This is a genomic window from Sphaerospermopsis kisseleviana CS-549, from assembly GCF_028329225.1.
Lineage (GTDB): Bacteria > Cyanobacteriota > Cyanobacteriia > Cyanobacteriales > Nostocaceae > Sphaerospermopsis > Sphaerospermopsis kisseleviana.
Map to the genome: position 1 here is coordinate 1 of NZ_JAQMTI010000109.1, position 40,965 is coordinate 40,965.

Annotated in this window: 40 protein-coding genes; 18 read left to right on the plus strand and 22 right to left on the minus strand. The window is 37.0% G+C overall.

Annotated features, from left to right (window positions below):
* Positions 1–269 precede the first annotated feature (269 nt).
* Genes PN497_RS09460 through PN497_RS09470 form a run of 3 tightly spaced genes read right to left on the minus strand, consistent with a single transcriptional unit; the run spans position 270 to position 1,865 of the window.
* The gene (locus PN497_RS09460) at positions 270–1,289 is read right to left on the minus strand and encodes an aldo/keto reductase (RefSeq protein ID WP_096572581.1); all 1,020 of its coding nucleotides are present in this window, start codon (positions 1,287–1,289) and stop codon (positions 270–272) included.
* A 13-nt stretch (positions 1,290–1,302) separates the two neighbouring features.
* Entirely contained in the window at positions 1,303–1,638 is a 336-nt protein-coding gene (gene petJ, locus PN497_RS09465; RefSeq protein WP_096565961.1) for a cytochrome c6 PetJ, read from the minus strand.
* Between the two features lie 2 nt (positions 1,639–1,640).
* Complete coding sequence (locus tag PN497_RS09470; protein ID WP_096565963.1) at positions 1,641–1,865, minus strand: hypothetical protein; 225 nt, start codon at positions 1,863–1,865, stop codon at positions 1,641–1,643.
* A 206-nt stretch (positions 1,866–2,071) separates the two neighbouring features.
* Between PN497_RS09470 and PN497_RS09475 the strand changes: the two genes are divergently transcribed.
* Positions 2,072–2,866, plus strand: a complete 795-nt coding sequence (locus PN497_RS09475; protein ID WP_096565965.1) for a histidine kinase — start codon at positions 2,072–2,074, stop codon at positions 2,864–2,866.
* Positions 2,867–2,897: 31 nt separating this feature from the next.
* On the opposite strand, the gene PN497_RS09480 is transcribed toward PN497_RS09475, so the two are convergent.
* A complete protein-coding gene (locus PN497_RS09480) occupies positions 2,898–4,550 on the minus strand; it encodes an ArnT family glycosyltransferase (RefSeq protein ID WP_096565967.1) in 1,653 nt (550 codons plus the stop codon).
* 289 nt (positions 4,551–4,839) lie between these two features.
* Here PN497_RS09480 and PN497_RS09485 point away from each other — a divergent pair, with 289 nt between their 5' ends.
* The 3 genes from PN497_RS09485 to PN497_RS09495 all read left to right on the plus strand — a co-directional run bounded on the left by PN497_RS09485 (position 4,840) and on the right by PN497_RS09495 (position 7,050).
* Positions 4,840–5,496: a class I SAM-dependent methyltransferase gene (locus PN497_RS09485; protein WP_096572582.1), complete on the plus strand. Its 657-nt coding sequence runs from the start codon at positions 4,840–4,842 to the stop codon at positions 5,494–5,496.
* Positions 5,497–5,610: 114 nt separating this feature from the next.
* Positions 5,611–6,120, plus strand: a complete 510-nt coding sequence (locus PN497_RS09490; RefSeq protein ID WP_096565969.1) for a hypothetical protein — start codon at positions 5,611–5,613, stop codon at positions 6,118–6,120.
* Between the two features lie 42 nt (positions 6,121–6,162).
* Positions 6,163–7,050, plus strand: a complete 888-nt coding sequence (locus PN497_RS09495; RefSeq protein ID WP_096565971.1) for a hypothetical protein — start codon at positions 6,163–6,165, stop codon at positions 7,048–7,050.
* A gap of 229 nt (positions 7,051–7,279) precedes the next feature.
* Here PN497_RS09495 and rpsU read toward each other — a convergent pair whose 3' ends face one another.
* The 4 genes from rpsU to PN497_RS09515 all read right to left on the minus strand — a co-directional run bounded on the left by rpsU (position 7,280) and on the right by PN497_RS09515 (position 10,054).
* Positions 7,280–7,474, minus strand: a complete 195-nt coding sequence (gene rpsU, locus PN497_RS09500) for a 30S ribosomal protein S21 (protein WP_013192888.1) — start codon at positions 7,472–7,474, stop codon at positions 7,280–7,282.
* Positions 7,475–7,603: 129 nt separating this feature from the next.
* Positions 7,604–7,930, minus strand: coding sequence for an RNA recognition motif domain-containing protein (locus PN497_RS09505; protein WP_096565973.1), 327 nt, complete (start codon positions 7,928–7,930; stop codon positions 7,604–7,606).
* A 323-nt stretch (positions 7,931–8,253) separates the two neighbouring features.
* A complete protein-coding gene (locus tag PN497_RS09510; protein ID WP_096565975.1) occupies positions 8,254–9,102 on the minus strand; it encodes a 3'(2'),5'-bisphosphate nucleotidase CysQ family protein in 849 nt (282 codons plus the stop codon).
* Positions 9,103–9,313: 211 nt separating this feature from the next.
* Entirely contained in the window at positions 9,314–10,054 is a 741-nt protein-coding gene (locus PN497_RS09515; protein WP_096572583.1) for a dienelactone hydrolase family protein, read from the minus strand.
* A gap of 405 nt (positions 10,055–10,459) precedes the next feature.
* Here PN497_RS09515 and PN497_RS09520 point away from each other — a divergent pair, with 405 nt between their 5' ends.
* From PN497_RS09520 to cysH, 6 genes are all read left to right on the plus strand, one after another.
* Complete coding sequence (locus PN497_RS09520) at positions 10,460–10,651, plus strand: hypothetical protein (protein WP_096565977.1); 192 nt, start codon at positions 10,460–10,462, stop codon at positions 10,649–10,651.
* A gap of 294 nt (positions 10,652–10,945) precedes the next feature.
* Positions 10,946–13,327: a phosphoketolase family protein gene (locus tag PN497_RS09525; protein WP_096565979.1), complete on the plus strand. Its 2,382-nt coding sequence runs from the start codon at positions 10,946–10,948 to the stop codon at positions 13,325–13,327.
* A gap of 150 nt (positions 13,328–13,477) precedes the next feature.
* Complete coding sequence (locus PN497_RS09530; RefSeq protein ID WP_096565981.1) at positions 13,478–13,996, plus strand: DUF29 family protein; 519 nt, start codon at positions 13,478–13,480, stop codon at positions 13,994–13,996.
* A gap of 13 nt (positions 13,997–14,009) precedes the next feature.
* Complete coding sequence (locus PN497_RS09535; protein WP_096565993.1) at positions 14,010–14,510, plus strand: DUF29 family protein; 501 nt, start codon at positions 14,010–14,012, stop codon at positions 14,508–14,510.
* Between the two features lie 31 nt (positions 14,511–14,541).
* On the plus strand, positions 14,542–15,048 hold the full coding sequence (locus PN497_RS09540; protein WP_096565995.1) for a DUF29 family protein: 507 nt from the start codon (positions 14,542–14,544) through the stop codon (positions 15,046–15,048).
* A 204-nt stretch (positions 15,049–15,252) separates the two neighbouring features.
* Positions 15,253–15,957, plus strand: a complete 705-nt coding sequence (cysH, locus tag PN497_RS09545) for a phosphoadenosine phosphosulfate reductase (RefSeq protein WP_096565997.1) — start codon at positions 15,253–15,255, stop codon at positions 15,955–15,957.
* Positions 15,958–16,262: 305 nt separating this feature from the next.
* On the opposite strand, the gene PN497_RS09550 is transcribed toward cysH, so the two are convergent.
* The 3 genes from PN497_RS09550 to PN497_RS09560 all read right to left on the minus strand — a co-directional run bounded on the left by PN497_RS09550 (position 16,263) and on the right by PN497_RS09560 (position 18,675).
* On the minus strand, positions 16,263–16,709 hold the full coding sequence (locus PN497_RS09550) for a type II toxin-antitoxin system VapC family toxin (RefSeq protein WP_096565999.1): 447 nt from the start codon (positions 16,707–16,709) through the stop codon (positions 16,263–16,265).
* Positions 16,709–16,993 carry a hypothetical protein gene (locus PN497_RS09555; RefSeq protein ID WP_096566001.1) on the minus strand — a complete coding sequence of 95 codons (285 nt, stop codon included), beginning with the start codon at positions 16,991–16,993 and terminating at the stop codon, positions 16,709–16,711. Before PN497_RS09555 ends, PN497_RS09550 begins: the two co-directional genes overlap by 1 nt.
* A gap of 758 nt (positions 16,994–17,751) precedes the next feature.
* Entirely contained in the window at positions 17,752–18,675 is a 924-nt protein-coding gene (locus PN497_RS09560; RefSeq protein WP_096566003.1) for a serine/threonine protein kinase, read from the minus strand.
* Between the two features lie 196 nt (positions 18,676–18,871).
* On the opposite strand from PN497_RS09560, the gene sbcD reads away from it, so the two are divergent.
* Positions 18,872–20,098 (plus strand): exonuclease subunit SbcD, encoded by a 1,227-nt coding sequence (gene sbcD / locus PN497_RS09565; protein ID WP_096566005.1) that lies wholly within the window; start codon positions 18,872–18,874, stop codon positions 20,096–20,098.
* Positions 20,099–20,130: 32 nt separating this feature from the next.
* Here the strand turns inward: sbcD and PN497_RS09570 are convergent, their stop codons facing one another.
* From PN497_RS09570 to PN497_RS09580, 3 genes are all read right to left on the minus strand, one after another.
* Positions 20,131–20,319 carry a YqaE/Pmp3 family membrane protein gene (locus PN497_RS09570; protein WP_096566007.1) on the minus strand — a complete coding sequence of 63 codons (189 nt, stop codon included), beginning with the start codon at positions 20,317–20,319 and terminating at the stop codon, positions 20,131–20,133.
* Between the two features lie 42 nt (positions 20,320–20,361).
* Positions 20,362–20,751 (minus strand): phage holin family protein, encoded by a 390-nt coding sequence (locus PN497_RS09575; protein WP_096566009.1) that lies wholly within the window; start codon positions 20,749–20,751, stop codon positions 20,362–20,364.
* A 185-nt stretch (positions 20,752–20,936) separates the two neighbouring features.
* A complete protein-coding gene (locus tag PN497_RS09580) occupies positions 20,937–23,096 on the minus strand; it encodes a Tex family protein (protein WP_096566011.1) in 2,160 nt (719 codons plus the stop codon).
* Between the two features lie 281 nt (positions 23,097–23,377).
* Between PN497_RS09580 and PN497_RS09585 the strand changes: the two genes are divergently transcribed.
* Positions 23,378–23,587: a hypothetical protein gene (locus PN497_RS09585; RefSeq protein ID WP_096572584.1), complete on the plus strand. Its 210-nt coding sequence runs from the start codon at positions 23,378–23,380 to the stop codon at positions 23,585–23,587.
* Positions 23,588–23,901: 314 nt separating this feature from the next.
* Here the strand turns inward: PN497_RS09585 and PN497_RS09590 are convergent, their stop codons facing one another.
* The 4 genes from PN497_RS09590 to PN497_RS09605 form a co-directional block, all read right to left on the minus strand.
* Positions 23,902–26,523: a chloride channel protein gene (locus PN497_RS09590; protein WP_272110006.1), complete on the minus strand. Its 2,622-nt coding sequence runs from the start codon at positions 26,521–26,523 to the stop codon at positions 23,902–23,904.
* Positions 26,524–26,724: 201 nt separating this feature from the next.
* Positions 26,725–28,038, minus strand: a complete 1,314-nt coding sequence (locus PN497_RS09595; RefSeq protein ID WP_096566013.1) for a TldD/PmbA family protein — start codon at positions 28,036–28,038, stop codon at positions 26,725–26,727.
* A 189-nt stretch (positions 28,039–28,227) separates the two neighbouring features.
* A complete protein-coding gene (locus PN497_RS09600; RefSeq protein ID WP_096566015.1) occupies positions 28,228–29,088 on the minus strand; it encodes a Tab2/Atab2 family RNA-binding protein in 861 nt (286 codons plus the stop codon).
* A gap of 74 nt (positions 29,089–29,162) precedes the next feature.
* A complete protein-coding gene (locus PN497_RS09605) occupies positions 29,163–30,050 on the minus strand; it encodes an alpha/beta hydrolase (RefSeq protein ID WP_096566017.1) in 888 nt (295 codons plus the stop codon).
* Positions 30,051–30,178: 128 nt separating this feature from the next.
* Between PN497_RS09605 and PN497_RS09610 the strand changes: the two genes are divergently transcribed.
* Entirely contained in the window at positions 30,179–31,102 is a 924-nt protein-coding gene (locus PN497_RS09610; RefSeq protein WP_096566019.1) for a lysophospholipid acyltransferase family protein, read from the plus strand.
* Between the two features lie 110 nt (positions 31,103–31,212).
* The gene (locus PN497_RS09615; protein ID WP_096566021.1) at positions 31,213–32,277 is read left to right on the plus strand and encodes a DUF6765 family protein; all 1,065 of its coding nucleotides are present in this window, start codon (positions 31,213–31,215) and stop codon (positions 32,275–32,277) included.
* A gap of 263 nt (positions 32,278–32,540) precedes the next feature.
* Here PN497_RS09615 and PN497_RS09620 read toward each other — a convergent pair whose 3' ends face one another.
* Positions 32,541–34,007 (minus strand): hypothetical protein, encoded by a 1,467-nt coding sequence (locus tag PN497_RS09620; protein ID WP_096566023.1) that lies wholly within the window; start codon positions 34,005–34,007, stop codon positions 32,541–32,543.
* 234 nt (positions 34,008–34,241) lie between these two features.
* On the opposite strand from PN497_RS09620, the gene PN497_RS09625 reads away from it, so the two are divergent.
* Positions 34,242–37,439, plus strand: coding sequence for an alpha-mannosidase (locus tag PN497_RS09625; protein WP_096566026.1), 3,198 nt, complete (start codon positions 34,242–34,244; stop codon positions 37,437–37,439).
* A 167-nt stretch (positions 37,440–37,606) separates the two neighbouring features.
* On the opposite strand, the gene PN497_RS09630 is transcribed toward PN497_RS09625, so the two are convergent.
* The 3 genes from PN497_RS09630 to psbN all read right to left on the minus strand — a co-directional run bounded on the left by PN497_RS09630 (position 37,607) and on the right by psbN (position 39,172).
* On the minus strand, positions 37,607–38,098 hold the full coding sequence (locus tag PN497_RS09630) for a hypothetical protein (protein WP_096566028.1): 492 nt from the start codon (positions 38,096–38,098) through the stop codon (positions 37,607–37,609).
* 10 nt (positions 38,099–38,108) lie between these two features.
* The gene (locus PN497_RS09635; RefSeq protein ID WP_096566030.1) at positions 38,109–38,942 is read right to left on the minus strand and encodes an AAA family ATPase; all 834 of its coding nucleotides are present in this window, start codon (positions 38,940–38,942) and stop codon (positions 38,109–38,111) included.
* A gap of 92 nt (positions 38,943–39,034) precedes the next feature.
* A complete protein-coding gene (psbN, locus tag PN497_RS09640) occupies positions 39,035–39,172 on the minus strand; it encodes a photosystem II reaction center protein PsbN (protein WP_096566031.1) in 138 nt (45 codons plus the stop codon).
* 234 nt (positions 39,173–39,406) lie between these two features.
* Here psbN and psbH point away from each other — a divergent pair, with 234 nt between their 5' ends.
* The 3 genes from psbH (at position 39,407) to pth (ending at position 40,771) form a co-directional block, all read left to right on the plus strand.
* Entirely contained in the window at positions 39,407–39,610 is a 204-nt protein-coding gene (gene psbH, locus PN497_RS09645; RefSeq protein ID WP_096566033.1) for a photosystem II reaction center phosphoprotein PsbH, read from the plus strand.
* Between the two features lie 195 nt (positions 39,611–39,805).
* Positions 39,806–40,057, plus strand: a complete 252-nt coding sequence (locus PN497_RS09650) for a TatA/E family twin arginine-targeting protein translocase (RefSeq protein WP_096566035.1) — start codon at positions 39,806–39,808, stop codon at positions 40,055–40,057.
* Between the two features lie 81 nt (positions 40,058–40,138).
* Positions 40,139–40,771 carry an aminoacyl-tRNA hydrolase gene (gene pth, locus PN497_RS09655; protein WP_096566037.1) on the plus strand — a complete coding sequence of 211 codons (633 nt, stop codon included), beginning with the start codon at positions 40,139–40,141 and terminating at the stop codon, positions 40,769–40,771.
* The last annotated feature ends 194 nt before the right edge of the window (positions 40,772–40,965 follow it).

Here is a 40,965-nt window from a genome sequence, read left to right on the forward strand (position 1 = left end):
AATTTCTTTGCCATCTCTTGAAATCCCCAAAAATGCACACTTTTTCCGGTATACCCTTCAAAACCCTTGCACTAATTTCTGTGTTTATCAGCCTCTAACCTTTGATATATCAAGGTTTTAGGTTTATTCAGCAAACCCTAACTAAAAAAATAACTATTTGTTGATTTATTCAGTGATCAATTATCAGTTTTCAGTTGTCAGTTTTCAGTTTCAAGCTTTGATGCACGAAGAATAAATGAGGGGTTAGTTATTCCCCAACCCCAGCTTAACTACCTTCGATATTCATCCCCACAGTCACCAATTAACTGATATAAATCCCGTGACTGCTGCGAAACTGCATCAATTTTTTTCACATCCTCAGCATCCAAACTAAACCCAAACACCCGCGCATTATCGGCAATATGTTCTGCAATTCCTAACCTAGCACCAACAATTACACCGCCTACTGCGGGCTGATTTAAAATGTAATTCACAGCCACATTAGCAATACTCACTTGATGTTTATCGGCAATTTGTTTCAGGGTGGAAAGCAATTCTTGAAATAATCTCCAACCACCCCAAGCATCAATCATATTTTTGTATTTCTTCAAGCTGGTTGTATTCAAATCAAAACCCCGTGGTTCTGGTTGATTTAAATATTTTTCTGATAACAAACCACCGCACACACTACCATAGGTAAACAATTTTATATCATGTTCTTGACAGAATTTAGCCATATTTACCTGTGGTCTTCTGTCAACCAAAGAATACTGCACCTGGTTAGAAAAAATCTTAATTCCAGCTTCCGTGATAATTTGCAAATGTTCCGTATCAAAATTAGTCAAAGCTAAATGCTTAATTTTGCCCTCTGTTTGCAATTCTGCCATATATTTGAGAGCATCTAAATAATTAGAGTCTCGATATTCCCACCAGTGAAACTGCATCAAATCTAATGATTTAACATCCATTCTACGCAGAGAAATATTAATATTTTCCTCTACTATTTGTTTCGTCATCTTTCCCGGACGCGGAACCCATTTTGTAAAAGCTTGAATATTATTAACCGCTTCTTCTCCACGAGTTGCTATTAACTGACGACGAAATTCACCAATAAAATCTTCTGCTGGTCCATAATGATCTGCTAAGTCCCAAGTCGTAAACCCAGCATCCACATATTGAAACATTGACTCAATAGCAGCTTTCTGGTTAATGCGTCCATGTCCTCCAGAAACTTGCCACATTCCATTTAAAATTCGGCAAATCTTTAAATCAGGGGTAAATTGTAAATAACTTGCTTCAGGTAACATGATATTTTTGATCTGATTATTTCCAGTTGTTTTCTGCTTGTTCCAAAACATAAGCCGCGACATTTTTGATTTCTTCCGTTGTCAACTTTTCTTTATAGGCTGACATATTACTTTTACCATTAGTGACGATATTTGTAATTGCCTCTAAAGAATCCATACCATATCTTTTCAAAGCATTCTTTTTTAAGTTCTTGCCTCTTCTAATAATATTACCACCATTGATATGACATCCAACACAATGAACGCTAAAAACTTCCGCCCCATTTTGGGTATCTAAAGCGTTAGCTGGTAAGGAAAAATTGATTATCCACAAACAGAAAGTGAATAATAACAAAGGTATGAGTTTTTTCATGGTTATAATGATTCAAAATCAGATGTAAACCCTGGAAAATTAGCGCACTTTTCTTGAAATTCCTCCGCATCACTGACATCTTCAATTTTATAAGCCATGATGCGAGTACCATCGGGCAGTTTTTTAGAAGATATCACTTCACCTCGATAATTTTGTGCCATTGTTTTAAACTCAGCACCATGAATTTTCCAAGCATCTCCCGAACAAGTGATATTTACACGCCACATAGTTAATTATTTATTTCTCATCATCAGGATATAGATCCCCGACTTCTCAAAGAAGTCGGAGATCTGATTATTTATCATCTCATAATTGGTGACTTTGCACAAATCTAACTTTTGATTTGCTGTTTTCTATCTCCAGGAGGTGTGTAGACAAAAAAATCATGAGTCATAATGACTATGTAGCATTATGATTATTATCAGGATTAACAATGACTAACAACATTAAAGAAAAAATCCAAGCAGATTTACAAGAAGCCAAAGCCACGGGACAATTAAGAACAGAAAACATTAGAGAAATTGTTAAAACCGCAGTTTCTCAAGTTTCTGCTGAAGTCAAAGAAGGTTCTAGTGAGTTACGCACTTTAGTTAAAGATGCTGTTTCTACAGTAATTGAAAATCTCCAAGATAAAGGTAGCGAAATCAAAGAAGAAGTCACAGCTTCTATTGAAGGTGCTTTAGAAGGGGTGAATAGCAAAAGACATGAAGCTATTGTCAAAACCCAAACCGAACTCAAACAAATTCAAGCGAAATTAGATCAAGAAGAAGAACAACTGCAACAAGAAGTTGAGGGAATGTTAGCAGAAATTCAGGATACAAGTCAAGAAAAATCGGATAGTATTAAAAATGCGATCGCCTCAGCAATTCATACTATCCAAAATAGTGAAGAAGTCGCTTTATTAAAGAAACGCTACGCCCAATTACAAGCACAATTAGCCATTATTCGTGCTAATTTAGCCGCACGTTATGGCGGACGTTCTGTAGAAGTTAAAGAATATTTAGACGATGCCAAAACCTGGTATAATCAAGCTCGTCCCCAAGCGGAAAATCTGGCTACACAAGTAGGAGAAAAACACTCTCAGTTAGAAAACAAACTCGGTGAAGCAGGTGCATCCATAGCGAAAAAAGAACGTCAATTAAAACAAAATTTGAGAGAGTTATTATTAGCAGCGGCTGATTTATTCAAAGATAAAGACTCTCATCAACCAGAAGCTAATGTCAAATAAAGTTGGTTCGTAGTAAGCGATTCATCGCTGACTACGAACTTTTATTTTCAACTGGTAAAACTTGAATTAATTGATAATTTTTAATACTACCAACAACACGATAATTCTTAACTAAATCATCAGAATTAGGCGGATAAATCCAAGCATAACTCAAAGCTGGTAATTGAGAAATTGACTGTACTTTTTGACCATGAATAGGAGTATAAAAATTAATCAAAACAGAATATTTATCATCGGATTTGACAAAAGCTACCGGATAATTTTGGAGAATTGACGCAATATATTCTTGCTGAAAAAACATTCTAAATTCAGGGTTTAAGTCTCCTAATAAACCTAAACTCCCAGCCGTAGCGATAGATAACCAACAGGCAATTAACCAACCACCCATCCAGTAACGATAAGTGAGAAATTTCTGATAAAAATGATAGCGTCCAATCCAAACACAAGGTACAATTAAACAACCTAAACCAGAAATTAACGCCAGAATTGCATACTTTTGAATATCAAGAATCCCTGCAACCAAAGCCACTACACCAGCTAAAATAAAGATAATACCTAAAACACCAAATACATAACTAATATTGCGGGTAAGAGATGCTTGAACTTTACTAAAGTTACTAACTTTACTCGATTTTCTTTGTTGGTAAATTTTTCCCAACCAGTCTAAACCCACAGCGGCAAACATAGCAATAAAAGGATAAAGACAAAGACTATAATGAGAAAATCGAGTCAAAAATAAACTGATTTCTAAAAATAAAACAACAGGAAAACCTACTAATAATAATTGGTAGCGAGGGATAGGTTTACGAATTACTAAAGCTAAACCTAAAAGGCTAAAAAAGAACCAAGGAAAAGATTTTAAAGGAATATTCCAGAAATAGAAAAATATATTATTTCCATGTTGTTCACGACTACCCAGTCGCACGACAAAATCCCACAACTGGCCAAAACTATCACCACCATAACGCTGCCAGCTAAACCATAACCAAACTAAAGTAGGAATAAACCCAATTAAAAATCCTACATATAACATCGGGTTGGTAAGATGACGATGACGGCGATTTTCTCCAATTAAATAAGGTAATAAAGCCACCATCGGCAAAAAAATCATAAAGCTTCTGAGCAAGAAACCTAAACCAAAACATAAACCAACAATCAAACCATAAATCCATCTATATTTTGGATATAATTCAGAATTTAATAAACATAAAATACCTAAACACACTAATAGAATTGTAGGTACATCAGGTGCAGCTAAACGACAATATTGTAGCCAGAGAAATTCTACACTCAAAATAGCCGTCGATAGGTAAGCTAACTTTTTACCCAGTAATATTTTAGCTATTTCATATATAACTAATGTGCAACAAATTCCCGCAATCATAGCAGGTATTCTGGCAGTGGTATCACTGACACCAAATAACTGATAAAAAACAGCAATTAACCAATAAAAACCAGGGGTTTTATGATGGGCATTTTCCCAAGGTGCTATCCAGTCACCAGAATCAAACATCAAACGCGCTCTTGTTGCATAAAGAGCTTCGTCATGTGCCATGAGGCTAGTTTCACCAGAAGTAAATAGCAATAAAGGTAGTAACCAAATTAACAAAAGAGCATAGTGTGATTTTGTCAATAAACGAATTTGTAGCCAGACATCTTTCAATAAAGGTGATTTATAGAACATTTAATTAATGAGAATCATCAGTTGATCTGTAGATTGTGTAACAGTTTTGTTTTAAAATTATAGGACTTAGGCAAAATTGGACTAAAAACCTGATTATTGCGTAGGGGTAATTCATGAATTACCCCTACTTGCGTTCTGTTCTGCGTAAGTCATGAATTAGTTTGGTTAGTATACACAATTCAAAATCAGAATACTCACCAAATTGACACAAATCAGGCAATTTTTTCTTACCCAAACTTACCCGACAAATTCTCAAACAAATTCTCAAACAAATTCTCAAACAAATCGTATGCTGTTGCGACCAGATCAACGTCTCAAGTTAGATGACACCGATGATAAATTGTTTTACGACTACCCGCGCTTTGTCACCCACGTTGATGAAGGCTTTATTCAACAATTAACAGATTTATATCGTCAGCGACTGCAACCGAACACGCGCATTTTTGATATGATGAGCAGTTGGGTGTCTCATCTACCAGAAGAAATAGAATTTGCTCATGTGGAGGGACATGGACTCAACGCCGAGGAACTAGCACGCAATCCTCGACTGAACCATTATTTCGTGCAAAATCTCAACTCACAACCTCAGCTACCCTTGCCAGATCAGGATTTTGATGCTGTTGTCAACTGTGTTTCTGTCCAGTATATTCAATATCCAGAAGCTGTATTTTCCGAGATTCACCGTATTCTTAAACCTGGTGGTGTGGCTATTATCAGCTTTTCTAACCGGATGTTTTATCAAAAGGCGATTCAAATCTGGCGGGATGCCTCAGAAGCGTCTAGAGTTGAGCTAGTTAAGCGTTACTTTGTTTCAGTACCAGGGTTTTCCACTCCCGAAGTGATCATCAATAAATCAACTGCGCCGAATTTTTTACAATGGTTGGGTTTACCAGGAGGAGATCCCTTCTATACTGTGATAGCTTATCGTGTGGAATCATCAAGTTAGGAAAAAATTGGTTATCTGGACTACCAATCATGATCAAATAGTAAATTTTTTGGTGCAAATACTCAAGTAAAGCAGATAATTGCCTCAAGCTTCAAGCATTGAAGGAGAAAAAACATGATCTTATCTCGTAGTCGTAGAATTTTAGCCAGTTTACTACTGTGTGTTTTATTGCTGACTACCGCTTGTGCGGAAAAAGTACCTAATCGTTTTGATCAAGCACAACAGGAAAGCACAAAACAAAAAAGTGGTCAGGCTGTTGTTAAAAATGCCACTCAGGGTAGTAAATTAAATGCTTTCTTTCCTGAAAGTGATGATGATTACGACCGAGTTTATACCCAAGAGAAAAAAGGCTTTTCAGAAGCGAATTTGAAAAAAGACGGTAAAGTTGTTGCTCAATTAGCTATTTCTGATACTACCAGCACGCCGACAGTAGCATCAAAATATGCCAATAGCACCAAGAAAATTGAAGGTTATCCTGCTGTAGAAACGGGTAAAACTCAAACTTCTATTTTGGTGGGTAAGTATCAAGTCAAAGTGATTTCTAAAGATCCATTATTTAACGCTAGTGACAGGGAAGATTGGATTGAAAAATTTGATCTTGATGGTTTAGCTAAGTTGAAATGACCTCTAAATTTCGGATAACAACATATCAATCAGGAGATTTTTGTGAGTAAACCAATTTTTGAGTTAGTTGATGAACTACCAACCAGCGGTTTAACTGTTTCTATGTTAAATGCTTTGGATTTTATTGCTCCCGGTGAATGGCAAAATACTGTGGGTTTTGTCAATACTATTAAAACTGTGACTGGTGAAGATGATGAGGATCTAATTCAGCAAATTGGTGAACGGGCAATTTATCTTTTTAATGATAAATCCCAAGGTTATCAAACTGCTTTATGGCTTTATCAAACTGTTGATGGTACTGATAAGGCTTTAGGTGCAGCCGCTTTGGCTAATAAAGTTGGTGAAACCATTCCCTTATTTGGTTTTTTAAACTCTATCACTCCCAAACCAGATAAAGCTCAAACTATTGATTTAACTTTAAAAATAGTCGCTGAATTAGTCGCTTTTTGCCAAATTAATGGTATTCCCGGTGATAGTATTGGCGATTTTGTTGGTGCTTTAGGTGAATATAGTGGTGAGTCAATGATTCGCATGGCAGCTTTGGTTGCTGTTGATGGTATTATTCCTCTAGGTCCTGATTTTATCCAAAAATCATTAACTTTCCTCAGTAACATGAAACCCCAAGAGTTGGATCAAAACTCTACTTTTAGAACCATGAAAGATGCAATTCCTGGCAATGGTACTGGTGGTAAACTAGACTTTATTGGTCAAAGTGTTGATTCTGTTAAGGGTTGGATGAATGGTATAGTTAGTGCTAATGCTTTAACTGCTCAGAAAGTTCTTGGCAATTTACAAGGTTTTCTTGAATTTAGTGATGACAAATTAGACTATGTAGCCGCTTTTCTAGATATGTCCACTAATTACTATGAACATACAGGAACTCAAACTTTAGCACGACGTTTGATTGAACGCGCAGTTGCAGAAATTTAGCTAATTTTTGAGCCTAAATACAACTTGTAGTAGTGCCGAAAATCAATAAATGCAGCACTACTACAAACAGGTTTTCTATTAGTTTCTACTAATTACTTGTGGCTGGTAGATTGTATCACCACAAAAAAAACAAATTTTCAGCGGAATAACGAAGAGATGGTAACTGACTTCTACACAGTTGCAGTGAACATTACTGTCACCTGTCACCTGTTACCTGTCACCTACTATCTTACTTGAAGCGAGAACGCTGTTGACGACGTTGCTTGTGTCTAGCTATTGCTTTACGTTTCTCTTTTTCTAAAGGTGTTTCAAAATGGCGATTCTTCCGCATATCTTGGAAAATTCCGGCTTTGGAAACTTCACGTTTAAATCTCCGCAAAGCTGATTCAATACCTTCATTTTCCCCTAAAACTACTTGTGTCATTCCTAGTCCTCCTTTTTTGGTTTAACACATACAAACTAGAGTATAAAAATATCTCAGCAGAGTCAAACCCTGGGCTTTATCTGCTGGAGACTCTAGATTTAAAAGATTTAAAATTTCTTCAGAACAGGATTAATAACGGCGATCGCCTCCACGACCTCCACCAGAACGGCCACCGCCACCCCAGCTTCCACCTCCACGAGAAGAACCTCTTTCCTCACGGGGTTTAGCCTTGTTCACTTTTAAATCTCTCCCCATCCACTCAGCACCATCAAGTGCTTCAATAGCTGCTTTTTCTTCAGCTTCAGACGACATTTCCACGAAGGCAAAACCACGTGGACGGCCTGTTTCCCTATCAGTGGGTAGCTGCACATTGCTAACTGTACCGTACTCAGCAAAAGCCAGTTTCAAATCTTCTGCTGTCACCTGATAGGACAAATTTCCAACGTAAATTGACATAGATGGTCTCCCAAACCAGAGAGTGTAGAGAGTTAGATTCGGAGAGACGCATTTAAAACAAATTAAAACGACTTACTCAACCGAAAATAATCTTTATATCCGCGAGTATAGCACAGCCTTTGAATATGAACTCCTAAGAAGTAACATTTCCTCAGCTACCCATAGACTAGATCCAACTGAACATCTGACTAGGTGCTGATAGAAGGCTGAAAGCTAAAAAATCATTAAGGATTTTAGGAATTATCACTCTCATTTAGCATGAATTATAATTATAGCATAACTCACGTCTACATGGAAAATAATTTATCTTTTGTGTACGGGCTTCATTTAGCCGCAAACTCAGTTAATGTTAGTTCTGCTTTCTGACACAATATTTCGTGATCTTGAGAACTACTAGCCAACAAACCGCCCCATTGGTTGATGTCACCGGTGTTATACTCTAATGCTCTGCCGTCAAAGTGGGTAAATTTACCACCAGCTTCTGTTAAAATTAATTCTGGTGCTGCCAGATCCCAATCTTTAGGGGCTGACTTTCCAGACAGGGAAATATAAACATCTGCTTGTTGTTCGACAATAGCAGCCACTTTACAACCTACACTACCAATGGCTTTTTGTTTTTGGCAGGGTAGATTTTTCAGTAAAAATTCTAACTTATCATGACGATGGGAACGACTGACAACCAAGATTAAATCTTCAAGTGGTTTAGCAGCAGCCACTTTCAAAGGATGAGAACCATTAACAGTTTCGACAAAAGTACCACCACCTTTAGTAGCATAATATATCTTTTCCGCTTCCGGTATTGCTACCACCGCTAAAATTGGCCTTGTGTTTTGCACTAAAGCAATATGTATTGCATATTCCCCAGTTTTATTAATAAAATCTCTTGTACCATCCAAAGGATCAATAATCCAAACTAACTCCCCAGGATATTTACCTTGTTGAGATTTATAGGTTTCTTCGCTAATATAACCAAAATCTTCATCAACAAATGCTGCTTGTAGATGGGATAGGATATACTCACTCACAACTCTATCGGCAACAGTTATAGGTTCATTTTGCTTGTATTCTATTTCTAGGTTGTTAGCGGTTGCTTGATAATAGGATCGCAGTAACTTAGCAGCACCCCAACCCACCTCACGAGTAATTTTGAGTATTTCTGGTAAGTTTGTCATTTGTTAGTTGAAACATGAAAAGCTTGAAGTGATAAATTCACCAAACATAACATAACATGAGTTCGACTAAGTAGGTAGGCGTTGAAATTTATCCTTATGGCAAGGCAAAAGGCAATAGGCAAAAGGGAAGAGACTTTCAGCGATTTTATATTTTGTTGGGTAGGGGTTTAGCAGTGCTAAACCCTTAAATAAGTTGTTTTAAAATTAGAAATTACCCTTTAAACTTCCTCTCCAAAAAAGCAATTATTTCTCGCCATGCAGATGTCGCCGCTTCCGCATCATAACGATAACCGTCATCTCGCATAAAAGTATGTTCCGCTGCATAACAGAAAAATTGATGAGGTATTTTTGCAGTTTCTAAACCCTTAATAATAGTCTGTCTATCCTGTTCAGGAATATGGGGATCTTGAGTACCAAAAATTAACAACATTTCCCCCTTAATTTCTGAAAATCTGTGAATAGTATCCGCCACACCTTTACCTAATTTACCGATGGGAATACCTGTAGGATAACAGGAAACACAAGCTTTTATTTCATCTTCAAAAGCAGCCCGAAAAGCCAAATGTCCACCAATACAAAAACCCAAAGTGCCGATTTTTTCAGCAATAATTGAATTGTCATTTTTGAGAAAATCAATTACAGCGCGAGTATCTGCATCATATTCAGAAATTAAAGTTCTGCGTGCATCATCATTACCGCGCATTCTCCCCAGATCATCAGGTTCAATGATAGAACCTATAGGTTCAATACGGTGAAAAATTTCCGGTGCAGCGACAACATAACCAAACCCAGCTAAATAATTAACTAAGCGAATTATTGCCCCACCTAATTGATAAATATCACTGTAAAAAACAATTCCTGGATATTTACCCTCTGTTTTAGGAGATGCGACATAAACCCGCATTAAACTATCATCTACTTTTAATTCGATATTGCGTTTAACAATTTGCATTTTTTGATTTTTTGCTAATGTGTTAATTTGTAATTCTTCAGGTTTTATAATAATCAGTAAATTTTCCCAAATACTCGATTTTTTCAAGAAGTTGAATTTCCTAGTTTGACACGCATTTTGTATATTTTTGTATCTTTAACTAAGACTATGTGCTATCATATACAATAAAAAAGGATGTGTCGTAAGATTCAAAACCTCCAAAGAAGAACTTTTAGAATTTCCTGAAGATGTAATTGACGAAATTGGGTATATTCTCTATCGAGTGCAAACTAATCAAACTCATACCAAAATAAAACCCTTAAAAGGTTTTAATGGAGTATTTGAAATTCGCAGCAATCATCAAACCGACACGCCAACTACTATGATACAATTAGATAAAACCATAAAATAGAGGTCAAAGTCATCATGGAACAAATTAACTTAGAAATAGACAGACTCACATTGAAAAGAGCCAAAACCCTAGCAATGCTTAACCAATCTAGTGTATCAGAATTGCTCACAAAAGTAATTGCTAGATTAGCAGAAATTCAAGAACAAAAAGACCAATTAAAAAGACCCATTAATGGGATTATATGCCGATATTCCAGAAGTTGTTGATGAAATAGTAGCTGAAGCTATGGAAAAAAGAGGACATAATATTAAAGACTAATAAAATAGAAAAATCATTACTTAATAATAATTTAAAATTTAGGCTATTCATTAATATTAGATAATTGGCGTTTATAAGAAAAAAACTTATCATCACTTCTTCCTCTCTCCGCGCCTCTGCGCCTCTGCGTGACATAAAAAAAATCTGTAACAACCCACCGAAAAAACAAATCACAGGTAAGATGACACCAAAACAGCAAACCATTACACTAAACAATGGTGTAAATACTACCGGAGTTGAAAATGACTTTAGCCAGCACTCCAAAACAAAAACCCTTAACAGACACAGAATTACAAAAGATTAACGCATATTGGCGTGCAGCCAACTATCTTTCAGTCGGACAAATATACCTCCTCGACAACCCCTTACTGAAAGAACCCCTTAAACAAGACCACGTAAAACCGCGACTATTAGGACATTGGGGAACTACCCCTGGACTGAACTTTATTTATGTTCACCTCAACCGCATCATTAAAAAATACGACCTCAACACCATCTACATCGCAGGACCCGGACATGGTGGACCCGGACTGGTAGCTAACACCTACTTAGAAGGAACATATAGCGAATATTACCCGAACATTTCCCAAGATGCAGAGGGAATGCAAAAACTGTTCAAACAGTTCTCCTTCCCTGGTGGTATTCCTAGTCACGTTGCCCCGGAAACCCCCGGTTCTATTCACGAAGGGGGAGAACTCGGTTATGCTTTAGTACACGCTTTTGGTGCTGCTTTTGACAACCCAGACCTGTTAGTTGCGGCGGTTGTGGGTGATGGGGAAGCCGAAACCGGACCTTTAGCTACAAGCTGGCATTCTAACAAATTCCTCAACCCTGCTACTGATGGTGCGGTTTTACCGATTTTACATTTGAACGGTTATAAAATTGCTAATCCCACCATATTAGCACGGATACCCCATGATGAACTAGAAAGCCTATTTATCGGCTACGGCTATAAACCTTACTTTGTGGAAGGTGCTGATCCGGCGGATGTTCATCAACAAATGGCAGCAACTTTAGATACTATTGTTACGGAAATTCAAGGTATCCAAAGAGAAGCGCGGGTACATGGTTTCAAAAAACGCCCGCAATGGCCAATGATCATTTTAAGAACTCCCAAAGGTTGGACTGGACCCAAGGAAGTAGACGGGAAGAAAACAGAAGACTATTGGCGATCGCACCAAGTCCCCTTTAGCGATATAGCTGGTAAACCAGAACACCTAAAACTGTTAGAAGACTGGATGAAGAGTTACAAACCCGAAGAACTCTTTGACGAAACCGGTCAACTCATTCCCGAACTTGCAGAACTCGCACCCACAGGCCAGCGACGCATGGGAGACAACCCCCACGCTAACGGTGGTATCTTGCTGCGTGATTTAATCATACCAGAATTTTGCAACTATGCAGTAGAAGTCCCCAAACCCGGAACAGTCAACGCAGAAGCAACCAAAGTTACTGGAAAATTCCTGCGGGATGTGATGAAAGAAAACCTGGAAAGCCAGAACTTCCGAGTTTTTGGACCCGATGAAACCGCATCTAACCGCATCGATCCTGTACTAGAAGTTACTAACAGAACTTGGGTAGCGGAAACCATCCCCGAAGATGATCATTTATCAGCAAATGGTCGGGTGATGGAAATGCTGAGTGAAACCAACTGTCAAGGATGGTTAGAAGGATATTTGCTAACAGGAAGACATGGTTTCTTCTCCTGTTATGAAGCATTTATTCATATCATTGACTCGATGTTTAACCAACACGCTAAATGGTTAAAAACAACTCGTCATATTTCTTGGAGAAGACCGATCGCCTCTTTAAATTATCTTCTCACTTCCCATGTTTGGCGACAAGATCATAACGGTTTCTCTCACCAAGATCCAGGGTTTTTGGATCATGTAATTAACAAAAAAGCCGACGTTATTCGTGTTTATCTGCCACCCGATGCTAACACTTTGTTATCTGTCACCGACCATTGTTTAAGAAGTCGCAACTATGTAAATGTGATAGTAGCTGGAAAACAACCGGCACTGCAATATTTAGACATGGATGCAGCCATTAAACACTGTACCAAAGGTTTAGGAATTTGGGAATGGGCAAGTAATGATCAAGATGGTGAACCCGATGTAGTTATGGCTTGTGCGGGGGATATTCCCACTTTAGAAACCCTAGCTGCGGTGGATATTTTACGGCAAAATTTCCCAGAATTAAAAGTGCGGGTAGTGAACATTGTAGACTTGATGACACTACAACCAAAAAGTGAACATCCCCACGGTTTAAGCAGCAAAGATTTTGATATCATCTTTACCACAGATAAACCAATTATCTTTGCATTTCATGGCTATCCTTGGTTAATTCATCGTCTCACCTATCGCCATACAAACCACAATAATATTCATGTTCGTGGTTACAAAGAAGAAGGAACAACAACCACACCTTTTGATATGGTGGTAATGAATGATTTAGATCGTTTCCATTTAGTAATGGATGTAATAGATCGTGTACCAAAATTGGGTTATAAAGCCGCTTATGTGAAACAAAATTTACAAGATAAATTGATTGAACATAAGCAATACATCGAGAAACACGGTGAAGATATGCCAGAAATTAGAGACTGGAAATGGCCTTATTAAACCGTAACGACTAAATAACCCCAGATCCCCCCTAACCCCCCTTAATAAAGGGTGAATAGATTCACACTTTTTAAGGGGGATGTAGGGTATCTAATTTCTGATTTATTTATTATATTAATATAAGGTAGTTAACCCTGGAGATTAATTAATATGACACAGGAATTAATAGACTTGAGAAATAGTATTTTAACTGGAAGATATGAAGATGCGTTAGCAATTGTAGATGAATTAGAGGGGATGAGTAAACAAGCAATTTTCAGGAATATTCAATCATTTTTGAGAGTTGTGTTAATTCATTTGATCAAAAATCAAATTGAACAAAGATTAACAAATTCTTGGGCAGCATCTATTGAAAATGCGATTTTAGAAATTAAGAAATTGAACATAAAAGAGAATAAAAAATCTTATTATATCAATAATGATGAATGGGGTGAAATATTAACAGATGCTTTAGAGTCTGCTATTCGTCCAGCTACTTTAGAAGTAATGAATGGTAAATTTAACAGAAAACAACTTTCACAACTTCTCAATAAAGAACAATTAATATTAACAGCAACAGAATTACTTGAATTTACCTATAATTATCAAATCCGAGAATTACCTGATATAATAGATGAATATTTAGGTAAATTACCCGGTGGGGAAAATTGGCAGTTAGGGAAAAGCTAAGAGGTGATAAAAAATGACACAAGAATTAATAGACTTGAGAAATAGTATTTTAGCTGGACGTTATGAAGATGCTTTGGCTATTGTTGATGAGTTAGAGGGGATGAGTAAACAAGCAATTTTCAGGAATATTCAATCATTTTTGAGAGTTTTGTTAATTCATTTGATTAAAAATCAAATAGAACAAAGATTAACAAACTCTTGGGTTGCATCTATTCGTAACTCTTTAGTAGAAATCAAAAAAATCAATCTCAAAGAAAATAAAAAATCCTATTACATCAATAAAGATGAATGGGATACCTGGTTGCAGGAAGAAATAGAATTAGCAATAGGTGATGCAAGTTTAGAAGTAATGAATGGGAAATTTAACAGAAAACAACTTTCACAACTTCTCAATAAAGAACAATTAATATTAACAGCAACAGAATTACTCACATTTATCTATAATTATCAAATCCGAGAATTACCTGATATAATAGATGAATATTTAGGTAAATTACCCAGTGGGGAAAATTAGCAGTTAGGGAAAAGCTAAGAGGTGAAAAAAGATGACACAGGAATTAATAGACTTGAGAAATAGCATTTTAGCTGGAAGATATGAAGATGCGTTAGCAATTGTAGATGAATTAGAGGGGATGAGTAAACAAGCAATTTTAAGGAATATTCAATCATTTTTAAGGGTTTTGTTAATTCCTTTGATTAAAAATCAAATAGAACAAAGATTAACAAACTCTTGGGTTGCATCTATTCGTAACTCTTTAGTAGAAATCAAAAAAATCAATCTCAAAGAAAATAAAGAATCCTATTACATCAATAAAGATGAATGGGATACCTGGTTGCAGGAAGAAATAGAATTAGCCATAGGTGATGCAAGCGTAGAAGTTTTAAATGGTATCTATACAGAATTTCAACTAGCAGAAATGGTTGATAAAAATAACATAATTTCCACTGCTTTAAATTTTCTAGAATTGACTTATATCCATTCTGTAAAAGACTTACCAAAAGCTATCACAGAAATCATTATTAAATTACCTGGTAGTGAAAAATGGCAATAAATATGTATTATAATATTATATTATATATAACATCTGCGATTATCTGCGCTTATCTGCGTTTAGAAACAGACTTTAAAATATCCCCTGTAGTAATAACCGTACAAAATAATTACCTAAATATCAACAATAACGATAGGAATAGGTGTCTTTATAAGGTAGGATGAAACTTAACACAAAGTAAAAATACCTTACTAGAGAATTATCATGACAGTCGCTGCAACTTTTGATTTAGATAGCTTAAATCAGAAATTTGAAACCGCTACCCCTACAGAAATTCTAGCTTGGTCTGTGGAAAACATACCCACAGGTTTAGTACAAACCAGCGCGTTTAACGTTGATGACATCATCCTCACCCACATTTTATATACTGTACTCAAGCATCCAGTACCCGTTATCTTCCTAGATACTCTGTATCACTTCAAAGAAACTTTAGAATTAGTTGCTAAAGTAAAAGACCTATATAACCTAGATTTAAAAACCTACAAAGCACCTGATGTAGACACCCGTGAAGCTTTTGCGGCTAAGTACGGTGAAGCATTATGGGATACAGATATTATCAAATTCCACGACGTTACTAAAATTGAACCTTTAACACGCGGTTTAAACGAACTAAACACCGTAGCTTGGATTACAGGTCGCCGTCGTGACCAAGCTGTTACCCGTGCCAATATGCCTATTTTTGAATTAGACAACCAAGGACGTTTAAAAATTAATCCTTTAGCTGCTTGGACTCGCAAACAAAGCTGGGATTATGTTGCAGAACACAAAGTGATTTATAACCCACTTCATGATCAAGGATATCCTAGCATTGGTGATGAACCTATTACTACTAAAGTACGTGAAGGTGAAGATGAACGCGCTGGACGTTGGAGAGGAACTGGTAAAACTGAGTGTGGTATTCACATTTAGTTTTTAGTTTTTAGTTATTGGTCATTGGTCATTGGTCATTGGTCATTGGTAATGTGTTAAAAAATGGCTAATTACTAATGACTAATATTAATATTTTGTATTTGTCTGAATCAGGATGTCCAGGATTTGAGGATTTACAGGATGTGATTGATAAGTTATTTGTGTGTGGGGATTTTTGAGATTTTAGTTTCGCGCAGAGACGCTAAGAAGCAAAGACGCAAAGAAGAAATTGTCTGAATCAGGATGTCCAGGATTATAGGATTTTCAGGATGTGGATTTGCAATTTTATATAATATCGATATTCATCAGATTAATAAAGTGTTTGGATGTACTGGGGTAATTTTATTTCCATAGCGTTTAAAGTCACTCATATTGAAAGTAAGAAGGTGAGTTATTTGATGAGCAAACATAACTGCTACTAATCTTGCATCATGAACGTTGACACCCATCACACCATACTCAATTACAATCTGTTTCCAATGCTGATAAATTTCCGGTATATCTGGTAATATGGGAAAGAAATTTTCTAATTTTTCTAGTTCTGCTTCTGCTGCAATTAAACTCATTCCTAAGCCATTTTTTTCTACAGGACGAGTAGCACTACGCCAAAATTCTACTAAATTTTGATGTGTTAAATAACAAGTTTCTTGTTTTCTTCGGAGTGTAGCAAGTGCATTTAAAGATTCAGGACACATTGGATGATGTGGTTGTGCTATTATCAAAATGATATTAGTATCAATTAAATATGCCACTATATTTCCTCTTCTTCATAAATACCTGCTCGTCTTACAGCGTAGTCAGATAAAATAGGTGTATTTTTTGTATGACTAGAACTCCATTCATTTAATGCTGTAATCCATTCCTCATCGGAAACTGTTTGATAAAATGGGGTTTCTGTAGTTTTAACTAATTGTTCTAGCATTGCATCAAGATGAGGTTTAACTGCTTCTGCTGGAAGTTGAGTTATTTTTGCTAATGTTTCGGTAATTTGTTGTAATTCTTGAGAATGAGATTGTTGCCATGTTTGTAAGATCATAATTTTGAAAATATGATTTTTCACTACTTATATTTTAGCACAATATTGTCTGATTTAGGACAATTTTCGGTAAGTCAAAATTCACTATTTTTCTGTCTGAATCAGGATGTCCAGGATTTTATGATTTACAAGATGTGATTGATAAATTAGTAGTGGGGATTTTTAAGATTTAAGTTTCTCGCAAAGACGCAAAGAAGAAATTGTCTGAATCAGGATGTCCAGGATTTGAGGATTTATGGCTAACGCCACGCTTCGCTATCAGGATGTTTTTTGATGATAGTTTGTGGGGATATTGGGATTTTCAGGATGTTTTTTGATGATGGTTTTTCAATGATTATCAACCATCTAAAAATTACCATCCTGTTAATCCTTTAATCCTGGTTATCCTGATTCTGACAATAGAACTGGTGCGTTACGTCGTGTATTTAATTGATTTGTATATTTTCTGATATTTTCGCACTTCCACCGCACTCTACAAACTACAAAATCAACCTCCAACGAAACAAACATTCAAGCCAAATATACAAAATTCTCCAAACACCGACAAATACACAAAAAGGACAACCCATAAGATACCGATAATTTTGATTAACCAGGCTCTCCTAGACTAGATATGACCATTTAACACTTAATACTTGGTTAAATTCATTATGTATCAATAGATTCAATAAAATCAAAATCAATTTTTATTAAATCTATTATTTTTGATTGATGTAATCGTTATACACTAATGGTTTTAACCGTTGTTTTTTATTAAATTACCATAGCCACTCTAGGAGAGCCATTAACCACCATATTAATTGCTCAATTTCTATCTTCCTGATACTGTCAACTTCAGAAAATAAACCCACCCATTCCTTAATAATTTGCGGACGGTTTTTAGGTTCTAATTCCAATCCTTTAACAATTGCTTGATTTAACTTATCACTAATCCTAGAATTTAATTCCTTCGGTTCTATTAAAGTCCGATTATCTAGCTTCCTTGCTAAACAAGGTGTGGCAGTATCTCCAGTCAATAAATAAAACAAAGAAGCAGCTAAAGTATAAACATCAAGAGTTGGTGCTTTCTCTGTATCTAACATTTGTTCCCAAGGTGCAAAAGCTAAATTAGCAGCTTGGTTAATACTCTCACTGTCCACATTTCCTACTAAACCAAAATCTATCAAAACTACAGTATTGCTATTTTCTCTTAAAATCATATTCCCAGGATGTGCATCTCGGTGAATAATGCCATTTTCATGACAAATAGATAAAGCATCAGCAATTTGTTTAATATAATCAATAGCAGTAGATTCTGATAAAACACCTTTATCTTGCACCAAATGATATAAATTTTCACCCTTAACAAAATCCATCACCAGACATGGTAAATCATCCTCCTCAAAAAAGTCTATAATTCTGACAATATTGGGATGTTGAAGTTGGGTAATCTCTGCTAATCTTCTTCCTTCCTTGCGAAAACCTTCCACATATTTAGGATAATTAGCATCTCTACACAAACGACTATTAGGAGTTTTAATAACAACTGGTAACTTCAACTCTTGATGTTTAGCTTTATAGGTAACACCAAAACCCCCAGAACCTATTTCTTCTTCTATTACATATTGGGGACGTTGTTGTAAAGGCTTTCCAGGTTGTAACATAAAAAGATGTATGCTTAAATATGCCCGTAATTGTAACATAACCCAAGCATCAAAAATAATCGAACGCAGATAAACGCAGATAAACGCAGATAAAAACTAAAACCTCCTCCCTCCGTGTCCTCTGTACTTCTGTGATTCGTTATCATAAAACCTATAGAAAATCTCTCTTAAACCCTCTTACCTTCGTGTCCTTTGCGTTCTTTGCGGTTCGTTAAAAAAAATCCCACTCAGCAACATGATTAAAATCCTACACCTTTCAGATATCCATATAGGAAGCGGTTTCTCCCACGGCCGCATCAACCCCGCCACAGGCTTAAATACACGATTAGAAGATTTTGTCAATACCCTATCTTTGTGTATCGATCGCGCTTTATCAGAACCAGTAGATATGGTGATTTTTGGTGGTGATGCTTTTCCCGATGCCACACCCGCACCCTACGTACAAGAAGCCTTTGCTAGTCAGTTCCGCCGCCTTGTAGATGCCAATATACCGACAGTTTTGTTAGTTGGTAATCATGACTTACATTCCCAAGGTGTGGGCGGCGCAAGTCTAAATATTTACCGTACTCTTGGCGTTCCTGGTTTTGTAGTTGGTGATACTTTAACTACCCATCATATCCCCACCCGTAACGGTAAAGTACAAGTAATTACCCTCCCTTGGTTGACTCGTTCGATGTTGATGACTCGTAAGGAAACAGCGGGTTTATCTATGGCTGAAGTCAATCAACTTTTAACAGAACGCTTAGAAGTGGTTTTAGAAGGAGAAGTGAGAAAACTTGATCCCGATGTACCTACCGTACTTTTAGCCCATTTAATGGCTGATAATGCTATGTTAGGTGCTGAACGTTTGTTAGCTGTGGGTAAGGGCTTTACTTTACCTTTATCTTTGTTAACACGCCCTTGTTTTGATTATGTGGCTTTGGGTCATGTTCACTGCCATCAAAATCTGAATAAATCTAATGATCCACCTGTGATTTATCCTGGGAGTATAGAAAGGGTAGATTTTAGTGAGGAGAAGGAAGATAAAGGTTATGTAATGGTGGAGTTGGAAAAAGGTAATGTAGAGTGGGAATTTTGCTCTTTACCTGTGCGTACATTTCGCACTATTGAGGTAGATTTATCTAAAAGTGATGATCCGCAGGAAGTTTTGTTGAAGGCGATCGCTAAATATGAACTCGAAGAAACTGTAGTTAGGTTAATCTATAAATTGCGTTCTGAACAGTTAGATTTAATTGAAAATTCCGCAATTCATAAAGCTTTAAGTACAGCGCACATCTATACAATTCAACCAGAATTAGTTAGTCAATTAGCTAAACCGCGTATTCCTGAATTAAGCGCCAGCAGTAGTATTGATCCGATGGAAGCTTTAAGAACTTATTTAAATAATCGGGAAGATTTAAAAAATATTGCTGCATCTATGTTAGAAGCAGCAGAAAATCTATTAGTGGAAGAAATTTATTGAACACAAACTGCTATTTCTCTGCAAAAATTCAACTAAAAACCTTCCCCTCTATTCAATCTTTCTTCATGTTTGGTAATTACCCACAGTGCATGAATACTACCGGGAAGCCAACCTAGCAAGGTTAACAAAATGTTAATGATCAAAGTTATACCTACACCTTCTGTCAGAAATACTCCCACAGGAGGTAAGAACAAACCAAGCAGCAAACGAGTTAATTTCATGGGATGATTCCTATTTTTTCAAAACTACTTACTTGCTTTCATTTAAGATTCAGTCGTGATTTGACTATTATTGCCTTGTAACTCCAGATTTCTTTCTGCAAAGTATTTATTGATGAAGGTATTAGCCAAAGATAGAACTACTGGAGCGAGAAGAAAAGCGATAATTCCCTGCACTCTAAAACCAGGAACTAAAACTGATGCTAACCAAAAACAAATTCCGTTGACTATTAAAGAAAATCCACCGAAAGTTACATAAGTCAATGGTAAAGACAGGGTGGAAATAATTGGTTTAATTGAACCATTAATCGCACCAATTACTAACCCAGCAATTAAAGCTGCGGGAAAATTGGCAATTCTAACACCAGGAAAGATGATATCGACAATTAACAAGCTTAATGCTGTAGCGAGTGCGGTTAAAAATGTCGCCCACATTATTTTTACCTCTCTAACTGCTACCTTTATTTTTAAAGAATTTTGCAGTTTTCACATCTGTTGCTAGATAGGATTGAGGTATATCGAAAGGATGATTTTTCACTTATAGGAAACTGGAGTCTTTTCCAGTCAGCGGTTTTCACTCCTGACTCCTGACTCCTGACTCCTGACTCCTGACTCCTTGCTTATTGTTTGACTGCTTTCATTGATAAACCAATGCGTTTTAATTTTTCGTTCACTTCTAATACTCTGACTTTTACTACTTGTCCAACTTTAACTATTTTCTTAGGATCATCTACAAATCTATCTGCAAGTTGGGATATGTGAACTAAACCATCTTGATGTACTCCGATATCAACAAATGCACCAAAGTTAGCAACGTTGGTGACTATTCCTTCTAATTCCATTCCCTCTTTTAAATCGCTAATTTCTTTTATTCCTTCTTTGAATGTTGCATACTTAAATTCTGCACGGGGATCTCTTCCTGGTTTTTCTAGTTCGTTGAGAATGTCACGCAGGGTTGGTTCTCCAATGGTGTCAGTTACGTATTTTTTGAGGTTGGTTTTTTTCAGGTTTTCAGCTATTTGTGTTACCTGCTTTAATGGTACTTGTAAATCTTTAGCGATCGCCTCTACTACAGGATAACTTTCTGGGTGAACTGCGGTGTTATCTAGGGGGTTTTCTCCATCTCTAATTCTTAAAAAACCTGCTGCTTGTTCATAAGCTTTTGGTCCTAGTTTCGCTACTTTTAACAGTTGTTTGCGATTTTTGAATGCGCCGTTTTGGTTGCGATAAGCAATAATATTGTTAGCAACTGTGGGGGTAATTCCTGAAACAAAGGTTAGCAATTCTTTGGATGCAGTGTTTAAATCTACTCCCACATAATTCACACAACTTTCTACTGTTTCATCGAGTTTCTTTTTCAGCAATTTTTGATCAACGTCGTGTTGATATTGTCCCACACCAATTGATTTGGGGTCAATTTTTACTAATTCTGCTAGGGGATCTTGTAATCTTCTCCCGATACTAATTGCACCTCTGACGGTAACATCTAAATCAGGAAATTCTGCAAGTGCAACTTTGCTGGCTGAATATATGGAAGCACCAGATTCATTGACTATGACTTTAACAGGTTTGCGTTCACAAGTTGTTAATACTTCTGTTACAAATTCATCGGTTTCACGGGATGCTGTTCCGTTACCAATGGCGATTAATTCAATGTTGTATTTTTGAATTAATTTCTTTAGTGTTTGTGCTGCTTTTTGTCGTTGTTCTGCTGCTTGATGAGGAAATACAGCTTGATATTCTAAGAATTTACCTGTTTGATCTAAAACTGCAACTTTGCAACCTGTTCTAAAACCTGGATCTATCGCTAATGTGGGTTTCATTCCCGCAGGTGCAGATAATAATAATTCCCGCAAATTAGCTTCAAATGTTTTGATTGATTCTATATCAGAATAAGTTTTTTTCTCAGAAATTACTTCACTGATAAGAGAAGTTTTCATCAAGCGGTTAAAGGCATCTTTTAACATGGCTTGATAAAAGTCTCTGATATTTCTGACCTTGGTTTTAATTTCTTGGGATTCTAAATAGGAAAGTACAAAATCTTCATCAAAATCCATGTCAAAATTTAAGATTTTTTCTGTTTCTCCTCTACACAAAGCCAGCATATTATGAGGGGCGATATTTTTGATTTTGATTTGATAATTGCGGTACATTTCAAATTTGGTTGTACCTTCTGGATGTTCTTCTTTAATACGGGAAACAAACACCCCTTCATCTAAGAAATAATCCCGCAGATAGGCGCGTAATTCTGCTTTTTCTGCTACTTCTTCAGCTAAAATATCTGATGCGCCTTTTAATGCTTCCTCTGCATTTTTTACGCCTTTTTCTTCAGAAATATATTTTGCCGCTTCTGTTTCTAAGTCAGCACCTACGCCATTTTTCACATTTAATGATTTAATAAATGCTGCTAAAGGTTCTAGTCCTTTCTCTCTAGCGATAGTTGCACGGGTGCGGCGTTTTGGTTTGTATGGTAAGTATAAATCCTCAAGTTCTGTTTTTTGTAAACAGGAGGTTATTTTCTGCTGTAGTTCGTCTGTGAGTTTACCTTGTTCTGATATGGCATTTAAAATTACTTGCTTTCTTTCTTCTAATTCTGTTAAGTACGTATGCCTATCAGATAAATCCCGCAATTGCACTTCATTCATTTCTCCAGTGCGTTCTTTGCGATACCGTGCAATAAAGGGAATTGTCGCACCCTCAGCGAAAAGTTCCAGTGCGTTCTGCACCTGATGGGGTTTAAGTTCTAGTTCTGTTGCTAGTAATTGCGGAATGTTCAACATTCGATTTTTTTGTTAAAAATGCTACTTCAAGATTTAATATGCTTGCTCAATATGCCAGTACAAGCCTGTAAATTTCATAATATACCCAATTATATACCCAATTATATACCCAGTTATATAATTTAAACTGTTTCCTATCCTCAGTTTAAGCTTTGTTCAAGAAAAATATTGTAAAATTCTTGTAAAGGAAACATACGTAAGTCTATAATCAATTCTTATTCCTCCTATAGGTTGAATCTATGGATTTCAACCATGAGGCTGTTAGTTCAGGATTGGGTAAAATGCCTTTGTTTTTTCTGATTCCATTATTTACTGGGTTAATTACTGGTTACTTTTGGAACAAACATAATGATGAAGTTGCTTATATTTCAGGTGTATTGACGGCTGTAACGCTGATTCTGAGCCTGATTGTTGCACCTTGGCAAATTCAGTTAAGTTTGTTAGTTTTTGTACTGTTATTTTCTAACAAGTTGTTGAAGAAATATTATTAAACGGTTTGTGGTAAAACAGTAGCAATGCGACTCTACACACTCCAAGAGTGTACATGGCGTTGCTACGTGGTTTCATCCATTTGAAATGCGTTGGTTATATTTCGTTCTAAAATCATGATCTAGTTACCAATTACCAATCACCAATCACCTATTACCAATCCAATACTGTTCGGTTAAGAGTTTTTGTAGGTTGGGTTAAGCGATAGCGCAACCCAACAAAAGCTTATAAATGTTGGGTTTTGTTCCTCTAGTTACCAATCACCAATCACCAATCACCAATCACCAATTACCAATCACCAATTACCAATCACCTATTATGAATTAATTTCTCCTCTCACTAAAATTACTGTACTATCAACACCAGAAGCAATATTTTCAGGAATATTACCGTGAATTGCTTGTTGTAATAAACCCTCACGAGAAGCACCCAAAACTACAACATCAAAATCTTCTTTCTTGACTAAATTAATTACCCCTTCGGTAACAGAATCAGCTTCTATAGGTGTTGCAAAAACATTACTATGTAAATTGCGGTGTCGGATTAACTGACGAGTATATTCTTCTAAAAATTGCAGATTTGGTTTTAATTCCGATGGTTTAAATACTTGAGTGAGGCGAATTTCTGGCTCATTTCCTAATGTGACTAAAGCTGGTAATAATTTAATGGCTATAGGTGCATTTGGTCCCCCTGCCATTGGTACTAACCAACGGTTAAAATGGGGAGGTTCTGAATAATTGCCTAACTTCACAACAACTACATCACAGGTAGCTTGACGAATTATAGTGTCAACAACAGTACCAAAAATACGGCCGGGGGTAGAAGTATTTCCTTTCCAACCCATGAACATTAAATCTATATGACGTTCTTTGATTGTTTCTAAAATTGCTTGCCCAACATCATGGGCAACTCGTATTTGTGTATGAATAGGAATGTGCAATTTTTTGGCTAAAGCTTCCGCGTGTCTGAGTAAGCGACGACTTCTTGTAGTTCTGACTTCTGTTTCTGATGGGGAACTGTTACGGGATACTAAAATAATTTGTAAACACTCTAATTCATAATGGCGATCGCGGGCAATAGTAGCAGCCATTTGTAATAAAGTTTCTGCTGTATCTGGGTTAGCAAGTGTAACTAATAATCTACCTCTACCAATATTAGGCGATCGCGTTTGGTACACTACATAAGATGGTTCTGGTTGTGGTCCAGTCATACCATTTTTACAGTTCAGACGATCTGCTTCTGCTCTAATAATATCTGCACGAGTAATAATACCAATCAATTTTTGTTTTTCTACCACTGGTAAACGACTAATTTGATAACGATCCAGTAAATACAGTACATCACTCAAAGTTTGTGTCGGCTTAACTGTGATTGGTTTTGGTGTCATGATTTCCCTTAAAACTGTATGCCGGAAGGGGTAAATATTTTGTATATCTGATTGAGTAATAATTCCCACTAATTGATTTTTTTCTACCACTGGAAAACCCCGATGATGAGAACGAGAAAAGGCTTGAATTGATTCTTCTATAGACATTTCTGCCTCTAGAGTTTCTACCCGTTGCTGCATTACATCCTTGGCTGTTAATTCAGTTAATACCCCTTCAATTGGAGCATTTTTTTGCAATTTTATCCCATTCAATAGTAAAAGTTTTTCATACAGTGAACCAGGTAAAACTTGATCGGCAACTAAATAAGAAGTGACAGAAACAATCATCAAAGGTAATACAAGATTGAAATCTGTCGTCATTTCAAAAATAATCACAATAGCTGTAATTGGAACTTTAGAAACGGCGCTAAAAAAGCCCCCCATTCCTGCTAAAGCGTAGGTAGTAGGAGAACCAAAACCCCACAGTTGAAACTCACAAACTCCAACTATATGACCTAAACAAGAACCTAAAATTAAACTGGGTGCAAATAATCCCCCTGGAGCGCCAGAACCAAAGGCAATTAATGTTAAAATAAATTGAGTAATAAAAGTGATAATTGCTAACAAAAGATTCGGTTGACTGGCAATCATATACTCCCGCAAACCAGCATTATCACGATAATATTCCGGGAGTAAAGCCACAATTAAACCCGAAATCAAGCCAGCTAAAGCCACTCTTAAAGACAAGCTAATGTGTAATCTCCGATAAGTTTTAATACTGAATATTAAACCGTGATTAAATACAGCACCTAGCAACCCTGCCAACACACCCAACAATAAAAATATAGGAATTTCTTGCAGGGAAAATTGGCTAGAATAGTCCATTAATTCTAGGTTTAGTTGCAAACTTCCACCACCTAATAACCGGGAAATTACACCACCGATAAAACAGGCAATAATGGCAGTTCCTAAAGTTAGTCCTGATAAATCTTGGAGTAACTCTTCAATAATAAATAATACCCCAGCAATAGGGGCATTAAAAGCAGCGGATAAACCAGCACCCGCACCTGCGGCGATCATTTGGCGGCGATGTTCTGGGGAAGTGGGAAAAGTGCGACTCATTCCGGCCGCTAAACCTGCACCTACTTGGACCGTGGGACCTTGTCTTCCTAATGTGATCCCCGAACCCAAGGCAATGATAGCACTGAGTAACTTAATTAATGCCACTCGCCAGGATAACTTAATAGGAACATTGGCAAGACTAGCTTTAACTTGAGGAATACCACTACCAGCGGCTTCTGGTGCTAACCTTTGTACCAACCAACCTGCTAAAAAGCCAAAACTCATCCCAATTAAAGGTAAAGTTAGCCAAGCTGGTAAAAGTTGGGTACTGTGAACTCGCCATGTTCCCAACCAACCTGAACCTTGTTTAAGTAATACTGCTGATAAAGCCGCAATAATTCCTATGACACAAGCTTCAATATTGGCATAGCCCATTGAAGATATTGCTAAACTTTTTTTGGACTGCCACAAGTTGCGAAAACGCTGGGTTAGTATGTCCGGGAAAATCATAATTTAAAATTTAAAATTCAACATTCAAAATTGAAAAATAACCTCCATAAATCATAATTCTCTATAATTGGTGATTGGTGATTGGTGATTGGTGATTGGTGATTGGTGATTGGTGATTGGTGATTGGTAAAATTATTAGCTATTCTCTCTTACCTTCTTACTGTCACCTGTCACCTGTCAACTGTCACCTGTCTCCTGAAATCAACTATTTTTCCCAGTTGTAGAAAGTCCTTCCACTATCAAAGATGGAGTATAACAAGAACCATTCCAATCTGCATCCCCACCGAGTTTAACTATTTTTTTGAGGGCTGTGTAAACATTGCCGGCGACCATTGTATCTTTAACTCTACCAATTATTTGACCTTTTTTTACCAAATATCCCAAATCAATATTGATAGAAAAATCACCAGAAATTCCTCCTCCTCCTCCTAGCATTTGATCGACTATTAAACCTTCATCCATATCTTGAATTAATTCTTGTAACGTTGCTTTACCAGGTTGGATGAGAAAGTTAAATAAACCAGGGGTGGGATAACTACCCAAACCAGGGCGAAAACCATTACCAGTGCTACCAATACCTAATTGTCTGCCAATAGTGCGATCGCTATAAAAATTGCGTAAAATTCCGTTTTCGATAAATATCAAAGACTTGGTAGGATTGCCTTCATCATCAAAAGGACAACTGTAAGGACCTGCTTGGGGGTTTTGGTAAAGGGTGAGAGAGGGTGCAACAACAGGTAGACCCTTTTTTTCTGCCCAAGGAGAAGCTTTTTCCAAGACTTGCTTACCATTTAATGCCGCTTGCACAGTTCCCCAAAGCATATCCGCAGCTTTGGAAGTAAATAAAACTGGAAACCGACCGCTAGGGGTAGAAACGTTTTCTTTTGCCCAATTTAATCGCTGTAAAATTTGATTCGCCACTCTAGCGGGTTCAAGTTCACTTCGTTGGGTTTGTCCATCAGCAACACTGAGAAAATCATCACCTCTGACCCATTCTGCGGACATATAGCAACTGAGAGTAGTATCAGTATAGTGACAATCCAAACCTTTGCTATTGATTAAACGAGTATTTTCTACATCACATTCCCAATCACTATTACAGAGAACATCAGGATAGAATTCACGCACGATAGCGATCGCATTTTTGCCCCAGTCTATCAGTTTGTCCACTGGAACAGCTTCCCCCAAATCAGGGTAATATTTTTCAGAATTACGACTGAGTTCTACAGGTTCAGGGTGATTTAACTGACTGAGAACTAAAGCTCGTTCTACCATCCCTTGAGGATCTACAGAACCGTAAGCCACAGTCAGTCCTGGACGACCGTTTCGCCATAGCCGCAATGCTGTACCTTCAGATTGACTGGTTTCTAGTTGTTTTAAGCGGTTGGCCTCAAAAAACACAGGACGAGAAAGCGATCGGGACTGATACACTTCCGCAGCCTCTGCGCCAGATTTTAAAGCCAGTTCTAGCAACTGTTCCGCTAGTGTATCTTGTGACAATTTTGCAGAACCCATTTCCCTTGATTAATTGTGGATTTTGGATTTTGAACCCCAGATAGACCAGTCCATTATCCCATCAGCGTGCATCAACAGTTATTATTTTTGGGTAATTGGGGCATGGGGCATTGGATTATTAACCTCCCCCTGCTCCCTGCTCCCTGCTCCCCTGCCTATTTAATGTCACCAGTCACCAGTCCCCAGTCCCTACAGATTCACCTCTTGTAACAGCCAAAAACCAGCAAAAGATTGAGCTTGGGGATCGGACTGGACACCGATAAAATGCACTCCATTGGCTTGTTGTTTGGCTGCTTCAAAACCTTGTGCTTCTTTGAGCAGTTGAGGAGTTCTGATATTGGCCAAAATCCAACTTTCTGTTGCACCGGTTTCTAAAATCAGCCTGTCTCCTTGACTGGTATCAAATCGCAGATAAGCTAACTCTAAACCTGACATCCACCCAGCGATAGGTAAAGCTCTAGGTGAAAAAATCAAAATCCCCGGAATGCGAGTTTCTGGGGGTAATTGTGCCAATTCTAGGGGAAAAGCTTCACCAAAGCCAATTTCCCATTCTGGCATATCTGCAAAATCTCCGGCTTCTAAACTCACAAATGCCCATTGTTTGCCTTCCAACGCATCCGGTAAACGCTGGGGTAAGGGTCTTTCTAAGCGTACAGAAGGATTTGTACCGCCTTGATATCCTGGTTCTTGGGGATAAACTTCCTCCATTCGCTGTTGTATCCATTGATTGAGAATCAATGCTTTCCGACTAGGTAAGGCAGGAATACCTATATCTTGACAGGCTTTTGTAATCATATTATTCATTTGCCGACGGAAAAAGCGGATTTTAATTGGTGCTTTTCCCGCTTTCTTGATCGCTTCTTGTAACGCTGTCCGCAACCAAACTGAATTTACTTGGGTACTAGGGCAATATTGAGCATAGCGAAACAAGGAATCTGTTTTAGTGCGTACATCAGTAGGACTTTCACACACTAAGACTTCCCAAACTTTTTTTTGATTTGCGTCCAATATCGGACGAGAGTAAAAATCGAGTTCCCAAATACTGCCCATGTTATACGATGAAATCTGGCGAGTTGATGTTTTGTTGTCTTTCCACTCTACCAATCTACAGCCGCAATGAACGATCATTCATTACTCATCATCGGCTCTAATTGTCGCACTTGTGCTGGTAAATGTTGTTCCATCCAATTACTCAAATCAGCTAGAAATTCACGATAATTAAGATCACAATGTAAATCGTGATATGCTCCCGGATATTCAATACGCAACTTATCTGCACAAGTTACTCGTTGATAAAAAATTTCACTCCCCTCTGGAAAAACTACTCTGTCAGCACCACCATGTAAAATTAATAAAGGTGCTTTCCATTCATGGGCGTGGGCATTGATCCAAGCTAATGTAGTAAAGAACTCTGTGGAAAACCGGGCTGTTGCACGGGTATGGCGTAAGGTATCTTGAGTGTAGGTAGCTACAATTTTCGGATCTCTTGAACCTGCGGTGGTGTCGAGTCCAGTATTTAAGGAAAAACGCGGCCACAAGCGCGAAAGCATTTTTCCCAACAGTACAAGCACTGGTGATACTCCTACTTCTCCAATACTAGGTGCAACTGCAATCACTCCCTGTAATGCAGATATCTCTTCTGGATGGCGCAAAGCATATTCTAAAACTATCATTCCCCCCATGCTATGTCCAAATAAAAAAATGGGAATTTGTGGTTGTTGCTGTTGCATCATTTTTAAGAATGTTCGCACGTCATTACGAAACTCAGACCAAGTATTAATGTAACCTCTTTGACCTGGTGATTGTCCATGACCACGCAAATCTAAGCCATAAACAGCATATTGCTGAGGTAACAAATGTTCAATTATATTTTTGTAAAGTCCGCTGTGTCCTCCGAGTCCATGTACTAATGCTAATATCCCCCTGATTTTACCCCCTGGATTCCAGTTTTGATAATACAGATCAATTCCCCCAACACCTTTAAATGTGCCTACGCTGTGGTAAATAGTCATGATTAGTTTTTTACCTAATTTCCCAGCAACTTTTTAGCCTATCAACGTACATTGTAGGGAAAATATCTTCTAACTGTGGGAGGATTACAGAAATTTTGGTGATTGGGTTGTTACAGTATGTTGTAAAGATGGAAAATAATAACGAGTCTGATAATTTACCGCTTTTGACTGAGAACGCTATTAAACGGGTTTGGGAAGGTGTGGCGGCGGCGAGCGATCGCTCTATTCGAGATACTATTGATACTACTCTCAATCAGTTATCTGCTATTGATCAGGAAAATACAGAACCGCGAGTTAATGCCAATATCAGACGTTGGGTGTTGCGATCGCTCATTCATTGCTTTTTCCGTGTCCGTGTGGAAAACATCAAAAATATACCGCAGACATCAGCTATTTTAGCTGCTAATCATCTCCATCATTTTGATCCCTTGATTTTACTCGCAGAAATACCGACTCAATCGTATTATTATATTCTTGGTGATGCCCGCACTCTCTATAATAAATGGTGGAAACGCCTGATTTTAGGTTTTGCAGGTGGTGTTATTCCTTTGGAACGCATTTGGGGAGAAGAACAGGCTGTTATTGCTGCTGCTGAAGCGGGAAGGGATGATTTAAAGGAACTGGCAGAAGTTATTAAAAGTACCGTTAATCCTGGTGGAAATATCCAAACAGTCCGCCGCATAGACCGCATTGTTTCGGCAATTTTAGCCCGTGGGGATGGGTTGATGATTTTTCCCGAAGGTAGACTGGGAAATGCTGAGGGTCGTTTGCATCCCCTAAAACGGGGAACTGTAATTTATGCGTTGCGGGCTGGAGTGCCAATTGTACCCATAGCATTAATCGGCACTCATGATTTATTTTGGAGAAAAAAGTTAACAATTCGGGTAGGTGAACCTTTGTATTTTCCTGCAACTTCTCGGCCAAAGCGTCAGGAAATAGATGTAGCTTTGGAAACTTTGGAACAAGCAATAAGGGATTTGTTACCTACAGATTATCATGAACCGGAGGGGATAAAGTTGTTACAAGGTTTTTTGAATCGGATGTTGTGGTAAGAGGATTTTTTTCTTATTTTCTCACGCAGAGAGGAAGAAAAAGGAAATAAGCACCCAAATTGTTATAGTCTATTCCTAAATTTAAAAATCCTTAACCGAAGTTATTTAAAATGCAAATAGACTTTCACCACGGTGTTACCTACGTAGTGGCACGACTGGCGGGTTTTAACCACGAAGATGCTAGTATTGTTGCTTACTGCGCCCAATATGTAGATGATGCGATTAATGCCGGTATGATTAGATTTGATAATGGGGCAATGTTTACCCGCATCAGTTCCGCCCATAAGATGTTAGATTATCGCAACTTTCAAGAATTAGCAAATTATCATGTGTGGATACCTTTTCATTTTTTACCAGGAAATGGGGGTAAAAAAGCAGGTGAGAACCCGGAAGGAAAGTTTATTGAAAAGTTAATTTGTCGTCCTAATAGTGATGTTGCACAGCAGATGGTAAGGGAGTGTATTCAATGTCGTCAAACTGCTTATAGTTTACATCGTTTAGGGATTACAATGCACGTTTATGTTGATACTTGGGCGCATCAAGGTTTTGCAGGTGTTAACCATCGAGTTAATGAAGCGAAAAAATTACTTGATGAAAATGACAAACCTGATAAAAATTTGATGGATAGATTGAAAAATTATTTTGTTAGTGAAGCTTTACCTTTAGGACATGGTGCGGTTTTAAGTCATCCTGATAAACCTTATTTACGTTGGGGTTATATAAATGGTAGAGGTGAGAAAATTAGACGCAATAATCCTGAAGATTTTTTAGAAGCTGCTGATAATATGTGTAAGGCTATGCAGCGTTATTTATTAGGTGATGCTGATGCCATTGTACCAGGTTTACCGGAAGCAGATAAAAGTTTAATTGCTTGGATGTTAGAAAATATTAAAGATAAAAATGGTCATGCACGTCATCACAAATGGTTAGATGCTATTTCTCAAGGTAAATTTAGTTTTGGAGATGCTAATGTAGACTATATTCCTAAAGGTCAAGGGTCTTGGAAATATCAAGCTTTACGAACTGAAAAAGCAGTTGATAAGGATAATGAAATTTTCCCATATCATCCTAGTTTTTTAGTCAGTAATTGGAAATTATTTCACGACGCTTTACAAGCACATCAATTTTATATTATTCATGATTTATTACCTAAATATGGAATTTGTGTAGCTTAATTTAGGTGAATTTTAGACCCCAAATTCTGGTTGTATATTGTGAAAAATTCGGGAATATTTGCATTTTAAAATATGGATTAAATTAATATTCCAACTAACCAACAGCAAAATTTGTATAGGGTCGAATTTTGGGATGACGGAAACCAAGTACAATTAATTTGATAATCTTGTTCTTGATTAAAATCTGTCCTAGTTCTATTGTAAACAATTATGGTAGATATCACGTCTTGACATACTCAATTTATTGGATAATGTTGAAAAAACTAACCTTGCAACAATCCTTTAAAGAAATAAATCATGTTCATAAAAATCATTTCTATCCACAGCATGACGTGATCCAACCATGCTAAAATTTGCTCTAATGGGTGTTTTTCATACCCGATAAATGTAGCGGTTGTCTCTATCCAGTCGGGTTTTAATTTATGTTGTTTTTGTTGTTGTTTTTGTTGTTGTTTTTCCGCTTCTCTTTCATTTGCAAAACTAGATTCAGGTGTTGATGATACAGTGTTTTTGTTTTTAAAAACCTTTCTTCCCACTGTATTTAATACTTCTTGATTTTTGTCTTCTGTGGTGTTAGATGTGATTTCTAAATTACCAAATAAATCACCCCAAGTCAACCAAGAATCTCCGTTGAAATCAGATGTTTGAATTTGGCGACTATCAATAAATCTGTTAACGGTTTGGTTGGGAATTTCATGAAATTTATAGTCTTTTTCATCTTCCCTGAGTTGGGGAATTTTTCTACCTCCAAAAAAGTAATTAATTGCTGATTCTATTAAAGCGGGAATATTCAAACTTTGCTGTTCGCTGGTTAAATTATCAGCATTTACAGAAATTTCTCCCCTAGCTTCTACCTGTTCTTTCCCATAAATAAAGATATATAATTGAGTTTTGGCAACTTTAATAATTCCCTGACTTTGTTGTTTTACAGGCACAATTGCTTTAGCTTCTAATTTGGCTAAGGCTGTATCTAAAAATGCTAAAATTTTACCAGGATAAGATTTGATTTCTAGGGTGTTTTGATTTTCGGGAACATTTGTTATACTAGAATCTGAACTATTAGTTAATTTGTTTAAAATCCGGTCAATTTCTGGTAATAAATTCTGCTCTTTTTGGGCTGCTACTAATTGTAAAACTTGGGAATATTCAGCAATTTCTTGATTAATTGTCTCATTTAATTTTCTTTGTTGGGATATTGTCAAAACATCAAAAACTTTGTTATTGTCGCTGACAAGTACCAAATTTCTATTTTCTAACTTGACGGCAATTCCCTGTACAGTGGGGATATGATGCTGTAAAGTATTTTCTGATGGTAATTTCGGCGCTTGTTGAGTTTGCAACCACCCAAAACTATGAGTGATTTTTTCCCAGGTTTTACCTAAGAAACCTGAAGATTTGACATTTTGTAAAGTTTCTGATTCAGCAGCGGCAGCAGATGGTAAATTTTTAACTAATTCTATGACGTTCTGAATAGGCGTGTCTGCTGGTGGGGGAGTATAAGATTTTAAGTATGTTTGGGTGGTCTTAGCTGAAGTTTGTAATTTCTTTCCTGGTTGTTTATCAGGCTGCAATGCTTGATACAATGGATAAAGTAACGCCTCTACACTCCATTTTGTAGCAACTTGTAAGTTACGGATGGTACTTTCTAATTTTTGACTCAACCGCCGAGATTGCTGATTGAAGAAGTTAAATACTTTACTTTGATAAGGACGAGATGAACTAGAGGACATGATATCAATATAATTAGGCTGTAATTAGGCTGAGTTTTGATTAATTTTGCCGATTCCTGTGAAATGTGATTGCTCGTAAAATGTGATTGAGATTTAGTTAGTGATATAATCATAACTGAAAATAAATTCAGATGAGTTTAATTTTGACAATCTCAATTTATGTTTAAGTTCTGAGCGTGGTTTTCTCTTGTGAATTTTCATTGTTGATTTTCTCTAACTTTTCATTTTACTCCTATGGATACTATATCTATATCAAAGACTGTTGAAAATTTACGCTCTTTATGTCAAATTAATATCCTTTCTTCTTGGGTTTATCAGCAAGGTAATTTAGAAGTTAATGAGTTAGAAGTTAATGAGGTAGTAAATTCTGATCTGTCTGAATGGCAATCTGTTAAGATAAATCAGAAAAATCAGGTTGTTTGGGATGGGGGAAAACAGGTTCTTTGGTTAGCGCAAAGGTTCACTGTTCCTGAAAGTTTGCAAGGTTATCCTTTATCTGGTTTGTCTTTGCGGTTGTCTTTGCTTTGGTGGGCTGATGCGGTTGAGGTTTATGTTAATGGTAATCTGGTTTTAATTGGGGATTTATTTGATTGTTCCCCACGGGTGCTTTTAAGTCAAGGGGTAAAACCGGGTGATGCGTTTTTTGTTTGTTTGCGGTTGGTGAGTCCTGGTCATTGTGATGGTGCTTTGGTGCGATCGCTTTTAATTTTTGAGTCTTTGGGTTACAATGATGTAGATCCGGGTATTGTGGCTGATGAGTTGGCTATTACTCATGTTCTTTTGGAAAGGTTTTCACCGCAGGGTTTAGCTGGTTTGGTTGCGGGGGTTGATGAGGTAAGGAACCGCAAAGGCGCAAAGAACGCAGAGGAAGAGAGGGAAGAAGAAGATTGGAAGAATGTTGTTTTTAACCTACGTCAGCTTTTACTTCAATCCAAAATCCAAAATCTAAAATCTAAAATATATTTGTTGGGTCATGCTCATTTAGATTTAGCATGGTTATGGCCTGTTTCAGAAACTTGGAACGCTGCACAAAATACTTTTGAGTCGGTTTTAAGGTTACAATCAGATTTTTCTGAGTTGATATTCTGTCATTCTACTCCTGCTCTGTATGCTTGGGTTGAGGAAAATCGTCCTCTGTTATTTCGGGAGATTCAAAATCAGGTAAAATCTGGAAGGTGGGAGGTTTTGGGGGGTTTCTGGGTTGAACCAGATTTAAATTTGATCTCTGGTGAGTCTATTGTTAGACAATTATTATATGGTCAGCGTTATTTTTTGCAGAAGTTTGGAAAAATATCTCCCATAGTTTGGGTCCCTGATACTTTTGGTTTTTGTGCAACTTTACCACAGTTTTTGGTAAATGCAGGGGTTGAGTTTTTTGTTACTCAAAAGCTACGCTGGAATGATACTACTAAATTTGATTATGGTTTATTTTGGTGGCGATCGCCAGATGGTAGTCAAATATTAAGTTATATGTCTGCTCTCATCGGGGAAACTATTGATCCGGTTAAGATGACTCAATATCTGTGTGAGTGGCAAACTCAAACGGGTTTAAATGATGCGCTTTGGCTTCCTGGTGTCGGTGATCATGGTGGTGGTCCTACTCGTGATATGCTAGAAGTAGCACGACGCTGGGAACATTCCCCCATTTTACCCAAGTTGCAATTTTCCACCGCCGAAAATTATCTACAACATATAAAATCGGAATCAGAAAATCTTCCTGAAAATTTACCAATATGGGAAGATGAGTTATATTTGGAATTTCATCGCGGATGTTATACGACTCACGCAGATCAAAAACGGTACAATCGTAAATCTGAACATCTATTATATCAAGCTGAGTTATTCGCAACTCTGGCAACTTCTATATATGGTTGTGAATATCCGAAAATGGAAATAGAAACTTCTTGGAAAAAAGTTCTGTTTAACCAGTTTCACGATATTTTACCCGGTTCTTCTATTACCCAAGTTTATCACGATGCGTTACCGGAGTGGGAAGAAGTTCAACAAGTGGGAAATAAAATATTAGATGATGCTTTAAGGGCGATCGCATCTCACATTACTTTACCACAACCACCCGAACCTAATACTATTCCTATAATAATTTTTAACTCTCTCAACTGGGAGCGATCGGAAGTTATACATATTATAATGAACCGCAAAGAACGCAAAGAACGCGAAGTCAAGAGTGTTTCAGAGGGTTCTTTTGTTAGTTCCCATATTTTTAGTTTAGAAGATCAGAGTTGGAAAGTTTACGATGTTCAAGGAAATGAAGTTATCACCCAACAAACCGCAAATTCTTTATTATTTTTCGCAACTGTCCCATCTATAGGATATCAAATATATTGGCTTTCTCCCACATCGGAAAAATCAAACATCGTAAAAAATGAACTTCCGAAAAATTGGACTTTAGAAAATGAATATCTCCAAGTAAAAATTAACCCCCAAACCGGAGATATAGACAGCATTTTTGATAAAAACCAACAACGGGAAATATTAAACGGTGCAGGAAACCAACTCCAAGCATTTCAAGACAGTGGACAATATTGGGACGCTTGGAACATTGACCCCAATTATAGCACCAAACCCCTAAACCCAAGCGAATTACTATCAATTCAATGGTTAGAACATGGAGAAATTCAACAGAATTTACAAGTGATTCGTAAAATCGGTAAATCTGAATTTACCCAAAATTACATCTTACAAAAAAATACCCCAATTCTTAAAATTAAGAATACTGTAAATTGGCAAGAAAATCAAGTATTAGTTAAAACCAGCTTCCCTTTAAATTTTACCACCGAAACTGCAACTTATGAAATCCCCTGTGGAGTCATTAACCGCCCCACCAACCCCCAAACCCCCGCGGAACAAGCAAAATGGGAAGTACCCGCTTTACAATGGGCGGATTTAACCACAGAAACAGATAGCGGAAAATACGGTTTTAGCTTACTCAATAATTGTAAATATGGATACGATGTAAAACCAAATCAAATCCGTCTGACATTATTAAGAAGTCCCAACTGGCCAGACCCAGAAACAGATAGAGGAATACACGAATTTACCTATAGTTTATATCCTCATCTTGGCAGTTGGCAAGAAGCGGAAACAGTGAAAAAAGGATATGAATTAAATATACCATTAAATGTGTTGATAAATCCAGAAATCAAAAAATCTGCATCTGGTATTTTACCGAATCAAAGTTTTCTCAAATTAGCAGATAATAATTTAATTATCACAGCTTTTAAAGTCAGTGAAGATGATAGTAAAAAAATCATTTTGCGTTTTTATGAATGTCATGGAGAAACAGCAGAGTTAGGTTTAGAAAGTGCATATTTTAGGTTAGGGGAAGCGGTTGATTTATTGGAGAGGAAGGTAAATGAGGAAGTTGGAAAAATCGCACCTTGGAAAATTGGAAGTTTTGAAATTAGTGTCTGAATCAGGATTTTCAGGATGGTAATTTTTAGATGGTTTGTTTGTGTTTAAAGTTGTATTTGTCTGAATCAGGATATCCATGATTAAAGGATTTACAGGATATAATTTTTAAATGGTTTACATTATTCAAAAACCATTCATGATTTTATAGTGTAATCTCAGTATATACTTTACGTTCTGCTTTTATTTTCCTGGCTGGAAATAAAATTGAAAATATAATCATAAAACTCCCGAAATAAAGGACATTTCTTTTGTACTGTATCAGGTTGTATTCCTAATAACAGTAAAGGAGTGTGATAACCTTTAGAAAATCGTGTCACACTACTATCAAATTCGGACAAAGTGCTGGACTCTACTAATGCTTCTGATAGTTTATCTTGACAACAATCTCTGTCATTATCATATTGACTAAAAGATTCAGGGGTATCAAAGGGAATATTTTTTTGGGTACTTAACCACCAACGCATTTTTTCATGTCTACCGCGAAAATCTGAACTCTTAGCTATGGTATTATCCCAATCAGCAATAATCCAAGATTCTATTTCCGGTGCAGCAAAACCAACAAACTTTGGTATTTCTTCGGTGTCAGGTATTTCAGAGATTACTGCTAAAAATCTTTCCCTTTGTTCAAGGTGATTTCGACAATCTAAATCATCAAACACTAAAATGAGATCACATTATAGCTTGATTAATGCTATCTTCAAAGTCAATATTTTCTTGAATTAGATTATCTAAAACCAAAGGTAAATTATCCCCAGAAGCAGATAAATAAATATCACTTCCTCCTATTTTTGGTTCTGAAGTTCTGATTTGGTTCAAGTCCATATTATTGGCGTTATAAAATTGCCATTTAGCAATAAATTCTACTAAATCTCTTCTAATTTGATAAGCGGGTGTATTTTCCGGTGAATAATGACTATATTCAAGCAAACTGGGAAGAATAGACAAACCCAAAGAATTAGTAGGTATGTTATTTAACCTTTCAAACCGTGATGTAGAATTTTGTCTTGATGAATCATAAACTGAAACAACCCCTTTACCAACTTCTTGATCATGAAATTTATAATAATAAAAAGGTTGTGATTCCGATTTGCTTAAACTTTGACCACTGAATAAAAACTCTTGTGAAATAATTACTTTATGTTTATCTCTGTCCACAAAAAGGTTGATAGTTAACATTGTGCTTTTTTCAGGCTGTGTATCATTTTGTGATTTTTGAGAAAAACAATATCTAAAATTAATTACAGCAGGACTTTCTACACGATTATCTAAAATTCTATCAGCCCCAATTTTGGTAACAGCATCTTCAAAACTACTCACACCCCGACTTTCATCAGGAATAGTAGTTAAACAGTCCTTTAAAAATTTTAAACAACTAATAAAATTACTCTTACCTGAACCATTAGAACCGATAAAAATATTCAAATTATCTAACTCTACAGGATGCGGTAAAGACAGATTTTTATAATTCTTATTTTCAATAAACTGTAAAATAGGTTGATTCATAAATGTTTAGCTATATAGATAAGTCGGGGATCTTAATTTTAACTTCCCCAAGGGTGGGCATAGCCCACCATTATACCAAACTAATCACGCTTTTAATCTTCGTGATCCTCAAAAGGATCAGCTAATTCCCTGCTTGGTGGACCAAAGGATGTGTAAATTGCCATACCAGTAATAGCAATCAGGATGGCAGAAAAAGAAACACCAAGCACTAAACCAGGTTCTAAGTCCATAAATTTAGATTTATATTATGAGCGTTATCTTCTAGAGTATTACAAAACTTAACGTAAATACTATATTCTCCATTCATTAAAGTCAGGTAAACCGCCCTACCCTGATAGTGGTATTATCGTCATAGTCAGAATCATCCCAAACGTAAGGTTAAAATCCTGCTGAAATATTGCAGCACCCTACAGAGGGGAATAAAAAAAATAAAAAAAGTTTTGGCAACTGATCTTAGGTGAACTATGGCACAACGGACTAAATTGGGAGATATCCTCAGACCCTTAAACGCTGAATATGGTAAAGTATCCCCCGGTTGGGGAACAACACCTTTAATGGGTGTTTTTATGGGTTTGTTTTTCGTATTCTTGCTCATTATTCTGCAAGTTTACAACAAGTCTCTGTTAATTCAAGACGTACTTGTTGATTGGCGCAGTTTAGGCGGCTAATTGCTACACAGCTATTATAACTTGGATACAAGTTAATATAGACCCGGCCTGTCCGGGTTTTTCAGTTAATAGGGAACAGAGAACTCTTAACAGGGAACGGATAAAGAATTTTTCTCCCAGTCCCCAGCCCCCAGTCCCCAGTCCCCAGTCCCCAGTCACCTGATATATTTGAAGATGAGCTAAAGGAAAAAAATAATGAATATATTTGGTATTGGTTTGCCAGAAATGGCTGTAATTATGGTAGTAGCTTTATTAATCTTTGGTCCTAAGAAACTACCAGAAATCGGTCGTAGTTTGGGTAAAACCATTCGCAGTTTCCAAGATGCTTCTAATGAGTTTCAAAGCGAATTTAAGAAAGAAGCGGAAAAACTAGACCAACCTGTAAAAACCACTGCTGAACTCGAACCTAAACAAATAGAATCTACTAAACAGGATAATTCTGTCTAAAATTCTCCAAATTACAGATTTATCCCGTAAATTCATCCAAAATCCAAAATCCAAAATCCAAAATCTAAAATCCCAAATCGGATGACAGAAGCTGTTAAGCAACCTGCTTTGGTTATTCCCCAGTTAATAGTCGGGTTGGGGAATCCAGAGCCTAAGTATGATCAAACACGCCATAATATTGGTTTTGCGGCTATTGATGCTCTTGCCCACGCTTGGCAATTTTCTTTAACCGAAAATCGTAAGTTTCAAGGACATTTTGCAGAAGGTTTAGCACCTGGAGGCGGTAAAATTCGGCTTTTAAAACCGCTAACTTACATGAACCGTTCCGGGCAATCAGTCCAAGCGGTAACAAGTTGGTATAAAATACCTCCTGAATCTGTGTTAGTCATTTATGATGATATGGATTTACCGTTAGGAAAAACTCGCCTGCGTTTATCTGGTTCAGCAGGTGGACATAATGGGATGAAGAGTATTATTTCCCATTTAAATAGTCAAAACTTCCCCCGCTTACGCATCGGTATTGGTAAACCCAAAGGTGCAGCAAATGAGGATAATGCTGACACGGTTTCTCATGTTTTGGGAAAGTTCTCTGCTACAGAATCAAAATTAATGAATGTGGTTTTAGACTTTGTGGTTGAGTGTGCAGAACTCACCTTAAAGCAAGGTGTAGAAAAAGCCATGAACCGTTGTAATAGCTGGAGTGCTGAGGGATAGGAGTTAGAAGAAGGAGTTCAGGAGTCAGGAGTCAGGAGTCAGGAGTCAGGAGATCAAGGAGTCAGGAGTCAGGAGTCAGGAGTCAGAAGGTAAATATTTCTCCCCAGTCACCAGTCACCAGTCACCAGTCACCAGTCACCAGTCCCCAGTCACCAGTCACCAGTCCCCAGTCACCAGTCACCAGTCACCAGTCC

Bases quoted from the DNA above. Each gene is read 5' to 3' on its own strand.
- PN497_RS09590 (WP_272110006.1), bottom strand. From the start codon at position 26,523: ATGATTTTCCCGGACATACTAACCCAGCGTTTTCGCAACTTGTGGCAG.
- PN497_RS09570 (WP_096566007.1), bottom strand. From the start codon at position 20,319: ATGAAATTAACTCGTTTGCTGCTTGGTTTGTTCTTACCTCCTGTGGGA.
- PN497_RS09580 (WP_096566011.1), bottom strand. From the start codon at position 23,096: ATGTTGAACATTCCGCAATTACTAGCAACAGAACTAGAACTTAAACCC.
- PN497_RS09475 (WP_096565965.1), top strand. From the start codon at position 2,072: ATGACTAACAACATTAAAGAAAAAATCCAAGCAGATTTACAAGAAGCC.
- PN497_RS09530 (WP_096565981.1), top strand. From the start codon at position 13,478: ATGACACAGGAATTAATAGACTTGAGAAATAGTATTTTAACTGGAAGA.
- pth (WP_096566037.1), top strand. From the start codon at position 40,139: ATGACAGAAGCTGTTAAGCAACCTGCTTTGGTTATTCCCCAGTTAATA.
- PN497_RS09625 (WP_096566026.1), top strand. From the start codon at position 34,242: ATGGATACTATATCTATATCAAAGACTGTTGAAAATTTACGCTCTTTA.
- PN497_RS09535 (WP_096565993.1), top strand. From the start codon at position 14,010: ATGACACAAGAATTAATAGACTTGAGAAATAGTATTTTAGCTGGACGT.
- PN497_RS09610 (WP_096566019.1), top strand. From the start codon at position 30,179: ATGGAAAATAATAACGAGTCTGATAATTTACCGCTTTTGACTGAGAAC.
- PN497_RS09575 (WP_096566009.1), bottom strand. From the start codon at position 20,751: ATGTGGGCGACATTTTTAACCGCACTCGCTACAGCATTAAGCTTGTTA.
- PN497_RS09595 (WP_096566013.1), bottom strand. From the start codon at position 28,038: ATGGGTTCTGCAAAATTGTCACAAGATACACTAGCGGAACAGTTGCTA.
- PN497_RS09600 (WP_096566015.1), bottom strand. From the start codon at position 29,088: ATGGGCAGTATTTGGGAACTCGATTTTTACTCTCGTCCGATATTGGAC.
- PN497_RS09620 (WP_096566023.1), bottom strand. From the start codon at position 34,007: ATGTCCTCTAGTTCATCTCGTCCTTATCAAAGTAAAGTATTTAACTTC.
- PN497_RS09615 (WP_096566021.1), top strand. From the start codon at position 31,213: ATGCAAATAGACTTTCACCACGGTGTTACCTACGTAGTGGCACGACTG.
- PN497_RS09605 (WP_096566017.1), bottom strand. From the start codon at position 30,050: ATGACTATTTACCACAGCGTAGGCACATTTAAAGGTGTTGGGGGAATT.
- PN497_RS09515 (WP_096572583.1), bottom strand. From the start codon at position 10,054: ATGCAAATTGTTAAACGCAATATCGAATTAAAAGTAGATGATAGTTTA.
- PN497_RS09560 (WP_096566003.1), bottom strand. From the start codon at position 18,675: ATGTTACAATTACGGGCATATTTAAGCATACATCTTTTTATGTTACAA.
- PN497_RS09520 (WP_096565977.1), top strand. From the start codon at position 10,460: ATGGAACAAATTAACTTAGAAATAGACAGACTCACATTGAAAAGAGCC.
- rpsU (WP_013192888.1), bottom strand. From the start codon at position 7,474: ATGACACAAGTAGTTTTAGGGGAAAATGAAGGTATTGAATCAGCTTTG.
- sbcD (WP_096566005.1), top strand. From the start codon at position 18,872: ATGATTAAAATCCTACACCTTTCAGATATCCATATAGGAAGCGGTTTC.
- psbN (WP_096566031.1), bottom strand. From the start codon at position 39,172: ATGGACTTAGAACCTGGTTTAGTGCTTGGTGTTTCTTTTTCTGCCATC.
- cysH (WP_096565997.1), top strand. From the start codon at position 15,253: ATGACAGTCGCTGCAACTTTTGATTTAGATAGCTTAAATCAGAAATTT.
- PN497_RS09540 (WP_096565995.1), top strand. From the start codon at position 14,542: ATGACACAGGAATTAATAGACTTGAGAAATAGCATTTTAGCTGGAAGA.
- PN497_RS09505 (WP_096565973.1), bottom strand. From the start codon at position 7,930: ATGTCAATTTACGTTGGAAATTTGTCCTATCAGGTGACAGCAGAAGAT.
- PN497_RS09485 (WP_096572582.1), top strand. From the start codon at position 4,840: ATGCTGTTGCGACCAGATCAACGTCTCAAGTTAGATGACACCGATGAT.
- PN497_RS09650 (WP_096566035.1), top strand. From the start codon at position 39,806: ATGAATATATTTGGTATTGGTTTGCCAGAAATGGCTGTAATTATGGTA.
- PN497_RS09525 (WP_096565979.1), top strand. From the start codon at position 10,946: ATGACTTTAGCCAGCACTCCAAAACAAAAACCCTTAACAGACACAGAA.
- PN497_RS09555 (WP_096566001.1), bottom strand. From the start codon at position 16,993: ATGATCTTACAAACATGGCAACAATCTCATTCTCAAGAATTACAACAA.
- PN497_RS09510 (WP_096565975.1), bottom strand. From the start codon at position 9,102: ATGACAAACTTACCAGAAATACTCAAAATTACTCGTGAGGTGGGTTGG.
- PN497_RS09490 (WP_096565969.1), top strand. From the start codon at position 5,611: ATGATCTTATCTCGTAGTCGTAGAATTTTAGCCAGTTTACTACTGTGT.
- PN497_RS09470 (WP_096565963.1), bottom strand. From the start codon at position 1,865: ATGTGGCGTGTAAATATCACTTGTTCGGGAGATGCTTGGAAAATTCAT.
- PN497_RS09585 (WP_096572584.1), top strand. From the start codon at position 23,378: ATGCCTTTGTTTTTTCTGATTCCATTATTTACTGGGTTAATTACTGGT.
- PN497_RS09635 (WP_096566030.1), bottom strand. From the start codon at position 38,942: ATGAATCAACCTATTTTACAGTTTATTGAAAATAAGAATTATAAAAAT.
- PN497_RS09480 (WP_096565967.1), bottom strand. From the start codon at position 4,550: ATGTTCTATAAATCACCTTTATTGAAAGATGTCTGGCTACAAATTCGT.
- petJ (WP_096565961.1), bottom strand. From the start codon at position 1,638: ATGAAAAAACTCATACCTTTGTTATTATTCACTTTCTGTTTGTGGATA.
- psbH (WP_096566033.1), top strand. From the start codon at position 39,407: ATGGCACAACGGACTAAATTGGGAGATATCCTCAGACCCTTAAACGCT.